Below are 55,743 nucleotides of genomic sequence, written 5' to 3' on the forward strand. Positions count from 1 at the left end.
CCGCAACCGGCCCCGGCCCGGACGGCGACGCCGCCGGCCCGCACCGAGCCGGCCGGCCAGCGGCCCGCAACCCCAGCCAAGCCGGCCCCGGCGGGCGCCGACAAGCGCGGCTGGCTCTCGGACCTCCTGACCCGGGCTTCCCTCGACGAGGAGGAGGCGCCGCCTGCGCGCAACGTACAGGCTGAGGCGACCAAGGGCGGCAGCGAGCGCAGCCGGACGACGCTGGAGACGATCTCGACCGACATCGCGCGGATGATCGACCATCGCACGGCGGTGGATCTGTGGGAGCGTTACCGCCGCGGCGAGCCGAACCTGTTCGACCCCGGCCTCTACACGCCGCAGGGACGCCAGACCTTCGGCGAGCTGCAGCGCCGCTATCGCAGCGATGCCGATTTCCGGCGGACGGTCGATCGTTACGTGAACGAGTTCGAGAGGCTGCTCGGAGACGTCTCGAAGAACGACCGCGATTCCAAGCGCGCCGACGCCTACCTCACCTCGGAGACGGGCAAGGTCTACACGATGCTCGCCCATGCGAGCGGCCGTTTCGACGGTGCGTGAGGCGGAAGCGGGCCATCCGCGGATGGCCCGCTCGCATCCTGGCGCGGGACCTGATCAGAGCAGCCCGAGGCTCACCAACTCTCGCCGCAGGGTCTCGGGCATCTCGGCGAGATCGCCCGCGCTCGCGGCGTCGAGGTCGGACGGCGCGTCCTTGGCCGTGAGATAGCGCCAGCCCTGGAAGGGGCGGTAGGAGCGCGGGCTCACCGGCACGAGCTTCGGGTCGAAGACGAGGCGGCAGCGGGCGATGCCGTCGGTACCCGTGAAGGGCTCGATCGCGGTGATGCCCTGCCGGCAGGACAGCGTGCCCTTGATCACCCAGTAGATCGAACCGCGGCCGACGATCTCGCCGTGACGCTTCGGGATCATCCGCGTGGTGTGGAAGGGCGCCGGGTCCGCCCCCGTCCGCAACGCCTCGCCGCGATGGCGCTCCTGCCGATCCACGAGATCCTCGATCGACCGCGGGCCGACGCAGAGCTTGATCAGGTGAAGGGGCATGATCGGTGCGGGCGAAGTCCTGAAGGACCGTGCGGGACGGCGGCGCGATGCGTGGATTCGCCGGACTTAAGCACCCGGCGCGCCCACGCAAGTCGCAGCCGTGACGCCTGTCAGGAGAACAGCCGCAGCTTCTGCTCGATGCTCAGCGCATCGATGTCGGCGAAGGTGATCGCGTGGTCGGGCTCCGGATCGATCGAGGCGGCCGCCCAAGCGGGCTCCGCAGCCGCCGCGACCAGGGCCGCCGGCGGGCGCAGGTCGAATTCCGGCTCCACCTCCGAGTCCTCGTCCACCTCGCGGACCGCAACGTCCGCCTCCGGCGCAGCCGGCTGCGCGAAGGCGCGCGTCAGGTCGAGATCGAGATCGACGGTGGCCGCAGCCTCGGTTTCGGGCTCCTCGCAGGCGGGCTCCGCCTCGGTCTGGACGAAGACGAGGTCCTCGTGCAGCGGCACCGCGGCGATGGGCGGGCGGACCACGTCCATCGGAACGGCGGCTTCCATGTCGATGAACCGGTCGACGTCGCTCTGGCTGAGATCGACCGCGGCCGATTCCATGGCCGGGCGCGCGTTCCACGCTCCGGGTGCCGCCGGGATCTCCAGGGCTTCATCGCCCCAGATACCGATCATCGCGATCAGCCGCTCCTCGAGATACCGGAGCGTGTGCACGATCCGGCTGGTGCGCTGGGCCGTCAGGTCCTGGAACGAGCAGGCGGTGTAGATCTGGGTGGCGCGACGGTCGAGCTCGTCGCAGATCGCGACGTCGGCGCCGCGCTCGCGCAGTGTCCAGGCGGCCTCCTGAACCTCCTCCGCCGCTCCGAGGATGTCGGACGTGGCGCGCTCCGTGGCGCGCACGATCGCATCCAGTGCCTCCGAGGCCACGCTGAGGCGGGTCTGATCCTGGTCGGGGGCGCTGAGGGCGGCGATCTCGGCTTTCGTCCTGGCGATCGCGTTCGCCATCTCCATCAGGTCGCCGCGCAGGCGTCCGACCCCGTCGAGGCCGCGCTCGCCGGTCACGGCGTTCTCCAGGCGGCCGATCGCGCCGAGCAGCATGTCGGTGTCGGCGCTGCGGTTCCGCCGGGCGAACTCGGACAGGAACCAGCGCCCGCGCTCGCTTTCGCTCATCGCCGTTTCGATGCGCTCGTACTCGGACGGCTCGATCGTGCTGAGCGACTGGGATCCTGACATCGAACACGGCCTCGGGTTATCTCGGGACGCGAGCGTCCCCGCCCTCGTTCAGGCCCGCGCAATTTGACAGGCCGGGTTTAACGCGTGCTTACGCACCCGCTCGGCCCGATCTCATCCCGATCCCCCGTTGCTCATCCACGCACCCTCCGGCGCCCTGCGCCTCGCCCTCCTCTACGCGGTCGTGTTCGTCGAGATCGGCATCGCGATGCCGTTCATGCCGCTCTGGCTTGGCGCGCTCGGCCTCGATCCCGCGATCATCGGCCTGCTGCTGGCCCTGCCGATCGCGACGCGGATCGTCGCGACGGCGCCGCTGATGGCCCTGATCGACCTCGGCGTCTCCGCCCGCACGCTGCTGACCGCCGGGAGCCTCGGCGTCGCCCTCACCTACGGGCTGATGCCGGCGGCCTCCGCCTTCGGCTGGCCGGCGCTCGCGGTGCTGACGGTCCTCAACGCGGTGGCGGCCGCCCCCCTCGTGCCGAGCATCGACTACCTGACGCTCGCGGCCGTGCGGCGCGAGCCCCGCCTCGATTACGCTCGGATCCGCCTGGCCGGCTCCCTGGCCTTCCTCGCGGCGAACATCCTCGGGGGCGCACTCCTCGGGGCGCTGGGTGAGGCGGTCGCCGTGCCGCTCCTCCTCACGGGGCTCGCCCTCGGCGCGAGCCTCGTCGCCCTCGCCAGCCATTCGGTCACCCCGCCAGCCGCCGCACGCGACGCGACGCAGGCGCGCCCGCCCCTGCCCGCCTGCCTGTGGCTCGCGATCGCGGCGGCGGCCGCGATCCAGGCGAGCCACGCTGCGATCTACGGCTTCGGCAGCCTTCACTGGACAGGCCACGGAATCGCCACCGCCTGGGTCGGCAGCCTCTGGGCGATCGGGGTCGGCGCCGAGATCCTGCTCTTCGCCCTCATCGGCTTCGCGCCGGCCCGCTGGCGCAGCCCGTTCCGCCTCCTCGCCCTCGGCGGGTGCGCGGCCTTCCTCCGCGCGATCGGGATGACCGTCGCCGGGACCGAACTCGGCCCCGTGATCGCGCTGCAGGCGCTCCACGGCCTCACCTTCGGCGCGACGCAGCTCGGCGCCATGGCCGCCGTCTCCGCCTTCGCGCCGGAGGGCGCGCGCGGACGCGCGCAGGGCACGCTCAGCGCCGTGAGCGCGCTCGCGGCGGCCTCCGCCACGCTGATGAGCGGGCTCGCCTACCGCAGCGGCGGCCCCCTCGCCTTCGCTCTGATGGCGCCGCTCGCCCTGGCCGGACTTGTCTTGGCGGCGGCCGCGGCGCGCGCGGCGCGCCTGCCCCCAGCGGGGCCGTTTGGCAGGGCGGCCCCGGAGACGGTATAGTAACGGGCGCTTCAGCATAACGATGAGGAACGGGAGACGCGGTTCGTGCGGACCGAGGACGGCACCATGCTGAGCGAGGCGGCCTCCGCGACCCATGAGGCGGGCAGCGGCCGCGTCGTGCTGAGCGGGCGCTGGACCGCCGACCAGGCCCCGTCCGTCGAGACCGCCGCCGCCCGGATCGCGGCCGCCGCCGGGCAGCCCGTCCTCGTCGATCTCACCCGGATCGAGCGGCTCGACACACTCGGCGCCTGGGTCCTGGAGCGGACGCGGGGCGAGATCGAGGCCGCGGGCGGTCGCCTCGCCTATGCCGGCGCGACGCCCGAGCACAGGATCCTCCTCGGGGAGATGGGCCTGCGCCAGCCTGAACCGGCGACCGGCCCCGGGCACGGGCGCATCTACGGCTTCCTCGACGATCTCGGCCGGCGCGTCGTCGCGGCCCGGCGCGACGTCGTGACGGGCCTCGCCTTCCTCGGCGAGGTGGTCGTCGCCTGCCTGCGCGTCGCCGCGCGTCCGGGCACCTTCCGCGGCACCGCCTTCGTCAACCAGATCGATCAGGTCGCCTTTCGCGGCGTGCCGATCATCGTGCTGATCTCGTTCCTCGTCGGCGGCATCGTCGCGCAGCAGGGCATCTTCCAGCTGCAGCGGTTCGGGGCGCAGACCTTCGTCGTCAACCTGATCGGCCTCCTGATCCTGCGCGAACTCGGGGTGCTCCTCACCTCGATCATGGTGGCGGGCCGGTCCGGATCGGCCTTCACGGCCGAGATCGGCTCGATGCGCATGCGCGAGGAGGTCGATGCGCTGCGCGTGATGGGCCTCGACCCGATCGAGATCCTGATCGTGCCGCGCATTCTCGCCCTCGTGGTCGGATTGCCGATGCTGGCGCTGATCGCCTCTCTCGCGGCGCTCGCGGGGGGCGGCCTCACCGCCATGCTCTACGGCGGCATGACGCCGGAGGGCTTCCTGTCCCGCCTTCAGGCCGCGATCTCGCTCCACCACGTCGCGGTCGGCCTGATCAAGGCGCCGTTCATGGCGCTGATCATCGGGATCATCGCGACGATCGAGGGCTTTGCGGTGGAGGGCTCGGCCGAGTCGCTCGGCCGCCACGTCACCGCCTCAGTCGTCAAGTCAATCTTCATGGTCATCGTGCTTGATGGACTCTTCGCGGTGTTCTTCGCGGCTATCGATTTCTAAACCACGTGAGCGACCGCACGCCTCCCATGACCGGATCCGGCGACGCCATCATCCGCGTGCGCGACCTCGTCGTGGGGTTCCGCGACCGCACCGTGCTGAAAGGGCTGAACCTCGACATTCGCCGCGGCGAGATCCTCGGCTTCGTCGGGCCGTCCGGCCAGGGCAAGTCGGTGCTGACGCGCACGATCCTCGGCCTCGTGCCGAAGCGCTCGGGCACGATCACCGTGTTCGGCGAGGACACGGAGGGGATGAGCCTCGCCCGCCGCCGCCGGATCGAGCAGCGCTGGGGCGTGCTGTTCCAGCAGGGTGCCCTGTTCTCGGCACTGACGGTCAAGCAGAACATCCAGATGCCGATGCGCGAGCATCTGAACCTGTCCGAGCGCCTGCTCGACGAGTTCGCGCGCCTCAAGATCGAGATGGTGGGGCTGAAGCCCGACGCCGCGGACAAGCTGCCCTCCGAACTTTCCGGCGGCATGATCAAGCGCGCGGCGCTCGCCCGGGCGCTGGCCCTCGACCCCGAGATCCTGTTCCTCGACGAGCCGACCTCCGGCCTCGACCCGATCGGGGCGGGCGAGTTCGACGAGCTCGTCGCCACCCTGAAGCGGACGCTGGGGCTGACCGTCTTCATGGTGACCCACGACCTCGACAGCCTCTACACGGCCTGCGACCGCATCGCCGCGCTGGGCGACGGGCAGATCATCGCCGAGGGGCCGATCGAGGCGATGCTCGCCTCCGACCATCCCTGGCTGCGCTCCTACTTCCACGGGAAGCGCGCCCGCTCGATTGTCGTTGGCGAGCCCGGCGCCGCGCGGGAGCCCGCGCATGTCTGAGTTCGCGCCGTGCCCTCACGCGGATGTGCGCCGCCCGCGTGCGCTGACGCACCGCCCCGCCCTCGCCGATCCGGGACACCGCTGATCCGATGGAAACGCGTGCCAATTACGCCCTGATCGGCGCCTTCACCCTGGCCGTCATCGTCGCCGGGTTCGGCTTCGTGTTCTGGCTGCAGGGCGGCGCCTCGCGGCAGGTCGCGCAGGCCGTGCGCATCGTCTTCTCGGGCAGCGTCGGCGGTCTCGCGAAGGGTTCGAGCGTCACCTTCAACGGCATCAAGGTCGGCGAAGTGACCGATGTTCGGCTCCTGCCCCAGGACCCGCGCCGGGTGATCGCGCTCATCAACGTCGCGCCCTCGACGCCCCTTCGCGCCGACACCCGCGCGCGCCTTGATTCCGCGCTGCTCACCGGCGTCTCCGTGATCGCGCTGAGCGGCGGCAATGCCGACGCGCCGCCCCTTCCGGCCGGCACGGGCGAGCAGATGCCCACGATCTTCGCCGATTCCTCCGACATCCAGGACATGCTGGCCGCCGCCAAGCAGATCGCGCAGCGCGCCGACGACGTGCTGCAGCGCCTCGACAAGGTGGTGGCCGGCAACGAGGGCGCGATCAACCGGACGCTCGCCAATGTCGAGGCCTTCTCGAAGACGCTCGCCGATGCCGGCCCCTCGATCGGCGGGCTCGTCAAGGCGATCGACGGGCAGAAGCTCAACCGCGTGGTCGACAACGCCGACCGCTTCTCGGCGGCTCTGAGCGCGGCGAGCCCCGACATCGAGGCCGGCCTGCACGATGCGCGCACGCTCGCCGCCAAGCTCAACGCCTCGGCAGACCGCATCGACGGCGTTCTCAAGGGCGCGCAGGGCTTCCTCGGCTCCGCCTCGGGCGAGGCTGGCACCAGTACCTTCGCGGAGGTACGCGAGGCGGCCGTGTCGGTCCGCGACGCCGGCCGGGCCTTCCGGACCCTCTCCGAGAACCTCGACAAGCGCACGGCCAACATCGCCACGAGTTTCAACCGACTCAGCGGCACCGGGCGCCGCGAGGTCGAGGCGCTCTCGACGGACGGGCAGCGCACGCTCAACACGCTCAACCGCACGGTGAAGAGCCTGGAGCGCGACCCCTCGCAGGTCCTGTTCGGCGGCAAGCCCTCGTTGCCCGAATACAACGGTGGGCGGTAATTCCTGATTCCCACCCGTCGATGTGCCCGCGCGCACGGCACGGTTCCAGCTTTGCCGTAGTTTCCCCTCGCCGCTCCCGTGCGGCGTCAGGAGATGTCCAGGTCCCCGGATGACCGTCCGTTTTCACGCCCTCGCGCTCGGCGCGACGCTCCTCGCGGCCGTCCTCGGCGGTTGCGGCGGCTCCGCGCCCCTGACCTTCGACCTCGCGGCCCTGCCGGCCTCGGGGCGACCGGCCGCGTCGGCGCGCTCGATCGTGGTGGCGGAGCCAGTGGGCATCCAGCCCTTCGAAGCGGACCGCATCATCGTGCGGGAGGCGGGCGGCGCCCTCTCCTTCCTCGGCGGCGGGCAATGGGCGGACCGCCTTCCGCGCCTGATCCAGACCCGGCTCATCCAGAGCCTGGAGAATTCGGGGCGTCTGCGCTCCGTGAGCCGCCCCGGAGACAAGATCGTCTCCGACTATCAGCTCATCAGCGAGATCCGCGCCTTCGACATTTCCGCGGGTTCCGGCGAGGCGGTCGTCGACCTCTCGGCGAAGCTGATCGCGGAGGGTACCGGGCGCGTCGCGGCCGCCCGCGTCTTCCAGGCGCGGGTGGCGGTGTCCAAGGTCGATGCCGGCAGCGCCGCCGTCGCCCTGGACGCGGCGCTCGCACAAGTGCTCGGTGAGATGGTGCGCTGGGTGAATTCCGGCCGCTAGACACTCATGACGGGCGTTAGCCGGTCACTCCATCACCGCGGCCTTCATGATCACGACCATCGTGGCCCGTCCCGGAACCTCGCTGACGCAGCGCACGGTGTGCGGCCGGTCGCATCGGTAGCGAAGGGTCTCGCCCGCGCGGGCCCGCTGCACGCTACCGCTGACGTCGACCTCGAACACCCCCTCGGAGACCGACAGGGATTCCACCGAGCCGCGCTGGTGCGGGTCGGAATCGAGGACGCCGCCCGGGTCGGCCGAGACGTCGTACCATTGCAGCCACTCGATCGTCTTGATCCAGCCGATGATGGCGAGCCGCACCTTGCCGTCCTCGGAGAGGAGGATCGGCGTGTCGGCGCGCGACGAGCGCTCGATGAAGGGCTCCTCGTCGCCGGTCGCGAGCACCCGCTCGATGGAGACGTCGAGCGCCTGGCTCAGGCGCCAGATCGTGGCGAGGGTCGGGTTGGTCTCGTTGCGCTCGATCTGGCTGATGATCGACTTCGCGACGCCGGATTGTTCGGCCAGCTCCGAGAGCGACAGATTGTAGGCCTTGCGCAGGCGCTGGATCGTCTTGCCGAGCTGACCGGACAGGACCTGGGCACCGCCGAGAAGATCCCTCTGCCGCACCCGCTCCGGCCGTTCCATCTGATCGTGCATCATCCCGCGCCTGCCCGCATCGTTCCGTTCATCGAACGATCGTACGCTACTTCAAACGCAATCGGCGGATGGATGCAAGGCTGCGAGCGACACCGAGCCGTGGGCGGATCGCGTCCGGCCGACCCCTTTTCCGGGGGCGCGCGCTCGCGGGATTCAGCTCCAGACGGCGTGGAAATGGTGGACCGGCCCGTGCCCTCGACCGATCGAGAGCCTGTCCGCGGCAGCGATGGCAGCGGTGACGTAGCTCTTCGCCGCGACGACCGCTTCGGGCAGGGCGAGGCCGCGGGCGACGCCCGCCGTGATCGCCGCGGACAGGGTGCAGCCCGTCCCGTGCGTGTTCTCCGTCGCGAACCGGGGGGCGGCGAGGCGGCGCAGGGTCCCGTCCCGGGTGAGCAGGTGGTCGACGCTCTCGCCCCCTCGTGCATGGCCGCCCTTCACGAGGACGGCTCGGGCGCCGAGGGCGAGGAGGCGCCGGCCCTGGGCCACGGCCGCGTTCTCGCTCTCCGCGACGGGCTCGCCGAGAAGGGCCGCCGCCTCCGGGAGGTTCGGGGTGATGAGGTCGACCTCCGGCAGCAGCCGTCGGCGAAGGGTCTCGATCGCCGCCTCCGAGATGAGCGGGTCGCCGCTCGTCGCCACCATCACCGGATCGAGGATGATCGGGATCCCGGGGGCCAGCCGCGCGAGGCCGTCCGCTACGGTCTCGATCACGGCGGCCTGGGACAACATCCCGATCTTGGCGGCCGTGACCGCGAGGTCCGAGAACACGCTCTCCATCTGCGCCGCGATGAAGGCGGGCGGCACGTCGTGGATGCCCTGGACCCCGCTCGTGTTCTGTGCGGTCAGCGCCGTCACGACGCTCGCCCCGTAGGCGCCGAGCGCCGAGAAGGTCTTGAGGTCGGCCTGGATGCCGGCGCCGCCTCCCGAATCCGAGCCGGCGATGGTGACGGCGATCGGGGTGCTCATGCCGCCGCCCCGCGGGCGCGCAGGGCGCCGTCGACCCGGTCGCGGAGGTCCCGCGCCCGCGCCTCGATGGATTCCGCGCCGAACAGGGCCGAGATGAGCGCGACGCCGTCGGCTCCCGCGGCGACGACGGCCGCCGCGTTGCTCGCGTCGATCCCCGCGATCGCGCCAACCGGAAGGGCGCTGCCGCGGGCGAGGCGCGCCCGGAAGGCGATGCGCTGGAACCCGTCGATGCCGACCGGAGGGTCGGGATTGTTCTTGCTCCGCGTCGCGAAGACCCCGCCGATACAGGCGTAATCCACCGGCAGGCGGTAGAGTTCGTCCGCCTGCGCCCCGGTCTTGAGCGTGATCCCGATGATCGACGAGGCGCCGAGGAGGCGTCGCGCGTCGGCCGGGTGCATGTCCGACTGGCCGAGATGCACACCCTCCGCCTCCGCGGCGAGGGCGAGGTCGACCCGGTCGTTGACGAGGAGCGGTGCCCTCCCGGCGACGGCGGCGCGGATGGCGCGGATGCGGGCGAGCGCGGCGCGCGCGTCCTCGATTCCCTTCTCGCGATATTGCAGAAGCGTGCAGCCGCCGGCGACGGCCTCGGCCGCCATCGCGGCAAGGCGGTTGCCGTCGCCGCCGCAGACATCCACGTCGAGGATGCCGTAGACGCGCAGATCGACGGTAGGGCCGGTCATGCCCGCCGTTCCGCCGCGCGGCAATGTCTCAGGCTTTGCGCCATCAGGTGGTGTCCCTGCGCGGAGTGTGTCCCGCATTCCGGGTTAGGCGCCCGCCGCGCCCATTGGCAAGGCCCTGTCCGTTCGGACAGCGTCACCGGTGTTCATCCCCCGCGCGATCGCGTCGGCGCGTTGACGCCGGGGTGCGATCTGCGGCTAAAGCAACGTGACGTCGCGCGGGGGTGGGCGGCCTCCCGCACGGCTTGCGGCGCGCCCGCTCGCCACGGGCGCGATCCTCGCTTCGAACCCGACGCCCTCGCAGAGGAGGTCACCCGCTGCCATGACGACGGCGGACACGCGCGCGAGCCTCGGTCCCCGGCCGGTCGCCAGCCCGTCCTCGGTGGGCCTCGTCGCGGTCATCGTGGCGGCGACGGAGGGCGAGCCGCGGGCGCTGACCGTGCAGGTACCGGGACAGGCGGAGGGCCGCAGCGACGGCCTGCCCGCAGGCCCCCTCGTGCCGGAGCACGCCACCCTGGAGCGCGGCCTGCGCGCCTGGGTGGAGCGCCAGACGCACCAGCGCCTCGGCTATGTCGAGCAGCTCTACACTTTCGGCGACCGCGACCGGCAGGGGGGAGGCTCGGAGGGCGTGCATTCGCTGTCGGTCGCCTACCTCGCCCTCGTGCGCGAGGTGCGGCCCGGCGGCCTCGCCGAGGCATCCTGGCGGAACTGGTATCGCTATCTGCCCTACGAGGATTTCCGGAACGGCCGTCCGAAGGCCCTCGACGCGATCGAGCCGAAGCTCCTCGCCTGGGCCGCGGAGGCGCCCGACGCGAAGTTGCGGCGCCTGCGCGAGGACCGCCTCGGTCTCACCTTCGGCCTCTGCGGCGGCTCCTGGAACGAGGAGCGCGTGCTGGAGCGCTACGAGCTTCTCTTCGAGGCGGGGCTGATCCCGGAGGCCAAGGGCAATGCCGGCGCGGCATTCCCCGGCGACCCGACCGGCGCGCCGATGGCCTTCGACCATCGCCGGGTGCTCGCGACGGCGATCGGCCGTCTGCGCGGCAAGATCAAGTACCGGCCGGTGGTGTTCGAGCTGATGCCGCCGACCTTCACCCTGTTCCAGCTTCAGCGCACCGTCGAGGCACTGGCGGGCACGCCGCTGCACAAGCAGAACTTCCGCCGCCTGGTCGCCCAGCAGGGCCTCGTCGAGGAGACGGAAGGGATCACGAGCGGCACCGCCGGGCGGCCGGCGAGGCTCGTCCGCTTCCGCCGGGAGGTTCTCCTCGAACGCCCCGCTCCGGGCCTGCGCCTGACGCCGTCGCGCCGTCCGGGCTGATTGCCGCCCGACTTGTCCGCCTCACCGGTCCCCTCGCGTTGGGCAGGGTGACGGCGTGAGGCTCCCTACCCCGCCGCCGCCACGGCCGTTCCCTGGGTCGCCCCGCCGCGCCGCTCGAGCAGCCCGGGCGGCGGCACCGGCGCCTCGATGGTGCAGACGACGCCCGTCGGCGCGAACAGGAGCTGGACCTCCCCGGCGAGTTCCCGGGCGAGGCTGCGCTCGATCAGGCGCGAGCCGAAGCCGGTGCGGGTCGGCTGCGTCACCGGCGGTCCACCGGTCTCGGTCCAGCGCAGGAACAGCCGCGTCTCCCCCTCCTCCCGCTGCACGGACCACGCGATCGCCACGGTGCCGCCCTCCCGCGAGAGCGCGCCGTATTTCACGGCGTTGGTGCCCAGCTCGTGCAGAGCCATGGCGATGGAGAGGGCGAGGCGCGGCGGCAGGCGCAGGGCCGGTCCGGAGACGTTGAAGCGCGAGCGCCCTTCCGCCACGTCGAGGGGGCGGATCGCGTCGGCGACGACGGTCCCGAGCTCCGCGCCCTCCCAGCTCTCGCGGGTCAGCACGTCGTGCACGCGGGCGAGGGCGAGGAGGCGCGCCTCGAAGGCGGCACGGGCGGCGCTCGCCTCCTCGCCCTCCAGGCGCCGCAGCGACTGCCCGGCGATCGATTGCACGGTCGCGAGCGTGTTCTTCACCCGGTGGTTCAATTCGTGGATGAGGAGGATTAGGTGCTCCTCGGCGAGCTTCGCGTCGGTGATGTCGACGTTGCAGCCCGTGTAGCCGAGGAAGGTGCCGGCATCGTTGAGGCGCGGCACCCCCTCGCAGCGCAGCCACCGCACGGTGCCCTCCCCGTCGATCACCCGGACTTCCGTCCGGAAAGGCGCGCGCGCCTCGAAGGCCTCGTTGAAGGCCGCCGAGAAAGTCTCAAGATCGTCCGGGTAGATGATCCGCTTCCAGCCCTCGTCCTCCAGTTCGGCCGCCGGCATGCCGAACAGGTGGTCGAAATGCATGTTGGCGAAGGTGACGTTCGAGGCCTCGTCCGTCATCCAGATCAGCGCCGGAGCGGAATCGGCCATGTGGCGGAAGCGCGCCTCGCTCTCGCGCAGGTCCGAGAGGCCGCGCCGCGTCTCCGCCAGAGCCCGGTCGCGTTCCTCCTCGCGAGTCCGGATGCGCAGCGACGCGTCGGCGAGCACGTCGGCGAGGAGGCGGATCTCGTGGACGGGCGAGGCGATGCGCGGAATGGCCTCGCCGCGGGCGAGGGCCGGGCCGGAGGCGGCGAGCTGGCGCAAGGGTCGAGAGACCCGCGACCAGAGGTTGACGGCGAGCGCCGAGGAGGTGGCGAGGACGAGCAGACCGAAGCCCCCGAAGGCCCAGATCCAGCGCCGAAGCCGCGCGTCGACCAAGGATTGCGGGATGCTCGCCGCCACCGTCCAGCCGGTCAGCCGCGAGCGCGCCTCCACCACGATCACGGGCCGCTGCTCCCGGTCCTTGCCCTCCCAGACGCCCGGCGTGTCGGTCTGGGTCTCGCGCAGGGAGTTCAGGCGGGGGCGGCCGACGAGCGACTCGTTCTCCGGCAGCCTCGCCAGGATGGTCGTGTCCCGGTCGGAGATGCCCGTCGTCCAGCCGTCGACCACCTCCCGCGCCAGGATCGCCTGCAGGCGGGAGACGGGCGCGTTGAAGCTGAGGATGTAGGTCACCTCGCCCTCGACGAGCACCGGCACGGCGACCGCGTAGGTAGCCAGCGCCGCACTCGCACCCGGGATCAAGCCGGAGACCATCGCCCGCTGGGAGCCGGAGGCGATCTCCCGGTCGAAGGGGAGCGTGGAGAGTGGCAGCGTGGCATTGCGCTTCAGGCCGGTATTGACGACCTGCTGCCCGTCCGGCTTGCGCAGGACGATGTCGAGATCGATCGCGTCCCGTACGAGGCGGGCCTGCGCGTCGAACGCCTCGAACTCGCCGTCCTTCAGGCGCGGCGAGGTCGCGAGCGTCTGCAGCACGGAGACGAGGCCGGCCGTGTCGCGGTCGATCGAGAGGGCGATGCCGCGCACGTTCTCCCGCGCATCCTGCTCGAAGCGGGCGCGCTCGGCCGCGGCGTAGCGCATCAGGAGGATCGCGGTGAAGATCAGCCCTGGCCCGATCAGGGCGATGACGAGGGCGACGAGGTAGACCTGCGTCGAGAATCCGCGATGGATCAGCCGGTCGAGGAACCGGCGCAGCCGGGAGGGCGGGCGCGCCTCGACGGCACCGGCCGGGTGGGTCGCGGTGTCGAGATCCGGCCTCACGCCGAGGCCCCGCCGATGGCGATCGGCGCGCTCACCAGCCGCTGTCGGTGATCGGTCATGGGCGGTCGATATGGCCGAGATCGCGCGACGGGTCGAGCCGGTCCCGCACGCGCTGCTTCAGGATCTTGACGTCGGGGAACCCGCCATCGCGCTTGCGCTCCCAGATCGCGTCCTTGTCCACCGCGATCTCGAACACGCCCCCGGTGCCGGGCACCAGAGCCACCTCCCCGAGATCGTCCCGGAAGGTCGAGAGCAGCTCCTGAGCCATCCATGCAGACCGCAACAGCCAGTTGCACTGCGTGCAGTAGGTGATGGCGACGCGCGGCTTCGCGACCGGTATTTCGGGCGTTCCGTCCATGTGGCGCACAGCGCACCGCCGCCGACGCATTGTCAACCGCTCAAGCCGCCGCCCCCCGCGCGCGGCGCCGAGCCTCCGGCACCCGGTACGGTCAGAGCAGGCGGGCGGGCGGCTCCGTGCCGGGGCGCTCGGCGCGCAACGCCTGCTGGCGGCGGGCGGTGAAGCGCACATCCGCGTCGAAGCCGCCGCGCGTCAGCACCCAGGCGAGGAAATCGTCGCTCATCGTGTCCCAGCGCCGGCCGCGATGCTCGCCGAAGGTGACGCGCGGCAACAGGGCCGGCTCCCGCGTCCAGGCGAGAAGCGTCTCGAGCGGCGCCTCGCGCAGCATCTCGCGCAGGAGGTGGGCCGTCACGTAGGCGTCGGGGCCGGCGCGGTGCGCGGGCAGCCCGGCCCTGCGGTCGAGCCCCTCCGGCCGGCGGGCATAGCGCAACGCCTGATTGGCGTGCGAGGGTTCGTCCGGCCACAGGCGCAGGGCGCATTTGTAGGTGCAGATCCAGGGGCGGCGGCCGGTCAGCGCGTCCCGGCACCAGCGCCGCTCGAAGGCGGCGCGATGCGCGGCCAGCGCCGCGAGCGGGCGGCCCGGGGGCTGCAGCACCGCCGGCGCCACGGCGAGCCAGGTCGGCGCGCCCGCCACGTCCCCGTCGAGGATGTGATGCACCGCCTGCGTGCGGGCCGGGATCGGCCGCTCCGGATCGACGAAGCGGGCGCCGCGCTCCGCGCCGATCCGCCACGTCCCATCGCTCCCCTCGACATCCTGCCAGCCGATCTCGACGACACCGTCGGTGCCGGCGCGTCCGCCGGTGGTCTCGAGGTCGACGACGCGGATGACGAGGTGGTCGGCGGGCATCTACGCCGATATGGCGCCGGGCCGCCCGGGTGGAAACCGCGCGGCCTTTTCGAGCGCTCCGCGATGCCTATCTGTCGCAGGGGCGCCAAGGCCAAGCTCGGCCTCGCGACCGCTTCAGGGAGACCCGTGATGACGTCAGGCTCGATCGGCGAGGCGCCGGCCCGCACCCCCGTCCTCGCCCGGCTCCTCGGGGCGCTCGTCGCGATCCTGTTCGCGACCTGTCTTTCCGGCTGCGGCGCGATCAACCGGGTGCCGACCCTCCAGGAGCAGGCGAAATCCGCCTGGAGCGAGGTCCAGAACCAGTATCAGCGGCGGGCCGACTTGATCCCGAACCTCGTCGAGACAGTGAAGGGCTACGCGCAGCAGGAGAAGGACGTGCTCACCGGCGTCGTCGAGGCGCGGGCGAAGGCGACGAGCGTGAAGGTCGATGCCGCGACGGTGAGCGATCCGCAGAAGTTCAAGGAATTCCAGGACGCGCAGAACCAGCTCTCCGGCGCGCTCGGGCGCCTGCTCGTCACCGTCGAGCGCTATCCGGACCTGAAATCGAACCAGAACTTCCTCGCCCTGCAATCGCAGCTGGAGGGCACCGAGAACCGGATCGCCGTGGCGAGGCGCGACTACATCCAGGCCGTGCAGGCCTACAACACCGAGGTCCGCACGATCCCCGGCCGCTGGATCGCGGCGTTCCTCTACCCCGACGCGAAGCCCATGGAGACCTTCACGGCGACGCCGAACGCGGAGCGTCCGCCGAACGTGAAGTTCTAGGGAGGCAACGGTGTCGAGGCTGGCGCGCGGGCTCGCCGCCTGCCTCCTCCTGATCGTTGGCCTGCCGCTTGCCGGGTGGGCCGCGCTCGCCGCCGAGCCGGTCTTTCCGCCGCTCACGGGGCGGGTGGTGGACGCGGCCGGCATCCTGAAGCCCGACGAGCGTGCCGCCCTCGAGGCCAAGCTCAAGGGCTACGAGGACAAGACCTCCGATCAGGTCGTGGTCGCGACCGTGCCGAGCCTGCAGGGCTACACCGTCGAGGATTTCGGGAACCGCCTCTTCCGTGCCTGGGCGCTCGGCCAGAAGGCGGGCAATAACGGTGCCCTGCTTCTCGTCGCGCCGACCGAGCGCAAGGTCCGCATCGAGGTCGGCTACGGCCTCGAAGGCGCGCTCACCGATGCCCTCTCGAAGGTGATCATCACCACGGCGATCGCCCCGCGCTTCAAGGCCGGGGACTTCGCCGGCGGCATCGGTGCGGGCGTCGATGCGATGCTGTCGATCCTGTCCGGCGACGCGGAGGCGTGGCACCGGCGGGCGGAGGTGCGGAACGACGAGACGGGCGCTGCCGATGTCGTGATCTTCGTCGTGATCATCCTCGTCATCGTGCTCCTGTTCTGGAGCATGGGGCGGGCGCAGCGCGGCCGTGGCGGCTTCGTCGTCCTTCCCGGACCGGGGCCGGGCGGGTTCGGCGGAGGCTGGAGCGGCGGCGTATCGGGGGATTCCGGCGGCGGATTCTCCGGCGGCGGCGGCTCCTCGGGGGGCGGAGGTGCATCCGGTGACTGGTAGGGTGACACGGTCGCTCTCGCCCGAGGCGCTGGCGCGCATCGCGGAGGCGGTCGGCGAGGCCGAGAGCCGCACCGCGGGCGAAATCGTCGTGATGGTGAGCGCGCGCGCCGGGCTCTACCGGTCGCCGGTCCTGCTGGCGGCGCTCATCGCCGCGCTCGCGGCGCCCTGGCCCCTGATCGCCCTGACCGGTTGGAGCGCGGCCGGGATCGCCCTGGCGCAGGCCGCCCTCGCCCTCGCGATCCTCGCGCTCGGTGCGAGCGAGGCCCTGCGTCTTCGCCTCGTGCCTGCGCGGGCGAAGCGGGCGCGCGCCCGCGAGGCGGCGCGGCGCGGCTTCCGACAGCGGGGTCTCACCCGCACCCGGGGCCGGACGGGCGTACTGATCCACCTCGCCCTCGCCGAGCAGCACGCGGAGATCGTCGCGGATGCCGGTGTCCTGCGCGCGGTGGCACCCGGGACCTGGGACGCCACCATCGCCGCGCTCCTCGACGCGCTGCGGCGCGACGAGATCGAGGCCGGTCTCATCGGTGCCGTCCGCTCGGTCGGCGCCATCCTTGCCGAGGCCTGCCCCCGAAGCGCGGACGACATCGACGAATTGCCGAACCGCGTGATCGTCAGCGAGTGAGGTGCGACGCGGAAACCCGCCCCGCCGCCGCGGAGCCGAGAGCCGCCCGGTCAGCCGCCCGTGACGCTCATGTGGCGCGGCACCGCGGGCTTCGCCCGCTCGATGACGAAGTCGTGCCCCTTCGGCTTGCGCGTGATGGCCTCGAGGATCGCCTGCGTCACGAGATCGTCCTCCGGCGAGGCGCGCAGAGCCGCGCGGAGATCGGCCGCGTCCTCCTGGCCGAGGCACATATAGAGTTTGCCGGTGCAGGTCAGGCGCACCCGATTGCAACTCTCGCAGAAGTTGTGAGTGAGCGGCGTGATGAAGCCGAGCCGCCCGCCCGTCTCCGCGACGCGCACGTAGCGGGCCGGGCCACCGGTGCGGTCGGGCAGAGGCGTGAGCGTGTAGCGGGATTCGAGCCGGGCCCGCGCCACGGACAGGGGAAGGAACTGGTCCGTCCGGTCCCCCTCGATCTCACCGAGGGGCATGACCTCGATCAGCGTCATGTCCATGCCGTCGCCATGCGCCCAGGCGATCATGTCGGCGATCTCGTCCTCGTTGACGCCCTTCAGCGCCACCGCGTTGATCTTCACCTTGATCCCGGCGCGGCGCGCCTCGGCGATGCCGTCGAGAACCACCTTCAGATCGCCCCGCCGCGTGACCGCCCGGAACTTGTCGGGGTCCAGCGTGTCGAGGGAGACGTTCACGCGGCGCACGCCGAGATCGGCGAGCTCATGGGCGAAGCGGCCGAGCTGCGTGCCGTTCGTGGTCAGCGTCAGCTCGTCGAGGGCGCCCGTTCCGAGATGGCGCGACAGGCGATGGAACAGGTGCATGATGTCGCGCCGCACCAGCGGCTCGCCGCCGGTGATGCGCAGCTTGCGCACGCCGCGATCGATGAAGACGCCGCAGACCCGGTCGAGCTCCTCCAGCGTCAGCAGATCCCGCTTGGGGAGGAACTGCATCTCCTCGGCCATGCAATAGACGCAGCGCAGGTCGCAGCGATCGGTCACGGAAATGCGCAGGTAGGTGATGGCGCGCTGGAACGGATCGATCAGCGGAGCGACGGCAGGTGCGGACGCGTCGGTGCGGGGACCCCACATACGGGACTCGAGGCTCTGCTGGGACGGGATTTCGGCTTCGTGCCGTGGCGAACCTAACATGTCCTGGCATATGAGGTCTCGCGCGTTTGCGAGCAAGCGCGCGGATTGTGGACGCAGGGCCGGCCGAGCGGGCTGGCGAGGAGCGATGCGATGAGCACGGAAATCTGGCCGACCGAGATCCGCCTCGCCGCAGACCGGCGCAGCCTCGACGTCGCCTTCGACGACGGCGCGCGCTTCGCGCTGCCCGCCGAGTACCTGCGCGTGAACAGCCCTTCGGCCGAGGTGCAGGGCCACTCGCCCGCCGAGCGCAAGGTGATCGGCGGCAAGCGCAACGTGATGATCCTGGCGGTGGAGGCGATCGGCAATTACGCCGTCAAGCTGCGCTTCGACGACATGCACGACACCGGGATCTACGGCTGGGACTATCTCCACCGGCTCGGCCGGGAGCACGAGCCGCGCTGGGCGACCTACCTCGCCGAACTCGCGGCCCGCGGCCTCGACCGGGACAGCACCCGGTCCGCGACGGCCCCGGCGGCGGGCAGTTGCGGAAGCGGCTGCGGCTGCCACTGACGCGGGTCGCCGGCGGGTTCCGGCACGGTCCGAAACGGCGAAGGGCCGGCGTCTCCGCCGGCCCCTGCTTTGCGTGAATGATCCCGAGCGCTCAGCGCTGCACGATCACCTTCGTGCCGACATTGGCACGGGTGTAGAGGTCCGAGACGTCGTCGTTCGTCATGCGGATGCAGCCCGAGGAGACGGCCGTGCCGATCGATTCCGGCTCGTTCGAGCCGTGGATCCGGTAGATCGTGCCGCCGAGATACATGGCACGCGCGCCGAGCGGGTTCTCGATGCCGCCCTTCATGTAGCGCGGCAGGTCGGGACGACGCTTCAGCATCTGGGCCGGCGGACGCCAATCGGGCCACTCGCGCTTCATCGTGATCGTCTGCACGCCGCCCCAGGTGAAGCCGGGCCGGCCGACGCCGACGCCGTAGCGGAGGGCCTGGCCGCCGCCGAGCACGTAGTAGAGCCGCCGCTCGGCCGTCGAGACGACGATCGTGCCGGCGCCGTAGGGTCCCGCATAGGCGACCTGCTCGCGCGGGATCGCGGACATCTGCGGCACGGCCGAGCCCGACATCGGATCGGCGGTGTTCAGCGACGCGCTGGCGGTCGGCACGGCGACCGTCTGCTGCGTCTGCGGCCGCACCCGCACCATCAGCGCGGTGTCGAGCGGCTGGCGGGTCAGCGGGTCGATCTCATAGGCGAGAGCGGGCGTCGCCCACGCGGCGGCCGCGCAGGCGAGCCCGATCAGGGCGGGGGCGAAACGGCGCATCGAAGCCTCTCGTCGGCAGGCGAATCGTTCTGGGAACGCGATTGGAAAACAGGGGCACGTTGACGTGCCATGCGTCGCCAAGGGGTAAACGCTGCCGTACCAAAGCCAAGCTGAAAACGGGTGGGCCGGAGCGCTTGTGGGCCGACGTGACTCGGTGGCAACACTGTGGCAGCTTTGCCGTTCGCTTACCCGTGAGACGGGATTAACCCTCAGCGGCGGGAGTGTTTTTCGCTGGGCCCGCACGCCGCCAATTCGTGGCTTTCGCGTGGCGCGCTCTTGGTGGGGCGGCCTTGGGCGGGCGCCTCTTGCGCGATGCGCGACGGCGCGGGCGAGAGACAAACCGCCCCGCGTTGAAAGCCGCCCCGCCCGAGCCCCCGTCGCGCGGCGGCCGGCAAGCGTCCAGAGTTCCGGCTGCCCGTCTCTGAGACCGCGGGCCAACTCTCGAGAGCGCGTCCCTCCGACGGAGGGCGCGCCCTTTTCCCGCCGGCCTTCAGGCCGCGTCGAGCCCGAGGTCGATGATCGGCGCGCTGTGGGTGATCCAGCCGCAGGAGATCAGATCGACCCCCGAGGCCGCCACCGCCGCGACCGTGTCGCGGTTGATCCGGCCCGAAGCCTCGCTGATGGCGCGCCCGTCGATCATCGCGACGGCCTCGGCGAGCTGGGCGGGCGTCATGTTGTCGAGCAGCACGGCGTCGGCACCGACCGAGAGCGCCTCCGCCAGCTGACCCAGATCGTCGACCTCCACCTCGATCTTCACGAGGTGCCCGGCATGGGCGCGCGCCCGCTCGATCGCGGGAACGATGCCGCCTGCCACGGCCACGTGGTTGTCCTTGATCAGCACCGCGTCGTCGAGGCCGAAGCGGTGGTTCGAGCCCCCGCCCGCCCGCACCGCATGCTTCTCCAGGGCGCGCAGGCCGGGCGTGGTCTTGCGGGTGCAGACGATCCGCGCCTTGCCGTGCGGGCGCGCCGCATCCGCGAGGGAGGCGGTGGCGGTCGCGACGCCCGAGAGGCGGCAGAGGAGGTTCAGCGCCACCCGCTCGGCGGTCAGGATCGCCCGTGCCGGGCCGGACAGGCGGATCACCGTATCGCCGGGCCGGATCCGCGCGCCGTCCGCCCGCTCGACGCTCACGCTGACGGCGGGATCGATCAGCCCGAAGGCGATCACCGCTGCATAGGTTCCGGCGACGACGCCCTCCTGGCGGGCGGCGATGACGCCGTCGAGCCGCGCGGAGGGCGGCACGATCGCGTCCGTCGTGATGTCGCCCGCCCGGCCGAGATCCTCGACCAGAGCGGCCCGGACGATCGGCTCCACCAGAAGCCGCGGCAGGGGCAGGATGGGCTCGCTCATGACAGCATCTCCGCGAAGCGCTGGCCTTCGAGGGCGCGCTCGACCTCGGCGAGGCGGGTCTCGCTGTGGCGGGCCGCCCCCATCCCGGGATGATCGCTGCGCCAATGCGCGCCCCGGCTCTCCTGCCGACGCAGGGCACTCTCGGCGATGAGCAGGCCGGTGAGCGCGGCGCCGCATCCCGTCTCGGCGAGGGCGCTGAGGCGCGCCACGGCCTCGGTAAGGCCCTCCGCATCGCGCACGACGCCGACGCGCCGCTCCATCACGGCGCGCACGGCCGCGATCCGGCTCGGCGCGGGTGCGTCGGCCTCGCGCGGCGGCCGCACGGCACCGGTCGGCGGCTCCTCGAGGCGATCCGCGATCCAGCCGGCATAGGCGAGCGCCTCGAGGAGCGAGTTGCTAGCCAGCCGATTCGCCCCGTGCAGCCCGGTCGAGGCCACCTCGCCGCAGGCGTAGAGACCGGGCACCGTGCTGCGGCCCGCGGCGTCCACGAGCACGCCGCCCATGTGGTAATGCGCGGCGGGGCGCACCGGGATCGGCTCGCGCGCCGGGTCGATGCCGGCGGCCGCGCAGAGGGCGGCGACGGTGGGAAATCGGGTCGGCATCCGCGCGCCGAGCTCGCCTCTCGCGTCGAGGAAGACCCGCTCGCCGCGCGCGAGAGCCTGGAAGATGCCGCGGGCGACGACGTCGCGAGGCGCGAGGTCGCCCCCCTCGATGCCGGCCATCACCCGGTCTCCGCGCCCGTCGATCAGGCATGCGCCCTCCCCGCGAAGCGCCTCCGTCGCGAGCGGCATCGGGTCGCCGCCCGCCGCGATCGCGGTGGGGTGGAACTGCACGAATTCGAGATCGCGCAGGCTCGCGCCCGCCCGCGCCGCCAGCGCGAGGCCGCGCCCGACGGCGCCACGCGGATTCGTGGTCGAGGCGTAGAGGCCGCCGACGCCGCCCGTCGCGAGGACGACGGCCCGCGCCTGGATCCGGAACCGCGCCCCGTCGCGCTCGCAGACGACGCCGGCGACGGCACCCGCCTCGTCCTGCAGGAGATCGCGCACGGTCGCGACGACGACCTCGATCGACGGCGTCAGCGCGACGGCGCGGACGAGCCCGTCGAGCACGGCACGCCCGGTCGAATCGCCACCTGCCCGGACGATGCGGCGCCGGCTATGGGCGGCCTCGAGGCCGAGGGCGAGCGCCCCGTCCTCCTGGCGGTCGAAGGGCACGCCGATCCGGACGAGCCAGTCGATCAGCCCCGGTCCGGCTTCCGCGACCCGCCGCGCCACAGCGGGCTCGGTGAGGCCGGCGCCCGCCGCTTCCGTGTCGGCCGCGTGCAGGTGGGGTGCATCGTCCGCCCCGATCGTCGCCGCGATGCCGCCCTGCGCCCAGCCCGTGGCGGTGCCGGAGCCGAGCGGGGCCGCGGTCACCAGCGTCACCGGGCGCGGCGCGAGGCGCAGCGCGACCGCGAGGCCGGCGACGCCCGCCCCGACCACGACGACGCGGTTGGCGGGATTGCGAGCCGGAGCGTTCATCGCGCTTTGACCGCCAGCATGCGCTCGACCGCCGCGCGGGCGCGGTCGGCAAGCTCCGGCTCGACCGTGACCTCGTAGGTCATCGTCTCGAGCGCGCGCCGGATGTTCGACAGGCTCATCCGCTTCATGTGCGGGCACATGTTGCAGGGCTTGATGAACTCGATGTCGGGGTTCGCCGCGGCGATGTTGTCGGCCATCGAGCACTCGGTGACCAGGACGACCTGAGCCGGACGCTTCTGCTCCACGAAGTTCATCATCATCGCGGTCGAGCCGGAGAAATCGGACTCGGCCACGACCTCGGGCGGGCATTCCGGATGCGCGATCACGGTGACGCCGGGATAGCTCTCGCGCACCTCGCGAATGTCGGCGGGCGTGAAGCGCTCGTGCACCTCGCAATGCCCGGCCCAGGTCAGGATCTCGATCTCGGGCAGCGCCGCCTGGACGTTCTGCGCCAGGAACTCGTCCGGGATCATCAGGACGCGCGGTGCGTTCAGCGACTTGATCACGTCGACCGCGTTGCCGGACGTGCAGCAGAGATCGGATTCGGCCTTCACCGCGGCCGAGGTGTTCACGTAGGTCACGATCGGCACGCCCGGATAGCGGGCGCGCAGCGTGCGCACGTCCTCGGCCGTGATCGAATCGGCGAGCGAGCACCCGGCCCGCATGTCGGGGATCAGCACCGTCTTCGACGGATTCAGGAGCTTCGCCGTCTCGGCCATGAAGTGGACGCCGGCGAGGACGATCACGTCGGCGTCGACCTTCGCCGCCTCCCGCGCCAGGGCGAGGCTGTCGCCCACGATGTCGGACACCGTGTGGAAGATCTCCGGCGCTTGGTAATTGTGCGCCAGGATGACCGCGTTGCGCTCGCGCTTCAGGCGCAGGATCGCTTCGACGTCCGACGCCAGGGCCGGCCACTCGATCGCGGGAACGTGACGGCTCACCCGCGCGTAGATGTCCGGCAGGGGAAGCGATCCGGGCGTGGCTCCGCGCGCGAGCGGGAAACTGGTCGCCGCCATGGCGTCCTCCATTATGCTCACTTTGAGCATTCCGGAGCCTAAGTTAGGCGGCGCAGATCCCGATGTCCAGATATGCTGAGACTGAGCATATCAATTTTGCGACGCACTGTTCGGTGTGCGTCGCAAAAAGCCCGTTTCCGCGGGTTGCGGTTCAGCCGAAGGTGTCGGGGTTCGGGCCGATGCGCCCGTCCGGCCTGTCGAGGCTGGCGATGGCCCGGCGATCCTCCTCGCCGAGAGCGAAATCGAACACGCCGATGTTCTCGGCGATGCGGGCCGGCGTCGCCGTCTTCGGGATCGCGACGAGACCGGTCTCGAGGTGCCAGCGCAGCACGATCTGCGCCGGTGTGCGGCGATGCGCGCCTGCGATGCGGGTGAGGACGGGGTCGGCGAGTTCCTTGCCCTGCCCGAGCGGGCTCCAGGATTCGGTCACGATGCCGTGCGCCTCGTGGAAGGCGCGCAGCTCCGCCTGCTGAAAACGCGGGTGAAGCTCGATCTGGTTGATTGCGGGCACGATCCCGGTCTCGCCGATGATCCGTTCGAGCTGCGCCACCGTGAAATTCGAGACGCCGATCGAGAGGGCGCGCCCCTCCTCGCGCAGCGCGGCAAGGGCTCGCCACGTCTCCAGGTAGAGGTTCCGCTCCGGGCAGGGCCAGTGGATCAGGTAGAGGTCCACATGCTCCAGCCCGAGCCGGGTGAGGCTCTCGTCGAAGGCGCGCCGCGCCGCGCCGCTTCCCTGGCTGTCGTTCCAGAGCTTCGTCGTGACGAACAGATCCTCCCGCCCGACCCCGGCCTCCCGGATCGCCTGCCCGACGCCGCGCTCGTTCCCGTAGATGGCCGCGGTATCGATGGAGCGATAGCCGGCGCCGATGGCGCGGCCGACGATGTCGGGGGCGTCCGCCTCGGCGAGCTGATAGACGCCGAACCCGAGTTGCGGCATGGCGCGGCCGTCGTGGAGGCGAAGGGTCGGCACGGAAACGGGCATCGGGCACTCCGTCGACGCCGCGGCCTGCGCGACGGTTCGCTGGGCGGCGCAGGGCGCGCGACGCCGGCATCGATCGGGCCACAGGTGGCGCCGCGAGCCCCCATGTCCAGGGCGGCGCTCGACCGCATCTCGCACAGTCCCCTCAAGCAGTGCCAAGCTCTACTGTCTTTCACTGCATTGCGACGGTTGTCGCCGTGTACTTGGAAGCAGCCACTTCGCGCGTAGGGTCGCGCGCGCGGATTTCGAGCAACGATCTGCGCATCAATCGAGCCTGCGCGGTAACCTATGTTGAGGCGACGCTTGTGCGGGCCGGCAAGATCGGGATTCAAGCGTGCGGATCTTCTTCCGGACGCGTCTGCCTGGTCGATCGGAGAACGATGCCTGCCGCCAAGGAACAGGATGCGATCGCGCTTCTCCCCGTCTCTCTGACCGCTGCGATCCGGGTCCATCTCGGGAACCTCTTGAAGAAGGCCTACGCGGACGTGACGGCCGCCGCGCCTCCCGACCGCATCGGCGAGTTGCTCGCCCGCCTGCAGCACGCGCTCGCGGAGACGGACGACCGGAATGCGCGCGCCTTCCGCAACGGGCTCGTCGACGCGCTGCCGAGCCTGCAGAGCTTCGCCGTCTCGCTCACCCGCAACCCGACCCGCGCCGACGATCTCGTGCAGGACACCGTGATGCGCGCGTGGCGCAGCCGGGAGCGGTTCGAGCCGGGCACGAATCTCGGCGCGTGGCTCTTCACCATCATGCGCAACGCCTTCTACAGCGAGCACCGGCGGCAGGCTCGCGAGGTGTCCGACAGCGAGGGCGATCTCGCCGCCCGGGTCGCCACGGTGCCGAGCCAGACCGGCCATCTCGACCTGCAGGATGCCCGCGCCGCCCTCGACCGCCTCCCCGCCCCGATGCGCGAGGCCCTGATCCTCGTCACGATCGAGGATCTGACCTACGAGGAGGCCGCCGCGGTGATGAATTGCCGCGTCGGGACCGTGAAGAGCCGTGTCTGGCGCGCGCGCGACCAGCTCGCGCTCCTGCTCGGCTACACGGCCGAGGAGATCGGCGCCGATCGCATCACGCTCTCCGCCCTCGGCGGCCCGGTGGTCAGCGCCGAGATGTGATGCCTGCATAGGCCTGCCCGCGCGCAATCGGCGCAGTCCGGCCGGCGCGCCGGCCCGGATCGATCTTTGCCGAGCCCGCGTTGTCCGAGCTTCGTAGCGAAGCTGTCGCGGGCTTGGGCATCGTGCGCATGGGCAACTCGGACAAGGACATCTCGGGCAACGGCAGTCCGGGCAAGAGCAGTCTGGACAGGAGCGCGACCGACCGGCCGTCGGACCTCACCCGCAGGGCGATGATGGAAGGCTGCGTCGCCGCGGCCGCCTTCGGGGCCGTGGGCTTCCCCGTTCGTCCCGCCGACGCGGCGCCGAGCCCGGGCGATCCGGCTCCCGAGACGATGCCGGTCCGCCTGACGATCAACGGCACGCCGCGCGATCTCGTCCTCGACACCCGCACGACGCTCCTCGACGCGCTGCGCGAGCATCTCGACCTGAATGGAACGAAGAAGGGCTGCGATCACGGCCAGTGCGGCGCCTGCACGGTGCTCGTCGACGGGCGCCGCATCAATGCCTGCCTGTCGCTCGCCGCGATGCACGAGGGCGACGCGATCACGACGATCGAGGGCTTGGCGAACGGGGACGAGCTGCACCCGCTCCAGGCCGCCTTCCTGCACCGGGACGGGTATCAGTGCGGCTATTGCACCCCGGGCCAGATCTGCTCGGCGGCGGGGATGCTCGCCGAGGTCGAGGCCGGCTGGCCGAGCCACGTCACGGAGGATCTCACCGAGCCGGTCGCCCTGACGGATGCGGAGGTCCGGGAGCGGATGAGCGGCAATCTCTGCCGCTGCAGCGCCTACCCGAACATCGTCGCGGCGATCCGCGACGCCGCCGGCACGAAGCTCTGAGGGGCGCGCGATGAAGGCTTTCCGCTACGAGCGCCCGGCGAGCATCGAGGAGGCGGCCCGGCTCGCCGCCGACCGCCCGAATGCCCGCTTCATCGCGGGCGGCACGAACCTGCTCGACCTGATGAAGTTGCAGGTCGAGACACCCGCGACGTTGATCGACGTGAACCGGCTGCCGCTCGGCCGTGTGGAGGCCACGCCGGACGGCGGTCTGCGCATCGGCGCGCTCGTGCGCAACGCCGATCTCGCGGCACATCCGCGCGTCAGGAGCGAGTACGCGGTGCTCTCGAAGGCGCTGCTGGCCGGTGCCTCGGGGCAGTTGCGCAACAAGGCGACAACCGCCGGAAACCTGCTCCAGCGCACCCGCTGCTATTATTTCTACGACACGACGAAACCCTGCAACAAGCGCGAGCCGGGCTCCGGCTGCGCGGCGATCGGCGGCTTCAACCGCATCCATGCCGTGCTCGGCGCGAGCGAGGCCTGCATCGCCACGAACCCCTCCGACATGAACGTCGCGATGCGCGCCCTCGACGCCGTGGTCGAGACGGTGGCGCCGGACGGCGCCGCGCGACAGATCCCGATCGCGGATTTCCACCGGCTGCCCGGCGACACGCCCCAGACCGAGACCGACCTCCGGCCCGGCGAGCTGATCACGGCCGTGACGCTGCCGAAGCCGGTCAAGGGCGTGCACCTCTACCGGAAGGTGCGCGACCGCGCCTCCTATGCCTTCGCCGTGGTCTCGGTGGCGGCGATCATCGACAAGGAGGGGGACAAGGTCGGCGCCGCGCGGCTCGCCTTCGGCGGCCTTGCCCACAAGCCCTGGCGGGTCGAGGGCGCGGAGGCGGCCCTCGTCGCCTCGGGCCGTGCCGACGACGCGGCCGACGCGGTGCTCCGGGGCGCCCGCGGCCAGGGCGGCAACGACTTCAAGATCCCGCTCGCGCGGCGGACCCTGCGCGCGGTCGTCGCCGAAGCGACACGCGCCTGAGCCGAGGGGACAAGCTGTCATGGACATGAGCCAGCCGATCGGGTCGACGCCCCTCGACGCCAAGCCGGACGGCCTCGTCGGCCGCGGCATCGACCGGATCGAGGGCCGCCTCAAGGTGACGGGCGCCGCGCCCTACGCTTACGAGACCCGCGAACTGAAGAACCCGGCCTACGGCATGATCGTCGAGGCCGCCATCGCCAGGGGCCGCATCCGCGCGATCGACCTCACGGCGGCCCGCCGGGCGCCGGGCGTCATCCACGTGATGACGCACGAGAACGCCCCACCCCAGGGCAAGAAGAAGGAGCAGGTCGGCCCCGTGCTGAAGGGGCCGGAGATCGTCCATTTCGGCCAGCCGATCGCCTTCGTCGTCGCCGAGACCTTCGAGCAGGCCCGGGCCGCGGCGGCGCTCGTCCGCGTCGATTACGAGCGCGCGGAGGGCCGGTTCGACCTGCGCGCGGCGATGCCCGCGGCGATCGTCCCGAAGCAGGTCGCGAGCCCGCCCGATTCCAGCCTCGGCGATTTCGAGGGCGCCTTCGCGGCGGCGGCGGTCAAGCTCGACGTCGAGTACACGACCCCCGTGCAGACCCACGCGATGATGGAGCCGCACGCGACGATCGCCGGGTGGGACGGGGACCGCGTCACCCTCTACACGGCGAACCAGATGCTGAACCGGGGGCAGGTCTCGTTGGCCTCGGTGCTCGACCTGCCGGTCGAGAACGTGCGCCTCGTGAGCCGATACATCGGCGGCGGCTTCGGCGCGAAGCTGCAGCCGCAGGCGGATGCCGTCTTCGCCGCCCTCGCCTCCCGCGTCATCGGCCGGCCCGTCAAGGTGGCGCTGACCCGGCAGCAGGAATTCCACGGCTCGACCCGGCGCAGCGACACGATTCAGCGGGTCCGCCTCGGCAGCGATGCCGAGGGGCGGTTGAGCGCGATCGCCCACGAATCCTGGTCGGACACGACCTCGGGGGACGATTTCTACGAGACTTCGGCCAACGTCACGCGCTCCCTCTACGCGGCGCCGAACCGGCTCACCCGCCACCGGCTCGCGCATCTCGACCTGCCGCTCTCCTCCGCCATGCGCGCGCCCGGCGAGGCGGTCGGCCAGCTCGCCTTCGAGTGCGCGATGGATGAACTCGCCGAGCGGCTCGGGCTCGACCCGATCGAGTTGCGCGTGCGCAACGAGCCCTCCGAGGACCCCGAGAAGAAGGTGCCCTTCTCCACCCGCCAGCTCGTGCCCTGCATGCGCGAGGGCGCCCGCCTGTTCGGCTGGGAGAAGCGCGGCGCGCCGGGCTCGATCCGGGACGGGCAATGGCTCGTCGGCCTCGGCATGTCGGCGGCCGCGCGCCTCAACCCGCTGCAGCCTTCCTCCGCGAGCCTGCGCCTGGAGCGGGACGGCAGTCTCACCGTCCGCATGGCGATGACCGACATCGGGACCGGCACCTACACGATCCTGGCTCAGATCGCGGGCGAGATGATGGGCGTGCCCGTCGACCGCGTGCGGGTCGAGCTCGGCGACACGCTCTTCCCGAAGGCGGCGGGCTCCGGCGGTTCCTGGGGCGCCGCCAGCGCCGGCTCGGCGCTCTACGTCGCCTGCGACGACCTGCGCCGCCGCCTCGCGGAGAAAGCCGGGCTCGACCCGGCGGCCGCCGCATTCGCGGACGGGCGGATCAGCGGCGGCGGTCCCTCGGTGGCGCTGGCCGACCTCGCCGGAGAGGGCATCGAGGTGACGGGCGAGATCAAGCCGGGTGACCTCAACAAACGCTTCTCGCAATATTCCTACGGCGCCCATTTCGCCGAGGTCGGCGTCGACATCGATACGGGCGAGGTGCGCCTGCGCCGGATGCTCGGCGTCTTCACCGGCGGCCGGATCCTCAACGCCAAGACCGCCCGCTCGCAGGCGATCGGGGGCATGATCTTTGGCGTCGGCGCCGCCCTGACCGAGGAGGTGGCGATCGACGGCCGCTTCGGCACCTTCGTCAACCACGACCTCGCCGAGTACCACGTGCCGGTCCACGCGGACATTCCGGCGATCGATGCGGTCTTCCTGCCCGAACTCGACGACAAGGCGAACCCCCTCAAGAGCAAGGGGCTCGGCGAGCTCGGCATCTGCGGTGCGGGCGCGTCTATCGCGAATGCCGTCCACAATGCCACCGGCATCCGCATCCGCGACTATCCCCTCACCCTCGACAAGGTGCTGCGGGGGCTGGAGGAGCGGGACGGCGGCGCGCAACTCCGCCGGACCTGAGCGGCGGCGTTCGGATTGACGGGCGCCCGATCCGGAGGGATCACGGGGCGGCAACGCTCCGCCCGGATCCGCCCGTGACAGATTCCACCCGCCCGCCCGAGCGCTTCAACGCCGCGCGCTACTGCCTCGCGGAGAACGCGCGCCTGCGGCCGGACAAGACTGCCCTGGTCATGGTGGGGGACGCGGCCACCGAGAGCCTGACCTTCGCGGAGGCCGACCGGGCCGTGCGCGGCATCGCGGCGGGTCTCCTCGGCCTCGGGCTGGAGCCCGGCGCGCGCGTGATGATCCGCATGGGCAACGAGGCGGACTACGTCCTCGTCTATTTCGGCGCCTTGGCCGCCGGCCTCGTCGCCCTGCCCTCCTCCCCGCTTCTCACCCCCGGCGAGGCCGGCTTCCTGATGGAGAATTCGGGTGCCGCGCTCGTCGTGGCCGGCGCCGACTGCCCCGTCGACGCGGGAAGCCTCGGCGGCCGCCTGCTCCTCGATGCCGGCGCGATCGCCGCGATGAAGGCGGGCCCGCCCCTGCCGGACTACGCGGACACGGGCGCGGACGATCCCGCGACCCTCGTCTACACCTCGGGCACCACCAGCCATCCCAAGGGCGTTCTGCACGCCCACCGCGCCGTCTACGGGCGCCGCCCGATGCACCCGCACTGGCTCGGCCTGACCGAATCCGACGTGATGCTGCACGCGGGCACGATGAACTGGACCTACACGCTCGGCGTCGGCATCACCGATCCCTGGGCCGTGGGCGCCACCACCGTCCTCTACAACGGCCCGCGCGACCCGGCGATCTGGCCGGGCCTCATCGCACGGCACCGGGCGACGCTGTTCGCGGCCGTGCCGAGCCTCTACCGGCAGATCCTGAAATACGCCGACCTCGCCGCCTGCGATCTCTCGAGCCTGCGCCACGGCGTGACCGCGGGCGAGGCCCTGCCGCCGGACCTGCTCGACGCCTGGGAGCGGGCGACCGGCAAGCCGCTCTACGAGGCCCTCGGCATGAGCGAGATCTCGACCTACGTGTCGAGCGGCCCGACCATCCCCGTGCGCCCCGGCTCGCCCGGCCGGCCGCAGCCCGGGCGCCGCGTCGCCATCCTCCCCGTCGAGGGCGAGCCGGTCCCGCTGCCGGCCGGCGAGACCGGTCTCCTCGCCATCCACCGCTCCGAACCGGGCCTGATGCTCGGCTACTGGAACCGGCCGGACGAGGAGGCGAGTGTTTTGCGCGGCGAGTGGTTCGCGGGCGGCGACCTCGCGCGCCTCGATCCGGACGGATATCTCTGGTTCGAGGGCCGCAACGACGACCTGATGAACGCGATGGGCTACCGCGTCTCGCCGAACGAGGTGGAGGGCGTGCTGGCCGAGCATCCCGACGTGGCCGAGGTCGGCGTCGCCGAATTGGCGGTGCGCGCGGACGTGCGCGTCATCGGCGCCTTCGTGGTCCTGAACGCGGACGCCGCGGCCGATGCGGAGGCGCTGCTCGCTTGGTGCCGCGCGCGGCTGGCCGCCTACAAATGCCCGCGCGAGATCCGCTTCCTCGAAACGCTGCCGCGCACCGCCAACGGCAAGGTCCAGCGCAAGCGCCTTGCCGAGGCGGCGGCGGGCGTGTGAGACCGCCGACGCCCGTCGCCCGCTCCCGAGCCCGCGCCGCAGAGGCCGCGGCAAAGCGGGTTGACCGGCCGAACGCGAAATTCTAGAGCCAGAGCCGTGGAGACGTGGCCGAGCGGCTGAAGGCACTCGTTTGCTAAATGAGCATACCCAGAAATGGGTATCGAGGGTTCGAATCCCTCCGTCTCCGCCACCACACTTAATTGTGGTGTTCCTGCCGTAGCTTGCTGTCCGGCAATGGCTTTTTGGACGCCCGGTGGTACACACGGGTGGTACACATGGCCCTCGCGATGGCAACTCCCTGGCTGCATCCGCGCACCCGCGTCTATTATCTCCGCCGGCGCGTCCCGGACGACCTGAAGGCTGCCCTTGGGCGCGGCGAGGTCCGCCGCAGCCTGGGCACCCGCGATCCAAAAGAGGCCAAGCGCCTGTTCGCCGGGGCGCTCGCCGAACTCGAGGCGCAGTGGGCGAACCTCCGGGGCGGGGCGCGGGCGCTGACCGAGCACGAGGCGCACGGGCTCGCCGCGCGGGTCGCAGACGCGTTCGTGGCCGAGCACCGGGATTACCCGAGCCGCCAGAGCCTGTGGCGGGTCGAGGCCGGCGAGACGCTGTTCGAGGAGGGCCCGCTCGCGCTTGAGGGACGCTCGGCGGTTCAAGTGATGATCGACGGGCTCGACCGGCACATGGTCCAGCGTCAGGCGATGCGCGCATGGTGCGAGAGCGCCGCCGACGCACACCTCGAGCGCGAGGGCCTGCGAGTCGATCCGGACAGCCGGCGGGAACTCGTGCGCGCGATCGCCCGGGCGATGCAGGCCGGCGCGCTGCGGCTGCGCGAGATGGCCCGCGGCGGCTGGGCCCCGGCACCCGCATTGGTCGGCCAGATCTCGGCGCCGCCGCTGCCAGCTCCGCCGGCGCGTGGACCCGAGACGCCGGGCCTACCCGCCGACGGGATCACTCTCGAGGCGCTGATCGCCGGCTGGCTGCGCGAGCGCCAGCCCGCGGCGAAGACGGCCTACGTCTTCCCCCGGGTGGTGCGGGACTTCGCGGCCTTCGTCGGGCATGGCGAGGCCGCGCGAGTCACCGAGGACGACGTCGTTCGCTGGAAGGACAAGCTTCTGGAGCACGGCCTTCGCGGCACCACGATCCGCAACGGCAAGATCGGGCCGGTGCGCACGATCCTGCAATGGGGCGTCGACAACAAGAAGCTTAAGCTCAACGTCGCCCGCGGCATCAAGGTCACGACGAAGGCCCGGGCGGTGGATCGCAAGCGTGACCCGACGGAGAACGAGGTTGCAGTGATCCTCTCGGCAGCGGCCGCGTCGCGCGATCCCGTGCGGCGCTGGGTGCCGTGGCTGTGCGCCTACACCGGCGCCCGGGTGGCCGAGATCTGCCAGCTGCGCAAGGAGGATGTCTACACGGACGCCGGCATCCCCGTTCTCGCCATCCGCCCGGAGGCCGGCTCGCTCAAGAACGAGAACTCCGAGCGCACCATCCCGGTCCACCCGACGCTGATCGCTAGCGGGTTCCTCGAGTTCGCCGGGAAGGCTAAGCCCGGGCCGCTGTTCCCCGACCTGACGCCTGACCGGTTCGGCAGCCGGGGCGGCAACGGCAGCAAGGTGCTCGGCCGGTGGATCCGCTCGCTGGGGCTGACCGACCCGCGCATGCAACCCAACCACGGCTGGCGTCACCGCTTCTCGTCGCTCTCTCGTGACAAGGGTCTGCGCGAGGATGTCACGATCTACATGCTCGGTCGGCAGAAGTCGGTGAGCGGCGCCTACGGCGGCTACGGCCTGCCGATGCTGCTCGAGCAGATGTCGCGCATCCCCTGATACCCGCTGGCGCCGATCGGCTGCACGCCACCGATCGTTCGATCATTCTTGACGTGAGCCGGCGCTGCATGCGGACGGCATCCGTCTCTCCGTCCGGCCCGCAGCCGAGGAGCGCGCCCCTCATCCCTCCACACCGCCGCTGACGACGCGGCGGGAGCGCTGTACCGCCGCGACGAGCGCATCCCCGTCGATCAGATCCCCGGACGTCCAGACGTGCGCGAGTCGCCGCCACATCTCCTCGAAGGCACCATGCCGAGGGCCCGCGCAGCGGCGCAGCCGGGCGATCGGTTCGTCGAGGAGGGCAGCCTCGCGATACAGCAACGCGGGATCCCTGGCCGCCCCGGGTGTCGTGGGCGCGCGCAGGTGCTGCAGGATCACCCGAACGCGCCGGACCTGCTCGGACGGTTCGTCCGCGCCCGGAAGCCGAGGTACCGCGTCGGCCGGGATCTCGCGGTCGAGGAGCGCCCGCCAGAACGCCGACATCTCCTCGGGCCAGGTCAGGGCGAGCGCGCGGCGCACGCCATCGAGCGTGATCCCGGACTCACCGGGCAGACGCGCGACCTGCTCCGCCATCCGCCCCGGCAGACCTTCCCCGGCCCCGACGAGCACATCGAGGGCGCGTTCGTCAGGGGGTGCCGACGGCAGGCGCGCGCGCAGGAAGGCGTGAGCATCGTCCCGCGCGAGGGGCCGCAGACGGAAGCTGTCGCAGCGTGAGCGGATCGGCTTGGGGAGCCTTCTCTCGTCGCGCGCGAGAAGGATGAATGAGATGCTGGTCCCCTGCAGAGTCTTCAGAAAGCGATCGAGCACGCGGTCGCCGTACTCGTCGGCGTCGACCAGGACGATCATCGATCGATCGTCCAACAATCCCTTCCTGGTCTTCAAAAACTCGTCGACGTGGGCGCTGTCCGGTGTTCCTCCAGGATCATACTCGAGGTAGCCGAGGCCGCGCGGTTTGCGATCGAAGCGGGCGCAGTGGTGGCAATCCTCGCGCCTGCAGGGTTCACCCGCCGCGGTCGGCCGCACGCAGAAGGCGCCACGCGCGTAGACGCGAGCCAGCGTCCGCCGGCCCACTCCGGGCGGACCATGCAGGATCATCGATGGGTGGTGCGTGCCTGTCCTCACGCGCGTGCGCAGCGCCTCGATCGCGCGCACCTGCCCGAGGAGGTCCGTGAAGGCCCCGGGCGAGGCGAGGGGCGAGTGCGCTTCCGATTCAGATTGGACTTCGCTCATGAGCGGGCCTCGCCGGGCGGTAGAATCCATGCGGCGTCCGCCTCGTCACACGCTTCGTCGCCCGCACCTGCGTCCGCGAGCGTGGCCGCAGCCAGACGATGCAGCCGCGTCGACCAGGGTCCGCTGCGCAGCGCCGTCGCGGCGTCGAGGCATTCGACCAAGCGGCGCACCGTCCTGGCGCGCCGGGCCGCGAGCGGATCCGTCGCGGCCGCACCGTCGGGTGCCCCACGGCCCCCGACTCGCCGGCTCGCCCCGGGCGTCACTCCGGAGCGAGACGTGAGAACGCGCCCCAGCGCCCCCCAATGCCCGCCGAGCTGATCCTCCCCCGGCGGCATCGCCGAGCGCATGAGAAAGTCGCGACCCAACCGATCGAGAATCGGGATGAGGAGGCTCGGTGTGCGACGATCACCGATCGCGCCGGCCCGCGCGCACGCAACAAGGTGCGCGTCCCACGCCAAGACCAACGCCGCCCATAGGATTGCGGCAGAAGAGGTGTCCGCGGGCGCCGGGCGGGCGCCCCGTCGCGTGTGTGCGCCCGCACGCCGGACCGGTTCCCCAGGTGGCACGAGCACCTCGCCCGCGATCCGATGCAGCTCTATGACGACCTCGCGGGGCGACCACGCCCGTGCGTTCTGACGTTCGTCCAAGACTTTGATCAGATCGACGAGCGCCCAACCGCTCGGCTTGGCGAGGAGGTGATGCAGGCAGCGCACCGGCGATGCCGGCCTGCCCCGCCCGGGCGCCGTGACGACCGCCTCCGGCGGTTCGAACCGCTCCGTGCGGGGATCGACGCGGATCAGAACCTCGTCCTCGAACGCGTGCAGGAGCGCGCGCAGGCTCGGATCGCGACGGGCCCAGAACCCGTCGAAGCGCGCCGCGAAGCCGGGCTGGTCGAGCCAGTTCGGACGGGCGGCGAGGTCCGTCGAGGCCTGCAGGCCGCGCAAGGCCGGCCTCAGCGTTTCCCGGGTGATGCGCGGCTCGCGCAGCACGAACGCGGCTGCCTCGGCCGCGGCCCAGCCCGCACGTGTGGTGAGTAGGCCGCCCTCCTCCACGAACAGAATGAAGCGCGGCTCCTCCCGCGCCCGCGCGCGGGCTTCGAACGTCGCCAGCATCATCTCGTCCTCGGCGCGACGTCCGGCCGTGTCCTCCTCCGCGTCGAGCCAGAGGCAGCAGTGAGGACCGCGATCGAGGAAGAACGACCCGCCTCCGAGCGCGCTCCGGAAGTCAGCGTTATTGGCGCAGACAATCAGCTCCTTGCCCTGGGCGGCGGCGAGTTCGCGCAAGGCCTCCTTGACCCGCGGCCGTAGGACGCCGGTGCGATAGAGGTAGATCATCTCGCCGGTCAGCGGCGGCGGAGTGATCAGGTACTCGACGTCGAGCATGGTCGTCAGGCCTCCGCGCGCGGCCACCACGCGCCGGGCCAGGTGTGCCGGCGCTCCTCGGCCGGACGGCTCCACGCGGCGATCCGCTCGGCTTGGGCGTCCTGCGCCTGGGGGGTATCGGCCCCGTAGATCTCGGCGATCTCATCCAGCCGCGCCCGCCGCTCGGCCTTCGCCGATAGCCTGTCGGGGTGCTCCTCCAGTTCCCAGCCCGTGCGTAGGTGCTCCCAGGCCCCGGCATCGAACGCGGACAACAGGTCCATCCCGTGCGCGCAGGCGTTCGCGACCGCCTGGGGGGCGAGGAGCTCGGAGACGCTGAACAGCGGATCGGAAACCGGCCCGGCCCGTCGCCAAGCGACCGCGCCCGCCTCATGTAGGAGCTCGCGGAGCGGGCAGACGCGGCCCGCCTGCGGGTCGAGATGCGTCACGCCCGCGTCGAGGCCCGCGCAGAGTTGCATGACCGCCCGCCAGTGGAACGTGATTGCATCGGCCCTCCGAAGGGGGGCGGGCGCGAACGAGATCCCGTTCTCTGGCTCGGTCGTGCGGTCCGCCGCACGCCACGCCCGACACCACGCGTCGATCCGACCCGTCGCGTCGTCTCCTGCGCGCGGCTCGGTGCCCTGGGGTAGGTGTGCCACGACCAAACCGCGCAGGTCGCCACCCCGGTCAGGATCCCGCATAAACAGGGTGAGACGGGCGAACGGGCCCTGGCCCCACGAGGCGACCGCGTCCCGCAGATCCCTGCAGAACGCCTCGATCGACGCGCGCGCCGACGCGTCGTCGTCGCACCCGTACGCTGCGGGACGCACATCGAAGCGCGCGTTGAACAGGACGCCGTGTTCCTGGGGCAGGTAGGACGCGGTTGCCACGATCGCCCGGACGTCCGCCGCCTCGATGTAGCGGGACTTGCCCGGGGCCGGGACTGCGGCGAGTTCGAGGCGTTCGGGTGCTCGTGGGGTCGGCGTCGGGCGCCGCGCCGTATCCTGCCCCAGGTCTGATTGAGCCGGCTCGACCGGCCCCGCGTTGACGAGATCCTGGAACACCGCCACGCGCAGCTCCAGCGCGGCCGGGGCGGTATCGTCGGCCGGCGTCGCCCAGAACGCCATCATCCGCCGCCACGGCTCGGCGAGGCCGCCGGTGCGCTCCAACCTCAGGCGCCGCCGGAAGCGATCAATGATCCGTCGCCGGTCCATCTCTTCAATCGAGGCCACGAGCGCGTCGACGACCGCGTCCTCGCCGAGGATGTCGTTGTAGTAGAGGCTCGTCAGGAAGGCCTGCAGCCAAGCGATCTTGGTCGCCGCTGGCTCCTGCCAGGCGAACCACGCCCGCACCTGGGCGGACTCGTCGCCGTCGGCCAGCGCCGTGACGTAGGTGAGCAGATGCACGTCGTGGTCGACGTCGAACACCTCCCGCACCAACTTCACCGTGATGCGCGGGGGTTCGAGATCGCGCAGCTGCCCGAGGCCGTTCAGCAGATCGCGGGGATGGCCTTGCTTGAGGCCCGCAAGCAGAGCGAGCGCGGCCGGATCGTAGGCGAGGCCGTCTGCCTCCGCCCGTTCCTGCAGGAGGCGGATCGCGAGCCGGGCCGGGAGCGGTTTGACCACGACCGAACGAAGCCGCGAGCGCAGCGGCGCGATGATCTGGCCGGGGTGGGTGGTCGCGAAGCAGAAGGTCACGCCGTCCGGAGGCTCCTCGACGGACTTGAGGAGGGCCTCGGCGGCGCGCCGTTCGAGGGCATGCGCCTCGTCGAAGAAGAGGACCACGTACTTGTAAGCCGTCTGGGGGCGGGCGCGGTCCGTCACGAAGCGGAGGACGTTGGCCTTATCGCCGCCTTCGAGAGGCGTGTCGTATTCGTGAAACCCAGCGTTCGCTGTACAGGCCTGACATCGCCCGCACGGCGAGCCGCAGGCGCGCCGGTCACGGCAGTTCAGCGCGCGCGCGTAGAGGCGCGCGAGCGACGTCTTGCCCGAGCCGTAGGCGCCCTCAAAGAGGATGGGGCGGGCGATCTGTCCGCGCTGGATCAGCCGGGAGAGAAACCTTTTGGCGTGCTCCTGACCGCGGATCTCGGCGAAGGTTTGCGGGGGACGGGCATCGGCGTAATCGGACCTGGCCAAGGGGGGGCTCCTCGCGGCTGGGCTTCGCTCCGCGCAGGCCGCGGCTTGGGCCGCAACCTTGGGGGTTCGGTGGGGGACCGGCAAGCCTTGCCGGGCCTGACGAAGCTGACGGGTCTGACGGGTCTGACGACGCTGACGGCCCTGACGAGGCTGCCGACGCAAGCGGCCGTCACGCCGATCGCGCCCTCACCGGGCCGGCTAGAGCCGTGCCCGACCACGTTGCAATCGGGCGGGGCTCTAAGTCCTTGTCGCAACGCGCTCTCTCGCGCCGAACCGGTGTCCACTTCGGCGGAGAGCGCTCTAGACGCTCCCGGGCGCGACCTTCAGCGGGTAGTACCACCCGGTCTCCTTCTTGACCTTCGGACCGAACGGCACCGTGGGATCGAGCACGTACGTGCGCATGCATTCCCCGAAGCGGGTGAGGGTAAGGGTGCTGTTCGTCTGCTCGCAGTACAGGTCGTGGAGGTCGCTCGCCTTGATGCCCTGGCGCGTGACGATTCCCGTGACGCGCGCCGACATGAGGTCGAGAGCGCGCAGCCAGACCAGCACTGGGTCCGGCGCCCGCCCGGTCTCCTGCAGGGCGACGAGCGCCTCGAGATGCGCCTCGATCGGCCCCGCCCCGAACACGTCGACCGAGCGCCACAGCAGCCCGTAGTCCACCGTGTCGATCGCCGGCCACACCGCCGCGTCGCCCCCGGTCTCGACCTTGCCGTTGCGGAAGCGCAGGCTGGCGAAGCGCCGGTTGCCCGTGGCGTCGGCCACCAGGGCGTCGATCGCGCTGTTGGCCGTGCCGATCAGCGTCGTGCGCTGCCGGTGGCCCTCGCTCATCGACGTGCCGAGCTTGCGCCGCCGCAGCCCCTCGCTCGTCACGAGGCTCTTCAGCACCGGGATGAGCTTGGCCTCGATCTGCTCCATGTCGTCCACGAACAGCGCCGGAAAGCGATAGATGTCGCCGCTGCGCTTGTCCGTAAAGTCCGACAGCAGGACCGGGCCGGTTGCCAGCTCGCGCAGCGGCGCCAGGAACTTGCGCACGAACGTCGTCTTGCCCCCGCCCTGGAGCGGGCTCCAGATCACCGGCATCAGGTGGTGCCGGATCGGCAGCCCGAGGAGCTTGCGCTTCACCTGCCAGACGAAGTGTTGCAGGCAGCCGACGCACAGCGTGGCGTCGGTCTCGAACACGGTCGCCGCGAGCAGCGACCACGCCGTCGCCGCCTCGTCCGTCGCGCCCACGTCCGGCATCAGCAGCGGCTCGACGATCGCCTGCCGGCGCGCCTTCTGCGCCTCCCGGGTCAACCGGCGCACGGCGCGCTCGACATCGGTCTTGCGCATCTTGATGCCGTTGGCCCGCACCTCGGTCATGAGCTCGTCGATCAGCCAGGGGCCATCGATCTCCTCGACCGCCAGGAACCCCGCGATCTCGTCCGCCCGATGCGCCGCGCTGGGCGCCGTCCGGCTCCGCAGCGTGCCGTCGAACAGGATCTCGATGCCCTCCCGCTCGAGGAAGACCGCGACGAGCTTCACGGCCGCGTCGGTCAGCTTCTCTTCCTCCTCGGGCCCCGCACCCGACTCCGCGCCGTCCGCCTTGTCGAGGCGGCGCTGGACGCGGCGGCGCATGATCGTCTCGTAGGCCTCCTGGATGCGGTGGAACGCCTCCGCGCTGCCGTTGCCGTTGAGATCCGGGTGAGCGATCTTGGCCTCCTTGTGATAGGCGGCCTTGACCGCCTCCGTCGAAGCGCCCGGCGCGACGCCGAGCACCCTATAGGCTTCCTCGCTCGTCATGTTTGCGTGCGACATGGTAGAATTCGTCCTGGCAAAGCCTTGGACAGGGCGGTCGTGGCTCGACCCGCTGGAGCCCGTCAGGCGATGACCCAGGGCTAGCCAGTCGCGGGGGCTCGCCGGAAAACTGCTGGAATTGTCCGGGTTCAGGCGATCGCGGTACGGGGGCGGGAGAGCGGCGTGGGGCGGGCGTATGCGGGGTTCTACTGGACGCTGCCGGTACCGCGACGGGGCTTCCGGCAGTTGCCCGCTGACGTCGAGGCCGCCGCCCGCCGCAGCCGGACCATCCGATACCAACTCGAGCTGATCCGCCGGTATGTGCGCGACGAGAAGGGCCACCTCATCGCCGAACGGGCCTTCATGGAGTTCGCCTCCGATCGGGGCACTGAGGCTGTTCGCGAAGAATTGGACAGGATCATACCGATCTGCATCGCGAAACAGGCCACGTTGCTGGTGGTCGATTTCTCGCAGGCTCACCATTGGCGTCCGCACGAGGAGATACCCAGCTACGTCAGGGCGCGCGGCGTCGAGTGCGAACCGTTGCTGCCGGAGCGGGAGATGATTGACGGTCAGTTCTTCGACCCGATCCGGCACTTTCGCCGATGGCAGAAGCGACACGCCTCCGAAGGTCCGGCCATGCGCGAGCGTGCGAAGCTGGAACTGCTCGCGGTCATGGGGCGACTGCCCGAAGCGCGCGGTCGTACGCAGCGCGCCGCCGACGACTTGAATCAACGGGGGATCACGACGGGTACGGGCCGCCGCTGGACGGCGGAGGGTGTGCGCAAGACCTACGCGCGCCTGACTGCGACGGACGCCGACGCCTGAACGCTCGCTCGTCCCCAGCCGACGGTCCCGGGGCGTCGCTGGCCCGACCGCTACTCCATCGCGGTGCTCGCTCGGGTGGACGGCGGTTCAGCCAGCCCTGTCCCGAGCCGGTCCCGGCGATCGTAGCCAATCCCAATCCCTCGGGGGGCAGGCCTACGTGCGGATGCCACACGGCGATGAGCAGATACTCGGGACCGGGCACGTGCCGCCATATGACAGTGCCCCCTCGACGGGCATCCCGCAACGCCAACGGCCACGATCGATCCATGCGTGAAACCCGCCCCAGCCCCTTCCGGCCCGACGACCACCCCCGCGTGACCGAGGCGCTGCGCTACCTCGCGCGAAACAGCCCGGCTTACTTCGAGCGCCCCGGGCCCGCCCACATCAAGGTTGGCCCCTACAACTTCTATCCCACCACCGGCCGCATCAACCGCGACGGCGGTAAGTGCCTCGCCGAGCGCGGGCTCGCCGCCTTCGCCCGGGTTCTCAAGCTGCCCGCGCCCGGTTCGCCCGAGGACGGCGAGCGCGACCACCAGCGCAAGGCGCGTAGGACCGCGCAGGACGCGACGCAACTCACCGCTCGGTAGGAGCCCATCGCCCCGCCCCATCCGCACCCGTCTTGATCGGCGCGGCGATGCCTCCCGCGTTGCCGCGGCCGCACCCGTTCAGGCGCACGAGGGTCTCCATGCGGGCGTCCGTCTTTTTTACAGTAAAACGCTGCACCCCGAGGGCATAGAGGTCGTATCATCGAGCTTGACATTGTGGTACAACAATAAAACCCCACCGGCAGACACCCTCGGACACACAGACACCCCCAGCCGAGAGACAACCCGAGCCGACACACCCGCCGAGCCACCCCAACACACTCCCCGCGACACCCCCGAACCACCCAGAGCACCCCCAGACGCCGTCGCCGGCCAGCCCCGGCACGAGCACCAAGCGCGACCACCGCCCCAATCACGCTGCCGCGCCTTCGTCGCGCTGCCCGCGCAAGTTCCAGCACGCAGCCGTGAAGCCATCCCGGACCGCACCGCCCGCGGTCGCCAGCCGGGAGCCCCTTCGTGGCCGACCTCACCCTGCCCATCGCCCTCCGCGACCCCTCCGCCTCCGATCCCTTCGTCGCCCGCCTGCCGCACGCTCCAGCCCTGTCCGACGCCTTGCGTAAGGCCCACGGCGCCTTCATCAGCACCGATTCGCGGTTCGCCGCCGCGGCCAGAGTTCTGGCGAGCCTCTGGCGCGCCGATCACGGCCTGCCCGCAGGGGTCCACATCACCCGCGGCGCCGATGGCAAGACCCGCCGGGTCCGGGCTGGCTACCGCCTGCGCGCCGACGCCGCCCGCGCCGGGGCCGCTTTCCTCGAGCCCGCCACCCGCGCCTTCCTTCATCGTGCCCTCGTTCTGAGGGAGCTGGGCTCAGCCTGGGACGTCCCCAAGATCCAGGGTCACCTGCTGTCTTCGCAAGGTTTGCTGATCAACCTTCTCGCGCCGCTCGCCTGCGATCCGGATCTGGCCACCGCGGTGTTCCGCGCCCTGCTGCCCGATACCGTGCATGCCATCACCGGCATCACGGTAGAGTCCTCGATCGGGCGCGATGACCCCGCCCTGCTCGGGGACGGCACCGCCTGGGACGCCCGGATCGACTTCGTCAGCTTGGACGGCGAGCCCGGGATCATCGGCCTGGAATGCAAGTACGTGGAGAACCTTCAGGGCCCAGCCGCCTCTCCCCGCGACCGCTACCGTGAGGTCACCCGCGCCAGCGGCCTGTTCATCGACCCCGACGTCCCCGATCTTTACCGCCCCGGTCTCGAGCAGCTCCGCCGCGAGCACACTCTCCTCCCCCTCGCCCTCGCCCGCGGGCTCGCCGGCCGCGCCCACTTCATCCTACTCGGGCCCGCCCTGAACCCCCGGGTCGCGGCCGCCGCCGAAGCCTACCGCGCCCACCTCGTCGACCCCACCGGCGCCCAGGGCGGCGTCGGCTTCAGCCACCTCACCCTCGAGGCCGTCCTCGCCGCGCTGGCGGCGGCCGGCGCGACCGATCGGGCACGCGCCTTCCACGCCCGCTACCTCGACCTCGACCGGGTCGCCGCGCTCGCCCTCGGGCCGGACGCCCCCGGCACCCCTTCGTCCCCGCCGCCCAACGGCCCGGCCGCGCCGCTCCTCCTGCCGGCCCCGTCGCCCGGGGACGTACCGAAGGCCGCGCCGGTCGCCCCGTACGGATCTCGCCGGCGGGCTGCTCGACCGCGCCACAGGGGGGCCGGGACGCCCACATGTGCGGCACCCGCCCGCCGATCCGGATCCGCGTCGGCGAAGCGGCTCCTGCCGCGCACGTCACCGGCGACTCCGGCTTCGTCGCGCCCCACCGCCGCTGCGCGTTCGGCCGCGCCTGCCTCTACCAAGGGCTGCTGAGATGGACGCCATCGCGGACGCGCCCACGCTCGCCGACCCCGACGACGCCCCCGTGCCGCACATCACCCACGACCCCGCAACCGGCCGCGCCTACCCCGCGCCGACTAGCCCGGAGCCGGACTTCGTCACGCTCGCCCACCAGCTCATCGACGCCTGCGCCGAGGCCACCGACGGCTGCTTCCCGTTCGAGCCCGATGGCTTCTGTGCGCACGGGCACCCGACCTGGCTGCGCCGCCTGGGCGTCGTCTGACCTCCGACCCATCTACGCCGCGCCGACTCCCACGCCGGCGCGACGCCGGTGGGGTCTGCACAACCCTCCACCCCTAGGCCCGCTTCGGGCCGCTTCGGCCTGCTTCCTCTCCCGGGAACCCCGCCATATCGCCTCGACCCATCCGGGCGCGCCGCTCCCCGCGGTGCCGATGCGGTCCGAGGAGCCCGCTACCATGGCCACCGCTCTCGACCTCCCCCTGCCGCCCTCAGCCGACACCCCGTTCGTCGTCGCCTTCATCACTGAACCCCCGGGGGCGCTCGCCATCCTGAGCCGGACCACGGCGCCGGACGGCCACACCTGGAACCGCGTCGTGCGTCTGACTTCACCTCGGCGTGGCAAGCGCTTCAGCCGCAACACCGAGACCGGACGGGTGCTGCGCGCCCTTCATGCCGACGGCCTGCTCGGTCGGGTGATGATCAACCTGCCCGAGCACGCCGGCATCCCGCGCGACGGCGCCGCCTTCCGCGAACCCGACATCCAGCACCTCGTGCGCGGTCTGGAGCGGATGGGGGTCCAGGCGATGGTGACCGCCACACCCCTGTGGCGCCCCGCCTTCGACGTCCCCAACCCCGACGGGACCAGGACGCTGGCGAGCACCATGGCGGCGTATCTGCCTGACGGCCTGAGGGGTACGCCGCACGGGGAGGCGCAGTGCATCGATGCGCTTCTGCTGGCGATATTTGCCGACGCACCCGACGACGACACGCCGCCCTACCGCCCGCACTGACCCCGCAGCTTCTTCCAATCACGCCCCTCGCGGCGGGCCGCCTGTTACCTCCCGGCCTGCCGCACATCCCCCACCCCCTGCAGCCGCCCGGACACCCCACCCATGCTCGCCACCGACACCCAGTTTCTCGACGTGCTCCTCCCCGCCGCGATCCACCTGCACGAGGCGATGGTCGAGGAGGGCGCCACCACCCCCGCGGCCATCGAGGCGCTCCTCGCTCGCCTCGCCCCCGACCTCGACGCGGACGCCAGCCGCTTCGTCCTGCGCCTGGCCACCTGGGTGGCGTTCTACACCCAGCACGTCATTGACGAGGCCTTGTCGAATATTATCCACGCCGCAGACCCGACGCTCGCGCTGGGTGCGTTTTCCGTCCAGTCAAAGTGGGCGGCCTTCGACCTGCGGGTCTGCCGGCGCAAGCACGCTGACGACCCCGACAAGGACCGGCTGCGCGATGAGGAGGTCGAGTACTTCCGCGCGAAGGTGGCGGGCATGCCCTTCTATGCCTTCGGGCGACTGTTCCGTGAGCAGCTCGCCAAGGATCCCCCACATGACTCGAACGAGGAGGACATCGACGACATCGACTGATCCGTGCGGCTGCGGCCTCGAAAATTCAAGCCGCAGCTCCGCCCCCCGCCTACCCATTCGTCAGCCACGCTGTGGAAGCCGGAGCTGGCCGATTGCCGTCCGTCCGCTAACAGGCTCAAGTTGCGAGCAAGTGGACGTTCGACGCGGGACCGGTGAAGGCCTCAAAATGACCCTTTGCGGACATTCGAGGCGCTACCGCTCAAGGTCTGGATGGGGTGGGGAGCGGGCTTGAGCGGGGCGACCGAAACCGGACTTTCCGCATCCGACCCAACCCAGTCGTTTTGCCCGGCCTCGACTGAGTCGGGAAGCGGTCGTTCGCCCCTCTCCGTTCCGGCAGCATTGCACCCGTTTCTTTCAACAACCGGCACGGCCGTTTCATCAGTTCCGGGACCGTGGCACCACCTTGCCGAGAATGCGCCCGAGCTGGTCGGCCGAGTACGGCTTGTGCAGTAGCTCGAAGCCGTGCAGCCCGTCCTGGGCCAGCACGTGGCTGTAGCCCGACGTCAACAGGATTGGCAGGTTCGGCAGCCGGCGTTGGAGTGTCTTGGCCAGCGCGATGCCCCCCATGCCGGGCATGACCACGTCGGAGAACACCACGTCGAAGCCGGCGCCGTCGGCACCGAGCTTTTCCAGCGCCTCCTCGGCGTTGGCGGCCCAGGTCGTCCGGTAGCCAATATCCTCTAGGATCTGGGTGGCGAAGCGGCCGACCTCGACGTTGTCCTCGACTATGAGCACACACTGACCCTCGCCGCTGGGGAAGCTCTTGTCGTCCCGGAGAACTGCCGGTAGCTCGCAGGCATCACCAATGATCTTCGGCAGGTAGAGTCTGAAGGTCGTGCCGCGACCGGGCTCGCTCTCGACCTCGACGTCGCCGCCCGACTGCTTGGTGAAGCCGAAGACCTGGCTGAGGCCGAGCCCGGTCCCCTTGCCGACCTCCTTCGTGGTGAAGAAGGGCTCGAAGATGCGGGCGACCTGATCCGCGGCGATCCCACTGCCGGTGTCGGTGAGGGAGACGCACGCGAAGAGGCCGGGTGCAGCGGCATGCCCGCGGATCGGCGGCAGGTTGCCCGTATGGTTCACGCGCAATGTCAATGTGCCTTCGCCGTTCATGGCGTCCCGGGCGTTCACCGCCATGTTGACGAGTGCAGTCTCGAACTGGCTCACGTCCGCCATCACGAAGCAGGGTTCGTCCGGGATTTCGGTCGTCACGCGGATCCGGGCGCCGGTGACCGTGTCGAGCATGTCGGCGACGCCGCGAAGCCGTTCGCCGACCTCGAACATCTCCGGCTTCAGGGCCTGCCGCCGCGCGAAGGCGAGGAGTTGGCCGGTGAGCTTCGCCGCCCTGTCGACCGTGTCGGAGACCGCGTCCATGTAGCGAGTGCGGCGGTCCTCGGGTAGGTCCGGCCGGCGCAGGAAGTCGACCGACGAGCGGATGATTGTCAGCAGGTTGTTGAAGTCGTGCGCCACGCCGCCGGTCAATTGCCCGACCGCCTCCAACTTCTGCGATTGGCGCAACGCCTCCTCCGCCTGGACTAGCGCGGCGGCCTGCTCATGCTCGACCGTCGTATGCCGGCCCGTCGCGTAGATCTGGCCGTCCTCGAACGCGCCGGTCCAGGCGAACAGGCGATAGGTCCCGTCTATGTGCCTAAGGCGGTACTCGTAAGGTTCGACGAGCGGTGTCGTCATGATGCGGCCGAGGGCGGCCCGCGTCGGCTCCAGGTCATCAGGGTGGGTGAATTCGGCAAAGCCCTGCCCGACAAGGTCGGCAGCCTCCCAGCCGAGCAGGTCCGTCCAGGCCGCGTTCACCGCCAGCAGCGTCCCTTGCGCGTCGGCGATGGCAAGGAGATCCGGCGAGAGCCGCCAGGCCCGATCGAGGGCGCGCGCACGGTCGGCGACCCGGGCTTCGAGGGTCAGGTTGAGCTCCAGCAGCGCGACCGTGGCCTGCTCCGAGACGCGGCGCGCCTCCAGCATCTCGCGCTCGTAGCGTCGGCGGTCCGAGGCGTTGAAGACGGTGATCCGGATAAAGCGCACGCCGCCCGCCTCATCCTTGCGCACGACAGCGTTCACGAGGACCGGCAGCGTCGTGCCGTCGGCGCGCACGAGGTCGAGGGCGACCTCGTCGAAGTAGCCCTGCATCCTTAGCATCGGCGCGAAATGGGTCTCGTAATAGACCTTGCCGGCGATGTTCAAGAGATCGAGGAAGCGGCTTCCGACGAGGTCTTTCGCCGGGTGACCCAGCCAGGTCGAGAGCGTCCGGTTGACCTTCGAGATGCGTCCGTTCGGCAAAGCGGAGGCGTAGCCGCAGGGCGCGTTTTCGAACAGGTCCTCCAAGTCGTCCACGTCCGGCACCGGAAGGGTGGCGGGCGTTTCATCCACGGCTCGGTCCTCGAAGGAAGGCCTGGATGGCCGCAATGGTCTCCGCGGGCGCGCTCAGGTTCGGGCAATGGCCCGTCGCGTCGAGCAGTGCAAGCTCGCTGTTGGCCAGGTGTCGGTGCACGTACGCGCCAACTTCCAGTGGTGCGATTACGTCCTCGGAACTTTGGATGACGAGGCAGCGGGCCTCCACGCCCGCGAGATCGGCGCGGTTGTCTGCAAGGAAGGTCGTGCGGGCGAAGCGCTTCGCGATGTCCGGGTCGGTGCGGCAGAAGCTGTTGGTCAGTTCCTCACCGAGTTCGGGACGGTCGGCGTTTCCCATCATCGACGGCGCCATCGCCTGGGACCACCCCATGTAATTCGTGTCGAGCAAGTCGAGCAGCTCCTCGACCTGCCGGCGGGTGAAGCCGCCGACGTAGCCGTCATCGTCGAGATAGCGCGGCGAGGGGCAGACCAGGACGAGGCTCTCGAACAGTTCCGGGGCCTTTTTCGCGGCCAGAACGCCGATCATCGCGCTGACAGAGTGCCCGACGAACACGCCGCCGACCACCGACAGACCGCGGCAGAGCGCGACCACGTCGTCGGCATAGCCGTCGAGCGAGGCGTGCCTGTCGGCTTCGTAGGCAGCCAAGTCTGATCCGCCGGCCCCGATATGGTCGAACACGATCGTGCGATAGTGCTCCTCGAAGGCCGGAGCCACGAAGCGCCACATGTTCTGGTCGCAACCAAAGCCGTGCGCGAAGACCATTGGGGTCGCGCCGGTACCGGCCTGCCTCACATTGTGTCGTTGAACGACGGAAAAGCCCGCACTCCTTGGAGGTCAGCTGTCTAGCATGCATCTGCTGACAGCGCTTGCCCAACATGCCTGCCATGCGAGCGGGAGTTTTTCAGGTGCGCAGGGGTCGGCCTGTCCACTTCGGAATCCGGTTGCGACCGTATCGCAGCCAGTGCTCGCTACTGAGCAAACCTCCGCTCTGACGCCTCCGCCGCGAGGAAGCGGATTGGCAGAAGTCGTCCCGTCCCAGTCGTCGGCGAAAGCGATACCGAGTAGCCTAAACGGACCTTCTGAACTTCTGCAAAGGGTCATTCGGCACCCTGGGGGCGACCATCCTGCTGGCCCGCCGCGGCCATTTCGACCGCGGCGCCCGGTTCATATCTCGGTCTGCTCTGAGAGGATCAGCGCGTCGTCAACCTCAATGCCGAGGTAGCGAACCGTGCTCTCCAGCTTGGTATGGCCAAGGAGCAGTTGGCAGGCTCGAATATTGCCGGTTCGCTTGTAGACCAGCGCGACCTTCGTGCGGCGCAGGCTGTGCGTACCGAACGCCGAAGGGTCCAGGCCGATCAAGGCGACCCAGCGGTCGACCAGCCGACTGTAGTGCCGCGTCGTGAGATGCTCTCCGAGCCGACTCCGGCTTGGAAACAGCCAGTCGCCGGCTTTCAACCTGCGCGCAGTCAACCAAGCCGCGAGAGCCTCGCGCGTCGGTTCGGTGATCTCGAACGGAACCGGCCTGCCGGTCTTGCGCTGGCAGACGGTCGCTCGGAGACGCACGGCGTCGCCCAGGTAGATGTCGCTCACGCGCAGGCCGACGAGATCACACCCGCGCAGCTTGCTGTCGACGGCAAGGTTGAACAGGGCGAGGTCTCGCGTGCGGTTGGCGAGTTGGAGGCGCGTGCGCAGGGCCCAGATGTGCTTCGGCTTCAGCGGCGGTTTGGGTCCGACGATACGGCCGCGGTTCCAGGGAACACGTGTGCTGGTGGGAACAGTGACAACTTCGGACATGACAGGCTCCTGGGTTGAGGAGCCCGCCATGAGGAACCCGATGCTGCCAGTGAGCCCAATGTTGAATGACGGCTCTCTGCAACACAAGCCGACATTGGCGCCGGCGGGCCTGGACCGTTGCTCCCGACCCTTAGCGGACCGTCCATAGATCATGAGTTTCGAACGTCTTATTGCCGTGCGCGTCTACGTGACTTCGGAGGTGTTGATGTATGCGGTGCATGTGTATCAGCCTCATCCACCGGATTAGCGCTGCCAGCGATCATTCCACCAAGGCGAAAAAGTTCAGCGCGGGCTTTGGTGTGGATGTCGGTCACGTCATCATGTCCCAGACCTGGTACGATGACCGTGCATTGATGCTCGTAACCGCTTGCCGTGTGCAAAGCGAAGGTCACGATCCAGACCGGCGCTCTTGCGGGGCCGTAAGTTGTAAATTCGATCCGGCGCGGCTCGATCCGAAACGTCTGATCCAATTTTAATTTCCCCACGATTGAGCAAGACCGAAGATTTAAGGATTGTAACGCCGAACCTCGCCCGGCTTGAGTTTAGCCGCTTTTAGATAATCGGGACTTGCCCATGCTTTATCGAACCGAAAGGCATACGCCGCGCCTTGCTGGGTTGCCGATATAAATTTTTGAATAGATCTTTCAGCGTTGAATTGATTCTCAGCCATCACAATCACCTGATATTCCTCAATAAATCGAATATCGGAAGATGTCCCTTCTGAAACTGTCGCGATAAATGGAACCATGACCCCTCAGAACGCTGTCCAGATGCACGTTCGGGGCAGCGATAGAGCCCCACACAGCTATGCACGCAACCCTAATGCGTCCGCTGCCCTGCCAAAGCAGCCCGATCTACGAGCTGAACCTGACCGCGCCGCAGCTCGACCAAACCCTTTTCTGCCCACTCGCCAAGGACCCGGCTGACCACCTCGCGCACGCTTCCAACATCAGCGGCAAGCTGTTGATGTGTTTTGGCGACGATACCGGCGGGGTCAGCCTCGATAATAAGTCGTCGTGCAAGACGCTGCTCAAGCGGCGCGAAAGCAACCTCTTCCACCAGTGCGAACATGCTGGCGAGAAGCTTGGTGTAGTCGTCCAGTACGAAGCGGCGGAATTCTTCGCTTTCAGCCATAAGCTGCCGAAATGTACTGACTGGAAAGGCCGCCAGTTCAGTGCGCTCCTCGGCAATGCTCTCGGCGGGAAATTTACCGCCGGAGAGCAGACATTGTGTGGTTAGCACACAAGTGCCGCCGCCTGTCACTTTGTAGATCAGCATCTCGCGCCCGGATTCCGACATGCGGAACACACGGGTGCGGCCCTCGATGCACATCAGGTAGTTGACGCATTCGCCTTCCAACTCGTAGGCGGTCGCACCCGCCTCGAGCACTGGAAACTGCACTGTGCCGCGGGCAATCTGAAGGTGAGCAGCGCTCAGCGCTTGCACGACGGGGAAGCGCTCGACCCAGCGCTCAATCCGGTGGCTGTCCGGCATCTGGCATAACCTCATGTCGGCTCGCTGCGCAGTATGCCCGGCCGATCTTGCGTTTCCTTCCCGCAGGGCATGGGTTTGGTGACCTGGGTCACCGACCAGCCCGGCGCCCTGTCTTAGCATCTCCTCACAACAAAAGACGAGATGAGTGTCAGGCGGCGATCCCCCCCGGCACTCCGTTGGGAGAAAACGGATGCGCGCCTTAACCCTTAGTCTCGTACTTGCCACGTTGGCCGCTGGTCCCGCCGCCGCCGAGCAGGATTTGCTGCTTGGGGCGGACATGACCTCACCATCGATGACCCAAGCCCAGATGAGCCGGGCCGATGTCGAGGCCATGATTGGCAAGGCGAACGGCCAGCCCCTCGATCTGTCGGACAAAGCACTGTCGGGCCTCGACCTGTCGGGGCTCAACCTCCGGGGCGCGAACCTGCGCACGGCTCGGCTCAACAAGGCCAATCTACGCGGCACCGACCTCAGCGGCGCAAACCTCGAACAGGCATGGCTCCTGAAGGCAGACCTTTCCGGGGCCAAGCTCACGGACGCGAAAATGTTCGGCATCACTGCGCGGGAGGCCAACCTCAGCGGGGCCGACCTCAGCCGGTCCATGCCCATCGGCGATTTCAAGGGCGCCAACATGAGCGGCGCCACGCTGGTCGATCTCAAGGGCGGAGCCAACATCAAGAATCAGTCTATGGGTCTGATGCGGGCGGTGTTCACCTCGGTGAACCTGTCGGGCGCGAACCTCAAGGGAGCCAACCTCGGCCGGTCACGCCTGGAGTATGCGAATCTCAAGGATGCCGATCTCACTGGCGTGGTGCTGATGGGCTCGGACTTGTCCGGGGCCAATTTGACCGGTGCTACGGTCACGGGCGCGGACTTCAAGAACGTCGATGTCAGCGGCGCTCGTCTCATTGACCTCCAAGGTCAGTCCGAGGCCAAGGACTGGGCGGAGAGGGTGAACATCGACCGTGCCGTCACTCAGGCATCCGATTGATCCGCCCGTTCACCAACCTGACGGCCCGCCTCTGACCTCAACGGTTTCTGTCTCCAGAAACCCAGTCAGCGGGAATCTACAACGTTCCCTGATATCAGCGAAGCCGCAAACTCGGGTTGCCCAATCGACAAGACTGGCTTCGAGCCAAAGCACGACGTTCGTCGTCCCCAGCTAAATCATCGCATCACGTGATCAAAATGATCGATACGTTCCGTTGGAGCGAACGAATGGATGCGGTCATGGTCGTGGCAGATCCAGTCCACGAGGTGCACGCACCATGCCCGCAGCAGCCTTTCTCCGATCACGCGCGCTTGCCCTGTCTTCCATCCTGCCCGGCCTGAGCCTTTGCCTCGCGGTGACGGGCGCCGCCCTCGGGCTGGAGATGGTCGAGAAGCATATCTTCGGCCGTGCGTGGCTGGAGGCTCTGGTCCTCGCCATCGTGCTGGGCACGGCCGTCCGCACGGCCTGGAACCCTGGTCGGCGCTTCGCTCGCGGTATCGCGTTCGGCGCCAAGACCGTCCTGGAAATCGCCGTCGTCCTGCTCGGCGCCTCGCTCAGCCTCGGGACGCTGCTCGCGGCCGGGCCGGGGCTCCTCGTCGGCATCGCGGTGGTGGTGGCCCTCGCCATTGCGGCGAGCTACGGCATCGGCCGAGTTCTCGGGTTGACCCCGCGCCTGGCCATCCTCGTCGCCTGCGGCAACTCGATCTGTGGAAACTCGGCGATCGCGGCGGCGGCCCCGGTGATCGACGCGGACGGCGAGGACGTCGCCTCGTCCATCGCTTTCACCGCCGTGCTCGGCGTTCTCGTCGTTCTCGGGTTGCCGCTGCTCGTGCCGCTGCTCGGACTCTCACCGATGCAGTACGGTGTGCTCGCGGGGCTCACGGTCTACGCCGTGCCGCAGGTTCTCGCCGCAACCGCCCCGGTGGCCGCCCTCAGCGTCCAAGTCGGCACCCTGGTCAAGCTGGTCCGCGTGCTGATGCTTGGGCCAGTGGTCCTGGCTCTCTCGCTCGGGATTAGCTGGCTGCGCGCGGGGACGGGCGTGACCGTACCGCACCGCACGGCCGGCGAGCGCCCCGCCTCGGGCCGGATGCCGCTGCACCGGCTGGTGCCGTGGTTCATCCTCGCCTTCCTGGCCTTGACGGGTCTTCGCTCCGCGGAACTCGTTCCCGAAGCGGCTTTGCACCCCATGGCCACGACGGCGAACGCGCTGACCATCGTGTCGATGGCGGCCCTCGGCCTCGGCGTCGACGTGCGCAGCGTCGCCAAGGCGGGACCGCGCGTCACCCTGGCGGTGGTCGCTTCGCTCGCCGCTCTGACGGCCGTGAGCCTCGGGCTTATCTGGCTGCTCGGCATCGCCTGAAATAGGCCTGCCACCCGGCGCGTACGAGCGCGTTGGAGTCCGACCTTCTGCGATAGAGACACCCATGTCGAGCTTGACCGAGCGTATGGCGCGCCTGATCGTTCATGGGGAGCGCCCCTACAATGCCGAGCCACCGCTGACCCGCCTGCGGGCCCGTTACCGGACCCCTGCGGAAGACTTCTACGTCCGCTCCCACGGCGACCTGCCGGAGATCGACGCCGCCGCATGGCGCCTGTCCGTCGATGGCGCGCATGTCGGTCCCCTCGATCTGTCGCTGGCGGATCTGCGCGCGCGTTTTCCCGAGGCGACCGTCACGGCCACGATGCAGTGCGCCGGCAACCGCCGCGCCGATATGCGGGCGGTGGCCCCGGTCTCGGGCGATCCTTGGGACGGCGGCGCCATCGGGACGGCGGACTGGACCGGCGTCCGCCTCGGCGACGTCCTGCGTGCGGCGGGCGTAGCGCCAGGAGCGAACCTCCACTCGGACCTCCATGTGGCCTTCGAGAGCCAAGATGTGGTGGAGGGACGGCCCTACGGCGTCTCGATCCCGCTCGCCAAGGCGGTCGCCGGCGAGACACTGCTGGCCTTCGCGATGAACGGGGCATCGCTGTTGCCCGAGCACGGCTTCCCCGTGCGGGCCGTCGTGCCGGGCTTCGCGGGCGTGCGCAGCCCGAAATGGCTGAAGCGCATCACGGTGCAGGACCATCCCTCGACCAACCCGATGCAAGCCGACGACTACAAGCTGTTCCCGCCGGACGTGACGGCCGAGACCGCCAATCCCGCGAAAGGCCACACCATCGAAACGATGCCGCTCAACGCCGCGATCTGCGAGCCCGCGCGCGGAGCCCGGCTCAAGGCGGGCGAGACCACCATCCGCGGGTACGCCATCGCGGGAGATCGGGCGATCGTGCGCGTCGATGTCTCGGGCGATGGCGGTCGGTCCTGGCATCAAGCTACGCTGGAACACGAGGCCGGCGCTCCCTTCGCCTGGACGTTCTGGGAGATCGTGCTGGACCTTCCGTCCGGCGAGCGCGACCTCGTGGTGCGCGCCTGGGACAGCGCCGGGCAGACCCAGCCGGCGCGGCCGGACGAGACGTGGAACTTCAAGGGCTACCTCAGCGCCTCCTGGCACCGTGTGCGGGTCGAGGTCGCCTGAGGGGCCGGCCCCCGTCAGGGGGCGGCACGGATCAGGTCGAGCAACGCGTCGGCGGCGCGACTGCGGTAGCGCTCCTTATGGCGCAGGACCCGGAAGGTTCGCGTCGGCAGAACGAAGGGCACGGCGACGAGCGCTCCGGTTCGCAGCGAGGGTCCGACCACCGCTTCGGATAGAACGCTCGCCCCGGCCCCCGCCACGACGGCGGCGAGGACAGCCTCGTTCGACGGCAGTTCGAGGGCAACCGTGAGTGCGTCCGGTGCGATGCCCAGCGCGACGATTGCCGCCTCGAAGGCGGAGCGCGTGCCCGATCCGGGTTCGCGCAGCACCCAGGAGACTGAAGCGAGGTCGGGTCGTCCCGACCGCGCGCGTGCGGCCAACGGGTGATCGGGCGCGATGACGAGGATCAGCCGGTCCTCGGCGACCGGAGTGCTCGTGAGGCTGCCGTCCTCGATCGGGCCCTCCACGAAGGCAAGTTCCGCCGTCCCGGCCCGGACCGCCTCGGCGGCCTCGGCGGTGTTGCCGATGCCGAGCCGCAGGACGATGTCGGGATAGGCCGCCCGAAAGGCGACGAGGTGCCGGGGGAGCCAGTGGCTGGCGATGGTCTGGCTCGCCTGGATGGACAGCGTGCCGCGCCGCAAGCCGCTGAGGTCGGCGAGCACCTGTTCGGCCGCCTGGGCGCGGGCGAGCACCGCGCGAGCCTCGCCGAGAAAGACGCCGCCCGCTTCGGTCAGTTCGATGCCCCGGCCGACCCGGTGGAACAACTTGACGGCGTGCCGGCTCTCCAGGGCGCTGATGGCGGCGCTGACCGCCGACTGGACGAGGTTGAGCGCCTCGGCCGCCCGCGTGACGTGCTGGCGCTCGGCGACCGCCACGAAGATGCGCAACTGGTCGAGGGTCATGGCGTCTCGGGCTCGGCGGGGGCCTTGGCCGGCGTGGTCCGGCAGGGTTCGGATACGAGCATCACCGCGCGCCTTCGCGCTTGCCCGAGACCTGCGCATCGACCGCCTCGGCGACCCGGAGCAGCCGCGCCTCGTCCGTGCGGGCCGTCACCACGTAGGACATCCCGGCATCGATCCACGAGAAGGCGGCCACGTCGTCGGCGCGGGCGTAGCGGAACACGCCGCGCCCGCCGGTCGGCCCGGCCCGGCTGTAGAGGGTCAGGCGGGTGCCCCGGTCGTCGTCGTACATCAGCATCGCCGCCGGCTCGTCTCCGGCGGGGAGCAGGCGCCCGCCCATGAGCCGGAATCCCTGCTCCCGCAGGTCCGGCACGGTGACGGGCCGGCCCAGGCGCGCGGTGAGCCATCGCACGAGGTCGGTCGAGCCGTCGGCGCGGACCTCGACCGGATGGGCGGCCTCGACCACGTAGGTGCGGAAGGCGGAGACGGCCGCCTGCGTCATCGGTTCGGCGGGTGCGCCCGGGCCCGACACGCCGCCGCGCCCAACCCACCCGGCCGCGCCGCCGAGGGCGAGCAGGAGCGCCGCTGCCGCGGCGTTCGGCCACCAACGCGGGATGCGCCTCCGGCGCGGAGCCGCGAGGTTCGCGATGCGCAGGCGGGCGGGGATCGGCTCGTCCGCCACGGGCGCGAGGCGCGCCCGCAGGCGTTCCCGCACCTCCCGGTCGGCGGCGACCCGGGCGGCTGCCTCCGGATGCGCGGCGAGCCACGCCTCGACGCGGGCGCGGCGGCCCGGATCGAGCCGTCCGTCCACGAAGGCGTGCAGGTCGTCCTCGCCGACGGGACGCGGGTCGGACGCGGTCATTTCACCCTCCGCAGATGCCCGGTGACGATCGTGGGGGCCCGGTCGAGGAAGGCGCGCATCCGGCCACGTGCCCGGCTAAGGCGCGACATCACCGTGCCGACGGGGACCGCAAGCACGGCGGCGACCTCGGCGTAGGACATATCCTCGACCGCGACGAGGAGCAGGACGGATCGCTGTTCCTCGGGAAGCGCGGCGATCCCGTCGAGCACGTCCCGCACACCCAAAGCCGCCTCGGGATCGACCCCGGCATCCGCGATCTCCACCAGCGCCTCCGGGCCGACCTCAATGCCCCGGCGGCGGCGTACGCCTTCGAGGTAGCGGTTGCGCAAAATCGCGAACAGCCACGCCCGCAGATCGCCCTCGCGACGCTGCGGCCAAGCGCGGATCGCCCGTTCCAGCGTGTCCTGAACGAGGTCGTCAGCTGCCTCGCGCTGCCGCAGCAGCGCGGTCGCGTAGCGCCGCAAGGCCGGTATCTGTGGTTCGATCAGAACGGCGAGGTCGTCCAAGGGCGGTCTCCGGATCGCGGCGCCAGCGATGCTCGCGCCGCCGTTCGGACGAGAGGTGCCGGAAGTAGCCGAACCATTCCAAGCCTGGCCCTGGCAAGCAGATCACACATCAGTGATCTGCTTGCCGGGAGCGGTGGGGAATATCATAGCCCGGCCGGCATCTCTCCCCGCGTGACCTCGACACTGCGGGAGAGACCATGCGCGGAGCACCGACGGCGATCCTCATTACCCTGCTCATGGCCGGGGGCGTCCTGGGCGGCGGCATGATGATGCGCGCCGGGCATGCGGAGACCGCCCCCAGCGGCTTCGACGCGATGATGGCCCAATCGATGGCGCGGATGCACGCGGACATGGCGGTGGCACCGTCTGGCGACCCCGACCGGGACTTCGCCGCCATGATGATCCCGCACCATCA

The 55,743-nt window shown here is 70.5% G+C and carries 53 protein-coding genes and 1 tRNA gene (1 of these 54 only partly in view); 28 read left to right on the top strand and 26 right to left on the bottom strand.

Annotation, left to right across the window (positions count from 1 at the left end; translation table 11 throughout):
• Positions 1 to 558 (top strand): hypothetical protein (locus E1J50_RS00005; RefSeq protein ID WP_245516365.1); only part of this gene is annotated, 558 nt, incomplete at its 5' end.
• A gap of 54 nt (positions 559 to 612) precedes the next feature.
• Here E1J50_RS00005 and E1J50_RS00010 read toward each other — a convergent pair.
• Entirely contained in the window at positions 613 to 1,053 is a 441-nt protein-coding gene (locus E1J50_RS00010; RefSeq protein ID WP_132249115.1) for a DUF1489 family protein, read from the bottom strand.
• Between the two features lie 110 nt (positions 1,054 to 1,163).
• Positions 1,164 to 2,234: a hypothetical protein gene (locus tag E1J50_RS00015; protein ID WP_132249117.1), complete on the bottom strand. Its 1,071-nt coding sequence runs from the start codon at positions 2,232 to 2,234 to the stop codon at positions 1,164 to 1,166.
• Positions 2,235 to 2,367: 133 nt separating this feature from the next.
• Here E1J50_RS00015 and E1J50_RS00020 point away from each other — a divergent pair, with 133 nt between their 5' ends.
• From E1J50_RS00020 to E1J50_RS00040, 5 genes are all read left to right on the top strand, one after another.
• On the top strand, positions 2,368 to 3,564 hold the full coding sequence (locus tag E1J50_RS00020) for an MFS transporter (protein WP_132249293.1): 1,197 nt from the start codon (positions 2,368 to 2,370) through the stop codon (positions 3,562 to 3,564).
• A 66-nt stretch (positions 3,565 to 3,630) separates the two neighbouring features.
• Positions 3,631 to 4,755, top strand: coding sequence for an ABC transporter permease (locus tag E1J50_RS00025; RefSeq protein WP_132249295.1), 1,125 nt, complete (start codon positions 3,631 to 3,633; stop codon positions 4,753 to 4,755).
• 26 nt (positions 4,756 to 4,781) lie between these two features.
• On the top strand, positions 4,782 to 5,585 hold the full coding sequence (locus E1J50_RS00030) for an ABC transporter ATP-binding protein (RefSeq protein ID WP_207919120.1): 804 nt from the start codon (positions 4,782 to 4,784) through the stop codon (positions 5,583 to 5,585).
• A gap of 89 nt (positions 5,586 to 5,674) precedes the next feature.
• Positions 5,675 to 6,757: an MlaD family protein gene (locus tag E1J50_RS00035; RefSeq protein ID WP_132249119.1), complete on the top strand. Its 1,083-nt coding sequence runs from the start codon at positions 5,675 to 5,677 to the stop codon at positions 6,755 to 6,757.
• Positions 6,758 to 6,866: 109 nt separating this feature from the next.
• Entirely contained in the window at positions 6,867 to 7,451 is a 585-nt protein-coding gene (locus E1J50_RS00040) for an ABC-type transport auxiliary lipoprotein family protein (RefSeq protein ID WP_132249121.1), read from the top strand.
• 24 nt (positions 7,452 to 7,475) lie between these two features.
• Here the strand turns inward: E1J50_RS00040 and E1J50_RS00045 are convergent, their stop codons facing one another.
• The 3 genes from E1J50_RS00045 to thiE all read right to left on the bottom strand — a co-directional run bounded on the left by E1J50_RS00045 (position 7,476) and on the right by thiE (position 9,748).
• Complete coding sequence (locus E1J50_RS00045) at positions 7,476 to 8,105, bottom strand: helix-turn-helix domain-containing protein (RefSeq protein WP_132249299.1); 630 nt, start codon at positions 8,103 to 8,105, stop codon at positions 7,476 to 7,478.
• Positions 8,106 to 8,258: 153 nt separating this feature from the next.
• Entirely contained in the window at positions 8,259 to 9,068 is an 810-nt protein-coding gene (thiD, locus tag E1J50_RS00050) for a bifunctional hydroxymethylpyrimidine kinase/phosphomethylpyrimidine kinase (protein WP_132249123.1), read from the bottom strand.
• Positions 9,065 to 9,748: a thiamine phosphate synthase gene (gene thiE, locus E1J50_RS00055; protein ID WP_207919121.1), complete on the bottom strand. Its 684-nt coding sequence runs from the start codon at positions 9,746 to 9,748 to the stop codon at positions 9,065 to 9,067. Before thiE ends, thiD begins: the two co-directional genes overlap by 4 nt.
• Positions 9,749 to 10,067: 319 nt before the next feature.
• Here thiE and E1J50_RS00060 point away from each other — a divergent pair, with 319 nt between their 5' ends.
• On the top strand, positions 10,068 to 11,060 hold the full coding sequence (locus E1J50_RS00060; RefSeq protein ID WP_132249127.1) for an NUDIX hydrolase: 993 nt from the start codon (positions 10,068 to 10,070) through the stop codon (positions 11,058 to 11,060).
• 65 nt (positions 11,061 to 11,125) lie between these two features.
• Here E1J50_RS00060 and E1J50_RS00065 read toward each other — a convergent pair whose 3' ends face one another.
• From E1J50_RS00065 to E1J50_RS00075, 3 genes are all read right to left on the bottom strand, one after another.
• Positions 11,126 to 13,270 (bottom strand): sensor histidine kinase, encoded by a 2,145-nt coding sequence (locus E1J50_RS00065; RefSeq protein ID WP_245516374.1) that lies wholly within the window; start codon positions 13,268 to 13,270, stop codon positions 11,126 to 11,128.
• Between the two features lie 121 nt (positions 13,271 to 13,391).
• Positions 13,392 to 13,694, bottom strand: coding sequence for an Rdx family protein (locus E1J50_RS00070; RefSeq protein ID WP_132249129.1), 303 nt, complete (start codon positions 13,692 to 13,694; stop codon positions 13,392 to 13,394).
• A gap of 91 nt (positions 13,695 to 13,785) precedes the next feature.
• The gene (locus E1J50_RS00075; RefSeq protein ID WP_132249130.1) at positions 13,786 to 14,541 is read right to left on the bottom strand and encodes a 3'-5' exonuclease; all 756 of its coding nucleotides are present in this window, start codon (positions 14,539 to 14,541) and stop codon (positions 13,786 to 13,788) included.
• 129 nt (positions 14,542 to 14,670) lie between these two features.
• On the opposite strand from E1J50_RS00075, the gene E1J50_RS00080 reads away from it, so the two are divergent.
• From E1J50_RS00080 to E1J50_RS00090, 3 genes are read left to right on the top strand one after another with little or no spacing between them, the layout of a single operon-like run.
• Positions 14,671 to 15,306, top strand: coding sequence for a LemA family protein (locus E1J50_RS00080; protein WP_132249131.1), 636 nt, complete (start codon positions 14,671 to 14,673; stop codon positions 15,304 to 15,306).
• Between the two features lie 10 nt (positions 15,307 to 15,316).
• Positions 15,317 to 16,090, top strand: coding sequence for a TPM domain-containing protein (locus E1J50_RS00085; RefSeq protein ID WP_132249132.1), 774 nt, complete (start codon positions 15,317 to 15,319; stop codon positions 16,088 to 16,090).
• Positions 16,080 to 16,712 carry a TPM domain-containing protein gene (locus E1J50_RS00090; RefSeq protein ID WP_132249133.1) on the top strand — a complete coding sequence of 211 codons (633 nt, stop codon included), beginning with the start codon at positions 16,080 to 16,082 and terminating at the stop codon, positions 16,710 to 16,712. The genes E1J50_RS00085 and E1J50_RS00090 overlap by 11 nt, the downstream gene beginning before the upstream one ends.
• Before the next feature lie 50 nt (positions 16,713 to 16,762).
• On the opposite strand, the gene moaA is transcribed toward E1J50_RS00090, so the two are convergent.
• Positions 16,763 to 17,791, bottom strand: coding sequence for a GTP 3',8-cyclase MoaA (gene moaA / locus E1J50_RS00095; RefSeq protein WP_132249134.1), 1,029 nt, complete (start codon positions 17,789 to 17,791; stop codon positions 16,763 to 16,765).
• Positions 17,792 to 17,941: 150 nt separating this feature from the next.
• Between moaA and E1J50_RS00100 the strand changes: the two genes are divergently transcribed.
• A complete protein-coding gene (locus E1J50_RS00100) occupies positions 17,942 to 18,361 on the top strand; it encodes a gamma-butyrobetaine hydroxylase family protein (protein WP_132249135.1) in 420 nt (139 codons plus the stop codon).
• 91 nt (positions 18,362 to 18,452) lie between these two features.
• Here E1J50_RS00100 and E1J50_RS00105 read toward each other — a convergent pair whose 3' ends face one another.
• From E1J50_RS00105 to E1J50_RS00125, 5 genes are all read right to left on the bottom strand, one after another.
• On the bottom strand, positions 18,453 to 19,118 hold the full coding sequence (locus tag E1J50_RS00105) for a L,D-transpeptidase (RefSeq protein WP_132249137.1): 666 nt from the start codon (positions 19,116 to 19,118) through the stop codon (positions 18,453 to 18,455).
• Positions 19,119 to 19,608: 490 nt separating this feature from the next.
• Entirely contained in the window at positions 19,609 to 20,466 is an 858-nt protein-coding gene (gene nadC / locus E1J50_RS00110; RefSeq protein WP_132249139.1) for a carboxylating nicotinate-nucleotide diphosphorylase, read from the bottom strand.
• Positions 20,463 to 21,986, bottom strand: coding sequence for an L-aspartate oxidase (locus E1J50_RS00115; protein ID WP_132249141.1), 1,524 nt, complete (start codon positions 21,984 to 21,986; stop codon positions 20,463 to 20,465). Before E1J50_RS00115 ends, nadC begins: the two co-directional genes overlap by 4 nt.
• A complete protein-coding gene (gene nadA / locus E1J50_RS00120; protein ID WP_132249143.1) occupies positions 21,983 to 23,002 on the bottom strand; it encodes a quinolinate synthase NadA in 1,020 nt (339 codons plus the stop codon). Before nadA ends, E1J50_RS00115 begins: the two co-directional genes overlap by 4 nt.
• 151 nt (positions 23,003 to 23,153) lie before the next feature.
• Entirely contained in the window at positions 23,154 to 23,984 is an 831-nt protein-coding gene (locus tag E1J50_RS00125; protein ID WP_132249145.1) for an aldo/keto reductase, read from the bottom strand.
• Between the two features lie 377 nt (positions 23,985 to 24,361).
• Between E1J50_RS00125 and E1J50_RS00130 the strand changes: the two genes are divergently transcribed.
• From E1J50_RS00130 to E1J50_RS00160, 7 genes are all read left to right on the top strand, one after another.
• Entirely contained in the window at positions 24,362 to 25,099 is a 738-nt protein-coding gene (locus tag E1J50_RS00130; protein WP_132249147.1) for a sigma-70 family RNA polymerase sigma factor, read from the top strand.
• A gap of 230 nt (positions 25,100 to 25,329) precedes the next feature.
• On the top strand, positions 25,330 to 25,938 hold the full coding sequence (locus E1J50_RS00135; RefSeq protein ID WP_342635881.1) for a 2Fe-2S iron-sulfur cluster-binding protein: 609 nt from the start codon (positions 25,330 to 25,332) through the stop codon (positions 25,936 to 25,938).
• Between the two features lie 10 nt (positions 25,939 to 25,948).
• Positions 25,949 to 26,920, top strand: a complete 972-nt coding sequence (locus tag E1J50_RS00140) for an FAD binding domain-containing protein (protein ID WP_132249149.1) — start codon at positions 25,949 to 25,951, stop codon at positions 26,918 to 26,920.
• Positions 26,921 to 26,939: 19 nt separating this feature from the next.
• The gene (locus E1J50_RS00145; protein WP_132249151.1) at positions 26,940 to 29,165 is read left to right on the top strand and encodes a xanthine dehydrogenase family protein molybdopterin-binding subunit; all 2,226 of its coding nucleotides are present in this window, start codon (positions 26,940 to 26,942) and stop codon (positions 29,163 to 29,165) included.
• A 74-nt stretch (positions 29,166 to 29,239) separates the two neighbouring features.
• On the top strand, positions 29,240 to 30,772 hold the full coding sequence (locus E1J50_RS00150) for an acetate--CoA ligase (protein WP_132249153.1): 1,533 nt from the start codon (positions 29,240 to 29,242) through the stop codon (positions 30,770 to 30,772).
• Between the two features lie 98 nt (positions 30,773 to 30,870).
• Positions 30,871 to 30,962: transfer RNA gene (locus E1J50_RS00155), tRNA-Ser, on the top strand.
• A gap of 85 nt (positions 30,963 to 31,047) precedes the next feature.
• Positions 31,048 to 32,598, top strand: coding sequence for a DUF6538 domain-containing protein (locus E1J50_RS00160; protein ID WP_132249155.1), 1,551 nt, complete (start codon positions 31,048 to 31,050; stop codon positions 32,596 to 32,598).
• A 120-nt stretch (positions 32,599 to 32,718) separates the two neighbouring features.
• Here the strand turns inward: E1J50_RS00160 and E1J50_RS00165 are convergent, their stop codons facing one another.
• The 4 genes from E1J50_RS00165 to E1J50_RS00180 all read right to left on the bottom strand — a co-directional run bounded on the left by E1J50_RS00165 (position 32,719) and on the right by E1J50_RS00180 (position 39,115).
• Positions 32,719 to 33,828, bottom strand: a complete 1,110-nt coding sequence (locus E1J50_RS00165) for a hypothetical protein (RefSeq protein ID WP_165937738.1) — start codon at positions 33,826 to 33,828, stop codon at positions 32,719 to 32,721.
• Entirely contained in the window at positions 33,825 to 35,210 is a 1,386-nt protein-coding gene (locus tag E1J50_RS00170; RefSeq protein WP_132249159.1) for a hypothetical protein, read from the bottom strand. Before E1J50_RS00170 ends, E1J50_RS00165 begins: the two co-directional genes overlap by 4 nt.
• A gap of 5 nt (positions 35,211 to 35,215) precedes the next feature.
• Entirely contained in the window at positions 35,216 to 37,483 is a 2,268-nt protein-coding gene (locus E1J50_RS00175) for an AAA family ATPase (RefSeq protein WP_132249161.1), read from the bottom strand.
• A 138-nt stretch (positions 37,484 to 37,621) separates the two neighbouring features.
• Positions 37,622 to 39,115, bottom strand: coding sequence for a DnaJ domain-containing protein (locus E1J50_RS00180; RefSeq protein WP_132249163.1), 1,494 nt, complete (start codon positions 39,113 to 39,115; stop codon positions 37,622 to 37,624).
• 162 nt (positions 39,116 to 39,277) lie between these two features.
• Here E1J50_RS00180 and E1J50_RS00185 point away from each other — a divergent pair, with 162 nt between their 5' ends.
• From E1J50_RS00185 to E1J50_RS00210, 6 genes are all read left to right on the top strand, one after another.
• The gene (locus E1J50_RS00185) at positions 39,278 to 39,922 is read left to right on the top strand and encodes a hypothetical protein (RefSeq protein WP_132249165.1); all 645 of its coding nucleotides are present in this window, start codon (positions 39,278 to 39,280) and stop codon (positions 39,920 to 39,922) included.
• 266 nt (positions 39,923 to 40,188) lie between these two features.
• Positions 40,189 to 40,509 (top strand): hypothetical protein, encoded by a 321-nt coding sequence (locus tag E1J50_RS00190; RefSeq protein ID WP_132249167.1) that lies wholly within the window; start codon positions 40,189 to 40,191, stop codon positions 40,507 to 40,509.
• Between the two features lie 474 nt (positions 40,510 to 40,983).
• Positions 40,984 to 42,327 (top strand): PGN_0703 family putative restriction endonuclease, encoded by a 1,344-nt coding sequence (locus tag E1J50_RS00195; protein ID WP_132249169.1) that lies wholly within the window; start codon positions 40,984 to 40,986, stop codon positions 42,325 to 42,327.
• A gap of 1 nt (position 42,328) precedes the next feature.
• Positions 42,329 to 42,577 (top strand): hypothetical protein, encoded by a 249-nt coding sequence (locus tag E1J50_RS00200; protein ID WP_132249171.1) that lies wholly within the window; start codon positions 42,329 to 42,331, stop codon positions 42,575 to 42,577.
• Between the two features lie 193 nt (positions 42,578 to 42,770).
• A complete protein-coding gene (locus tag E1J50_RS00205) occupies positions 42,771 to 43,325 on the top strand; it encodes a hypothetical protein (RefSeq protein ID WP_132249173.1) in 555 nt (184 codons plus the stop codon).
• Positions 43,326 to 43,427: 102 nt separating this feature from the next.
• Entirely contained in the window at positions 43,428 to 43,910 is a 483-nt protein-coding gene (locus E1J50_RS00210) for a hypothetical protein (protein ID WP_132249175.1), read from the top strand.
• Between the two features lie 378 nt (positions 43,911 to 44,288).
• On the opposite strand, the gene E1J50_RS00215 is transcribed toward E1J50_RS00210, so the two are convergent.
• From E1J50_RS00215 to E1J50_RS00235, 5 genes are all read right to left on the bottom strand, one after another.
• Positions 44,289 to 46,286, bottom strand: coding sequence for a PAS domain S-box protein (locus E1J50_RS00215; protein ID WP_342635880.1), 1,998 nt, complete (start codon positions 46,284 to 46,286; stop codon positions 44,289 to 44,291).
• Complete coding sequence (locus E1J50_RS00220; protein WP_132249307.1) at positions 46,279 to 47,031, bottom strand: alpha/beta fold hydrolase; 753 nt, start codon at positions 47,029 to 47,031, stop codon at positions 46,279 to 46,281. Before E1J50_RS00220 ends, E1J50_RS00215 begins: the two co-directional genes overlap by 8 nt.
• A gap of 402 nt (positions 47,032 to 47,433) precedes the next feature.
• On the bottom strand, positions 47,434 to 48,063 hold the full coding sequence (locus tag E1J50_RS00225) for a tyrosine-type recombinase/integrase (protein ID WP_132249177.1): 630 nt from the start codon (positions 48,061 to 48,063) through the stop codon (positions 47,434 to 47,436).
• A 505-nt stretch (positions 48,064 to 48,568) separates the two neighbouring features.
• The gene (locus E1J50_RS00230) at positions 48,569 to 48,811 is read right to left on the bottom strand and encodes a hypothetical protein (RefSeq protein WP_132249179.1); all 243 of its coding nucleotides are present in this window, start codon (positions 48,809 to 48,811) and stop codon (positions 48,569 to 48,571) included.
• Positions 48,812 to 48,882: 71 nt separating this feature from the next.
• Positions 48,883 to 49,557, bottom strand: coding sequence for a Crp/Fnr family transcriptional regulator (locus E1J50_RS00235; protein ID WP_132249181.1), 675 nt, complete (start codon positions 49,555 to 49,557; stop codon positions 48,883 to 48,885).
• 190 nt (positions 49,558 to 49,747) lie between these two features.
• On the opposite strand from E1J50_RS00235, the gene E1J50_RS00240 reads away from it, so the two are divergent.
• The 3 genes from E1J50_RS00240 (at position 49,748) to E1J50_RS00250 (ending at position 53,064) form a co-directional block, all read left to right on the top strand.
• Positions 49,748 to 50,548 (top strand): pentapeptide repeat-containing protein, encoded by an 801-nt coding sequence (locus tag E1J50_RS00240; protein WP_132249183.1) that lies wholly within the window; start codon positions 49,748 to 49,750, stop codon positions 50,546 to 50,548.
• 277 nt (positions 50,549 to 50,825) lie between these two features.
• On the top strand, positions 50,826 to 51,908 hold the full coding sequence (locus tag E1J50_RS00245) for a YeiH family protein (protein WP_132249185.1): 1,083 nt from the start codon (positions 50,826 to 50,828) through the stop codon (positions 51,906 to 51,908).
• A 64-nt stretch (positions 51,909 to 51,972) separates the two neighbouring features.
• Positions 51,973 to 53,064 carry a molybdopterin-dependent oxidoreductase gene (locus E1J50_RS00250; protein WP_132249187.1) on the top strand — a complete coding sequence of 364 codons (1,092 nt, stop codon included), beginning with the start codon at positions 51,973 to 51,975 and terminating at the stop codon, positions 53,062 to 53,064.
• Between the two features lie 14 nt (positions 53,065 to 53,078).
• Here the strand turns inward: E1J50_RS00250 and E1J50_RS00255 are convergent, their stop codons facing one another.
• The 3 genes from E1J50_RS00255 to E1J50_RS00265 form a co-directional block, all read right to left on the bottom strand.
• A complete protein-coding gene (locus E1J50_RS00255; protein WP_132249189.1) occupies positions 53,079 to 53,963 on the bottom strand; it encodes a LysR substrate-binding domain-containing protein in 885 nt (294 codons plus the stop codon).
• Between the two features lie 61 nt (positions 53,964 to 54,024).
• Entirely contained in the window at positions 54,025 to 54,822 is a 798-nt protein-coding gene (locus tag E1J50_RS00260) for an anti-sigma factor family protein (protein ID WP_132249191.1), read from the bottom strand.
• Positions 54,819 to 55,328, bottom strand: a complete 510-nt coding sequence (locus E1J50_RS00265; RefSeq protein ID WP_132249193.1) for a sigma-70 family RNA polymerase sigma factor — start codon at positions 55,326 to 55,328, stop codon at positions 54,819 to 54,821. The genes E1J50_RS00260 and E1J50_RS00265 overlap by 4 nt, the downstream gene beginning before the upstream one ends.
• Positions 55,329 to 55,525: 197 nt before the next feature.
• Between E1J50_RS00265 and copM the strand changes: the two genes are divergently transcribed.
• On the top strand, positions 55,526 to 55,743 hold the 5' portion of the coding sequence (gene copM, locus E1J50_RS00270) for a CopM family metallochaperone (protein ID WP_132249195.1). It continues 181 nt past the right edge of the window; the window shows 218 of its 399 coding nt (coding positions 1-218); the start codon lies at positions 55,526 to 55,528; its stop codon lies beyond the right edge, outside the window.

Source organism: Methylobacterium segetis (assembly GCF_004348265.1).
Taxonomy (GTDB): domain Bacteria; phylum Pseudomonadota; class Alphaproteobacteria; order Rhizobiales; family Beijerinckiaceae; genus Methylobacterium; species Methylobacterium segetis.

What these genes read in the sequence shown, in the direction of transcription:
- E1J50_RS00010 (WP_132249115.1), bottom strand. Translation starts at nt 1,053, where the DNA reads ATGCCCCTTCACCTGATCAAGCTCTGCGTCGGCCCGCGGTCGATCGAG.
- E1J50_RS00015 (WP_132249117.1), bottom strand. Translation starts at nt 2,234, where the DNA reads ATGTCAGGATCCCAGTCGCTCAGCACGATCGAGCCGTCCGAGTACGAG.
- E1J50_RS00025 (WP_132249295.1), top strand. Translation starts at nt 3,631, where the DNA reads ATGCTGAGCGAGGCGGCCTCCGCGACCCATGAGGCGGGCAGCGGCCGC.
- E1J50_RS00030 (WP_207919120.1), top strand. Translation starts at nt 4,782, where the DNA reads ATGACCGGATCCGGCGACGCCATCATCCGCGTGCGCGACCTCGTCGTG.
- E1J50_RS00035 (WP_132249119.1), top strand. Translation starts at nt 5,675, where the DNA reads ATGGAAACGCGTGCCAATTACGCCCTGATCGGCGCCTTCACCCTGGCC.
- E1J50_RS00040 (WP_132249121.1), top strand. Translation starts at nt 6,867, where the DNA reads ATGACCGTCCGTTTTCACGCCCTCGCGCTCGGCGCGACGCTCCTCGCG.
- E1J50_RS00045 (WP_132249299.1), bottom strand. Translation starts at nt 8,105, where the DNA reads ATGCACGATCAGATGGAACGGCCGGAGCGGGTGCGGCAGAGGGATCTT.
- thiD (WP_132249123.1), bottom strand. Translation starts at nt 9,068, where the DNA reads ATGAGCACCCCGATCGCCGTCACCATCGCCGGCTCGGATTCGGGAGGC.
- thiE (WP_207919121.1), bottom strand. Translation starts at nt 9,748, where the DNA reads ATGACCGGCCCTACCGTCGATCTGCGCGTCTACGGCATCCTCGACGTG.
- E1J50_RS00060 (WP_132249127.1), top strand. Translation starts at nt 10,068, where the DNA reads ATGACGACGGCGGACACGCGCGCGAGCCTCGGTCCCCGGCCGGTCGCC.
- E1J50_RS00070 (WP_132249129.1), bottom strand. Translation starts at nt 13,694, where the DNA reads ATGGACGGAACGCCCGAAATACCGGTCGCGAAGCCGCGCGTCGCCATC.
- E1J50_RS00075 (WP_132249130.1), bottom strand. Translation starts at nt 14,541, where the DNA reads ATGCCCGCCGACCACCTCGTCATCCGCGTCGTCGACCTCGAGACCACC.
- E1J50_RS00080 (WP_132249131.1), top strand. Translation starts at nt 14,671, where the DNA reads ATGACGTCAGGCTCGATCGGCGAGGCGCCGGCCCGCACCCCCGTCCTC.
- moaA (WP_132249134.1), bottom strand. Translation starts at nt 17,791, where the DNA reads ATGTGGGGTCCCCGCACCGACGCGTCCGCACCTGCCGTCGCTCCGCTG.
- E1J50_RS00100 (WP_132249135.1), top strand. Translation starts at nt 17,942, where the DNA reads ATGAGCACGGAAATCTGGCCGACCGAGATCCGCCTCGCCGCAGACCGG.
- E1J50_RS00105 (WP_132249137.1), bottom strand. Translation starts at nt 19,118, where the DNA reads ATGCGCCGTTTCGCCCCCGCCCTGATCGGGCTCGCCTGCGCGGCCGCC.
- nadC (WP_132249139.1), bottom strand. Translation starts at nt 20,466, where the DNA reads ATGAGCGAGCCCATCCTGCCCCTGCCGCGGCTTCTGGTGGAGCCGATC.
- E1J50_RS00115 (WP_132249141.1), bottom strand. Translation starts at nt 21,986, where the DNA reads ATGAACGCTCCGGCTCGCAATCCCGCCAACCGCGTCGTCGTGGTCGGG.
- nadA (WP_132249143.1), bottom strand. Translation starts at nt 23,002, where the DNA reads ATGGCGGCGACCAGTTTCCCGCTCGCGCGCGGAGCCACGCCCGGATCG.
- E1J50_RS00125 (WP_132249145.1), bottom strand. Translation starts at nt 23,984, where the DNA reads ATGCCCGTTTCCGTGCCGACCCTTCGCCTCCACGACGGCCGCGCCATG.
- E1J50_RS00130 (WP_132249147.1), top strand. Translation starts at nt 24,362, where the DNA reads ATGCCTGCCGCCAAGGAACAGGATGCGATCGCGCTTCTCCCCGTCTCT.
- E1J50_RS00135 (WP_342635881.1), top strand. Translation starts at nt 25,330, where the DNA reads ATGATGGAAGGCTGCGTCGCCGCGGCCGCCTTCGGGGCCGTGGGCTTC.
- E1J50_RS00140 (WP_132249149.1), top strand. Translation starts at nt 25,949, where the DNA reads ATGAAGGCTTTCCGCTACGAGCGCCCGGCGAGCATCGAGGAGGCGGCC.
- E1J50_RS00145 (WP_132249151.1), top strand. Translation starts at nt 26,940, where the DNA reads ATGGACATGAGCCAGCCGATCGGGTCGACGCCCCTCGACGCCAAGCCG.
- E1J50_RS00160 (WP_132249155.1), top strand. Translation starts at nt 31,048, where the DNA reads ATGGCCCTCGCGATGGCAACTCCCTGGCTGCATCCGCGCACCCGCGTC.
- E1J50_RS00165 (WP_165937738.1), bottom strand. Translation starts at nt 33,828, where the DNA reads ATGAGCGAAGTCCAATCTGAATCGGAAGCGCACTCGCCCCTCGCCTCG.
- E1J50_RS00170 (WP_132249159.1), bottom strand. Translation starts at nt 35,210, where the DNA reads ATGCTCGACGTCGAGTACCTGATCACTCCGCCGCCGCTGACCGGCGAG.
- E1J50_RS00180 (WP_132249163.1), bottom strand. Translation starts at nt 39,115, where the DNA reads ATGTCGCACGCAAACATGACGAGCGAGGAAGCCTATAGGGTGCTCGGC.
- E1J50_RS00190 (WP_132249167.1), top strand. Translation starts at nt 40,189, where the DNA reads ATGCGTGAAACCCGCCCCAGCCCCTTCCGGCCCGACGACCACCCCCGC.
- E1J50_RS00200 (WP_132249171.1), top strand. Translation starts at nt 42,329, where the DNA reads ATGGACGCCATCGCGGACGCGCCCACGCTCGCCGACCCCGACGACGCC.
- E1J50_RS00205 (WP_132249173.1), top strand. Translation starts at nt 42,771, where the DNA reads ATGGCCACCGCTCTCGACCTCCCCCTGCCGCCCTCAGCCGACACCCCG.
- E1J50_RS00210 (WP_132249175.1), top strand. Translation starts at nt 43,428, where the DNA reads ATGCTCGCCACCGACACCCAGTTTCTCGACGTGCTCCTCCCCGCCGCG.
- E1J50_RS00220 (WP_132249307.1), bottom strand. Translation starts at nt 47,031, where the DNA reads ATGGTCTTCGCGCACGGCTTTGGTTGCGACCAGAACATGTGGCGCTTC.
- E1J50_RS00225 (WP_132249177.1), bottom strand. Translation starts at nt 48,063, where the DNA reads ATGTCCGAAGTTGTCACTGTTCCCACCAGCACACGTGTTCCCTGGAAC.
- E1J50_RS00230 (WP_132249179.1), bottom strand. Translation starts at nt 48,811, where the DNA reads ATGGTTCCATTTATCGCGACAGTTTCAGAAGGGACATCTTCCGATATT.
- E1J50_RS00235 (WP_132249181.1), bottom strand. Translation starts at nt 49,557, where the DNA reads ATGCCGGACAGCCACCGGATTGAGCGCTGGGTCGAGCGCTTCCCCGTC.
- E1J50_RS00240 (WP_132249183.1), top strand. Translation starts at nt 49,748, where the DNA reads ATGCGCGCCTTAACCCTTAGTCTCGTACTTGCCACGTTGGCCGCTGGT.
- E1J50_RS00245 (WP_132249185.1), top strand. Translation starts at nt 50,826, where the DNA reads ATGCCCGCAGCAGCCTTTCTCCGATCACGCGCGCTTGCCCTGTCTTCC.
- E1J50_RS00250 (WP_132249187.1), top strand. Translation starts at nt 51,973, where the DNA reads ATGTCGAGCTTGACCGAGCGTATGGCGCGCCTGATCGTTCATGGGGAG.
- E1J50_RS00255 (WP_132249189.1), bottom strand. Translation starts at nt 53,963, where the DNA reads ATGACCCTCGACCAGTTGCGCATCTTCGTGGCGGTCGCCGAGCGCCAG.
- E1J50_RS00260 (WP_132249191.1), bottom strand. Translation starts at nt 54,822, where the DNA reads ATGACCGCGTCCGACCCGCGTCCCGTCGGCGAGGACGACCTGCACGCC.